This window comes from Alkalihalophilus pseudofirmus OF4 (assembly GCF_000005825.2).
Classification (GTDB): Bacteria; Bacillota; Bacilli; order Bacillales; family Bacillaceae_D; genus Alkalihalophilus; species Alkalihalophilus pseudofirmus.
This window is the reverse complement of sequence record NC_013791.2, coordinates 2,535,514-2,593,184: the sequence shown is the minus strand read 5'-3', so window position 1 is coordinate 2,593,184 and position 57,671 is coordinate 2,535,514. Positions and strand designations below refer to the sequence as shown.

Annotated in this window: 59 protein-coding genes, 2 tRNA genes and 1 pseudogene (2 of these 62 only partly in view); 56 read left to right on the top strand and 6 right to left on the bottom strand. The window is 39.8% G+C overall.

Annotated elements, in window-relative coordinates:
* The 3 genes from splB to BPOF4_RS13115 all read left to right on the top strand — a co-directional run.
* On the top strand, nucleotides 1–826 hold the 3' portion of the coding sequence (gene splB, locus BPOF4_RS13125; protein ID WP_012959673.1) for a spore photoproduct lyase. It extends 200 nt beyond the left edge of the window; only the last 826 of its 1,026 coding nucleotides appear in the window; its start codon lies off the left edge, out of view; the stop codon is at nucleotides 824–826.
* 151 nt (nucleotides 827–977) lie between these two features.
* Nucleotides 978–1,400 (top strand): transcriptional regulator MntR, encoded by a 423-nt coding sequence (gene mntR / locus BPOF4_RS13120; RefSeq protein WP_012959672.1) that lies wholly within the window; start codon nucleotides 978–980, stop codon nucleotides 1,398–1,400.
* Nucleotides 1,401–1,530: 130 nt separating this feature from the next.
* Entirely contained in the window at nucleotides 1,531–2,427 is an 897-nt protein-coding gene (locus tag BPOF4_RS13115; protein WP_012959671.1) for a patatin-like phospholipase family protein, read from the top strand.
* 14 nt (nucleotides 2,428–2,441) lie between these two features.
* Here BPOF4_RS13115 and BPOF4_RS13110 read toward each other — a convergent pair whose 3' ends face one another.
* Nucleotides 2,442–2,858 (bottom strand): SA1362 family protein, encoded by a 417-nt coding sequence (locus BPOF4_RS13110; protein WP_012959670.1) that lies wholly within the window; start codon nucleotides 2,856–2,858, stop codon nucleotides 2,442–2,444.
* 429 nt (nucleotides 2,859–3,287) lie between these two features.
* Between BPOF4_RS13110 and BPOF4_RS13105 the strand changes: the two genes are divergently transcribed.
* The 33 genes from BPOF4_RS13105 to BPOF4_RS12940 all read left to right on the top strand — a co-directional run bounded on the left by BPOF4_RS13105 (nucleotide 3,288) and on the right by BPOF4_RS12940 (nucleotide 32,007).
* On the top strand, nucleotides 3,288–3,812 hold the full coding sequence (locus BPOF4_RS13105) for a YqhR family membrane protein (RefSeq protein ID WP_012959669.1): 525 nt from the start codon (nucleotides 3,288–3,290) through the stop codon (nucleotides 3,810–3,812).
* A gap of 113 nt (nucleotides 3,813–3,925) precedes the next feature.
* Nucleotides 3,926–4,360, top strand: a complete 435-nt coding sequence (gene aroQ / locus BPOF4_RS13100; RefSeq protein ID WP_012959668.1) for a type II 3-dehydroquinate dehydratase — start codon at nucleotides 3,926–3,928, stop codon at nucleotides 4,358–4,360.
* A 2-nt stretch (nucleotides 4,361–4,362) separates the two neighbouring features.
* Nucleotides 4,363–5,436: a M24 family metallopeptidase gene (locus tag BPOF4_RS13095; RefSeq protein WP_012959667.1), complete on the top strand. Its 1,074-nt coding sequence runs from the start codon at nucleotides 4,363–4,365 to the stop codon at nucleotides 5,434–5,436.
* 89 nt (nucleotides 5,437–5,525) lie between these two features.
* Complete coding sequence (efp, locus tag BPOF4_RS13090) at nucleotides 5,526–6,083, top strand: elongation factor P (RefSeq protein ID WP_012959666.1); 558 nt, start codon at nucleotides 5,526–5,528, stop codon at nucleotides 6,081–6,083.
* Between the two features lie 113 nt (nucleotides 6,084–6,196).
* The gene (locus tag BPOF4_RS13085; protein ID WP_012959665.1) at nucleotides 6,197–6,478 is read left to right on the top strand and encodes a YqhV family protein; all 282 of its coding nucleotides are present in this window, start codon (nucleotides 6,197–6,199) and stop codon (nucleotides 6,476–6,478) included.
* Between the two features lie 11 nt (nucleotides 6,479–6,489).
* Nucleotides 6,490–7,449, top strand: a complete 960-nt coding sequence (gene spoIIIAA, locus BPOF4_RS13080; protein ID WP_012959664.1) for a stage III sporulation protein AA — start codon at nucleotides 6,490–6,492, stop codon at nucleotides 7,447–7,449.
* Complete coding sequence (spoIIIAB, locus tag BPOF4_RS13075) at nucleotides 7,446–7,958, top strand: stage III sporulation protein SpoIIIAB (RefSeq protein WP_012959663.1); 513 nt, start codon at nucleotides 7,446–7,448, stop codon at nucleotides 7,956–7,958. Before spoIIIAA ends, spoIIIAB begins: the two co-directional genes overlap by 4 nt.
* A gap of 26 nt (nucleotides 7,959–7,984) precedes the next feature.
* Nucleotides 7,985–8,191, top strand: a complete 207-nt coding sequence (spoIIIAC, locus tag BPOF4_RS13070; RefSeq protein WP_031311554.1) for a stage III sporulation protein AC — start codon at nucleotides 7,985–7,987, stop codon at nucleotides 8,189–8,191.
* 15 nt (nucleotides 8,192–8,206) lie between these two features.
* A complete protein-coding gene (spoIIIAD, locus tag BPOF4_RS13065) occupies nucleotides 8,207–8,599 on the top strand; it encodes a stage III sporulation protein AD (protein ID WP_075681015.1) in 393 nt (130 codons plus the stop codon).
* A gap of 43 nt (nucleotides 8,600–8,642) precedes the next feature.
* Entirely contained in the window at nucleotides 8,643–9,827 is a 1,185-nt protein-coding gene (gene spoIIIAE / locus BPOF4_RS13060) for a stage III sporulation protein AE (RefSeq protein ID WP_012959660.1), read from the top strand.
* A 15-nt stretch (nucleotides 9,828–9,842) separates the two neighbouring features.
* Nucleotides 9,843–10,478, top strand: a complete 636-nt coding sequence (gene spoIIIAF / locus BPOF4_RS13055; RefSeq protein WP_012959659.1) for a stage III sporulation protein AF — start codon at nucleotides 9,843–9,845, stop codon at nucleotides 10,476–10,478.
* Nucleotides 10,479–10,483: 5 nt separating this feature from the next.
* Complete coding sequence (gene spoIIIAG, locus BPOF4_RS13050; RefSeq protein ID WP_012959658.1) at nucleotides 10,484–11,152, top strand: stage III sporulation protein AG; 669 nt, start codon at nucleotides 10,484–10,486, stop codon at nucleotides 11,150–11,152.
* A 2-nt stretch (nucleotides 11,153–11,154) separates the two neighbouring features.
* Nucleotides 11,155–11,751 carry a SpoIIIAH-like family protein gene (locus BPOF4_RS13045; protein WP_012959657.1) on the top strand — a complete coding sequence of 199 codons (597 nt, stop codon included), beginning with the start codon at nucleotides 11,155–11,157 and terminating at the stop codon, nucleotides 11,749–11,751.
* A 169-nt stretch (nucleotides 11,752–11,920) separates the two neighbouring features.
* Entirely contained in the window at nucleotides 11,921–12,286 is a 366-nt protein-coding gene (locus BPOF4_RS13040) for a hypothetical protein (protein WP_012959656.1), read from the top strand.
* 210 nt (nucleotides 12,287–12,496) lie between these two features.
* Complete coding sequence (gene accB / locus BPOF4_RS13035) at nucleotides 12,497–13,000, top strand: acetyl-CoA carboxylase biotin carboxyl carrier protein (protein ID WP_012959655.1); 504 nt, start codon at nucleotides 12,497–12,499, stop codon at nucleotides 12,998–13,000.
* Between the two features lie 20 nt (nucleotides 13,001–13,020).
* Nucleotides 13,021–14,388 (top strand): acetyl-CoA carboxylase biotin carboxylase subunit, encoded by a 1,368-nt coding sequence (gene accC / locus BPOF4_RS13030; protein WP_012959654.1) that lies wholly within the window; start codon nucleotides 13,021–13,023, stop codon nucleotides 14,386–14,388.
* Nucleotides 14,389–14,408: 20 nt separating this feature from the next.
* On the top strand, nucleotides 14,409–14,813 hold the full coding sequence (locus tag BPOF4_RS13025) for an Asp23/Gls24 family envelope stress response protein (protein ID WP_012959653.1): 405 nt from the start codon (nucleotides 14,409–14,411) through the stop codon (nucleotides 14,811–14,813).
* A gap of 214 nt (nucleotides 14,814–15,027) precedes the next feature.
* Nucleotides 15,028–15,435 (top strand): transcription antitermination factor NusB, encoded by a 408-nt coding sequence (nusB, locus tag BPOF4_RS13020; protein ID WP_012959652.1) that lies wholly within the window; start codon nucleotides 15,028–15,030, stop codon nucleotides 15,433–15,435.
* Nucleotides 15,436–15,465: 30 nt separating this feature from the next.
* Nucleotides 15,466–16,311 (top strand): bifunctional methylenetetrahydrofolate dehydrogenase/methenyltetrahydrofolate cyclohydrolase FolD, encoded by an 846-nt coding sequence (folD, locus tag BPOF4_RS13015; protein WP_012959651.1) that lies wholly within the window; start codon nucleotides 15,466–15,468, stop codon nucleotides 16,309–16,311.
* A 10-nt stretch (nucleotides 16,312–16,321) separates the two neighbouring features.
* On the top strand, nucleotides 16,322–17,674 hold the full coding sequence (gene xseA, locus BPOF4_RS13010; RefSeq protein WP_012959650.1) for an exodeoxyribonuclease VII large subunit: 1,353 nt from the start codon (nucleotides 16,322–16,324) through the stop codon (nucleotides 17,672–17,674).
* 27 nt (nucleotides 17,675–17,701) lie between these two features.
* Complete coding sequence (xseB, locus tag BPOF4_RS13005) at nucleotides 17,702–17,959, top strand: exodeoxyribonuclease VII small subunit (protein ID WP_012959649.1); 258 nt, start codon at nucleotides 17,702–17,704, stop codon at nucleotides 17,957–17,959.
* Nucleotides 17,956–18,846 carry a polyprenyl synthetase family protein gene (locus BPOF4_RS13000; RefSeq protein ID WP_012959648.1) on the top strand — a complete coding sequence of 297 codons (891 nt, stop codon included), beginning with the start codon at nucleotides 17,956–17,958 and terminating at the stop codon, nucleotides 18,844–18,846. The genes xseB and BPOF4_RS13000 overlap by 4 nt, the downstream gene beginning before the upstream one ends.
* 727 nt (nucleotides 18,847–19,573) lie before the next feature.
* Nucleotides 19,574–20,170 carry a hypothetical protein gene (locus BPOF4_RS12995; protein WP_012959646.1) on the top strand — a complete coding sequence of 199 codons (597 nt, stop codon included), beginning with the start codon at nucleotides 19,574–19,576 and terminating at the stop codon, nucleotides 20,168–20,170.
* 37 nt (nucleotides 20,171–20,207) lie between these two features.
* Nucleotides 20,208–22,097, top strand: a complete 1,890-nt coding sequence (dxs, locus tag BPOF4_RS12990) for a 1-deoxy-D-xylulose-5-phosphate synthase (protein WP_012959645.1) — start codon at nucleotides 20,208–20,210, stop codon at nucleotides 22,095–22,097.
* A gap of 3 nt (nucleotides 22,098–22,100) precedes the next feature.
* Nucleotides 22,101–22,913: a TlyA family RNA methyltransferase gene (locus BPOF4_RS12985; protein WP_012959644.1), complete on the top strand. Its 813-nt coding sequence runs from the start codon at nucleotides 22,101–22,103 to the stop codon at nucleotides 22,911–22,913.
* Nucleotides 22,914–23,049: 136 nt separating this feature from the next.
* Nucleotides 23,050–23,499 (top strand): transcriptional regulator AhrC/ArgR, encoded by a 450-nt coding sequence (ahrC, locus tag BPOF4_RS12980; protein WP_012959643.1) that lies wholly within the window; start codon nucleotides 23,050–23,052, stop codon nucleotides 23,497–23,499.
* 13 nt (nucleotides 23,500–23,512) lie between these two features.
* Nucleotides 23,513–25,237: a DNA repair protein RecN gene (recN, locus tag BPOF4_RS12975; RefSeq protein ID WP_012959642.1), complete on the top strand. Its 1,725-nt coding sequence runs from the start codon at nucleotides 23,513–23,515 to the stop codon at nucleotides 25,235–25,237.
* Nucleotides 25,238–25,372: 135 nt separating this feature from the next.
* The gene (gene spoIVB / locus BPOF4_RS12970) at nucleotides 25,373–26,698 is read left to right on the top strand and encodes a SpoIVB peptidase (RefSeq protein WP_012959641.1); all 1,326 of its coding nucleotides are present in this window, start codon (nucleotides 25,373–25,375) and stop codon (nucleotides 26,696–26,698) included.
* A 113-nt stretch (nucleotides 26,699–26,811) separates the two neighbouring features.
* A protein-coding gene (locus tag BPOF4_RS21675) for an IS3 family transposase (protein WP_235806211.1) occupies nucleotides 26,812–28,142 on the top strand; the annotation gives its coding sequence in 2 pieces (ribosomal slippage) (nucleotides 26,812–27,193 and nucleotides 27,193–28,142; 1,332 coding nt in all).
* A 312-nt stretch (nucleotides 28,143–28,454) separates the two neighbouring features.
* Nucleotides 28,455–29,255, top strand: a complete 801-nt coding sequence (gene spo0A / locus BPOF4_RS12955) for a sporulation transcription factor Spo0A (RefSeq protein WP_012959640.1) — start codon at nucleotides 28,455–28,457, stop codon at nucleotides 29,253–29,255.
* A gap of 136 nt (nucleotides 29,256–29,391) precedes the next feature.
* Entirely contained in the window at nucleotides 29,392–30,516 is a 1,125-nt protein-coding gene (steA, locus tag BPOF4_RS12950) for a putative cytokinetic ring protein SteA (protein ID WP_012959639.1), read from the top strand.
* Nucleotides 30,509–31,204: a glycosyltransferase family 2 protein gene (locus BPOF4_RS12945; protein WP_012959638.1), complete on the top strand. Its 696-nt coding sequence runs from the start codon at nucleotides 30,509–30,511 to the stop codon at nucleotides 31,202–31,204. Before steA ends, BPOF4_RS12945 begins: the two co-directional genes overlap by 8 nt.
* On the top strand, nucleotides 31,201–32,007 hold the full coding sequence (locus BPOF4_RS12940) for a hypothetical protein (protein WP_012959637.1): 807 nt from the start codon (nucleotides 31,201–31,203) through the stop codon (nucleotides 32,005–32,007). Before BPOF4_RS12945 ends, BPOF4_RS12940 begins: the two co-directional genes overlap by 4 nt.
* A 52-nt stretch (nucleotides 32,008–32,059) precedes the next feature.
* Here the strand turns inward: BPOF4_RS12940 and BPOF4_RS12935 are convergent, their stop codons facing one another.
* Entirely contained in the window at nucleotides 32,060–32,302 is a 243-nt protein-coding gene (locus BPOF4_RS12935) for a DUF2627 domain-containing protein (protein WP_012959636.1), read from the bottom strand.
* A gap of 236 nt (nucleotides 32,303–32,538) precedes the next feature.
* On the opposite strand from BPOF4_RS12935, the gene BPOF4_RS12930 reads away from it, so the two are divergent.
* The 11 genes from BPOF4_RS12930 (at nucleotide 32,539) to BPOF4_RS12880 (ending at nucleotide 43,750) form a co-directional block, all read left to right on the top strand.
* A complete protein-coding gene (locus tag BPOF4_RS12930; RefSeq protein WP_012959635.1) occupies nucleotides 32,539–34,587 on the top strand; it encodes a sigma-54 interaction domain-containing protein in 2,049 nt (682 codons plus the stop codon).
* Between the two features lie 174 nt (nucleotides 34,588–34,761).
* The gene (gene bcd, locus BPOF4_RS12925) at nucleotides 34,762–35,856 is read left to right on the top strand and encodes a branched-chain amino acid dehydrogenase (protein ID WP_012959634.1); all 1,095 of its coding nucleotides are present in this window, start codon (nucleotides 34,762–34,764) and stop codon (nucleotides 35,854–35,856) included.
* Between the two features lie 60 nt (nucleotides 35,857–35,916).
* Nucleotides 35,917–37,338, top strand: coding sequence for a dihydrolipoyl dehydrogenase (lpdA, locus tag BPOF4_RS12920; protein WP_012959633.1), 1,422 nt, complete (start codon nucleotides 35,917–35,919; stop codon nucleotides 37,336–37,338).
* Between the two features lie 28 nt (nucleotides 37,339–37,366).
* Complete coding sequence (locus BPOF4_RS12915; protein ID WP_012959632.1) at nucleotides 37,367–38,359, top strand: thiamine pyrophosphate-dependent dehydrogenase E1 component subunit alpha; 993 nt, start codon at nucleotides 37,367–37,369, stop codon at nucleotides 38,357–38,359.
* A gap of 15 nt (nucleotides 38,360–38,374) precedes the next feature.
* On the top strand, nucleotides 38,375–39,358 hold the full coding sequence (locus BPOF4_RS12910; protein WP_012959631.1) for an alpha-ketoacid dehydrogenase subunit beta: 984 nt from the start codon (nucleotides 38,375–38,377) through the stop codon (nucleotides 39,356–39,358).
* A 13-nt stretch (nucleotides 39,359–39,371) separates the two neighbouring features.
* On the top strand, nucleotides 39,372–40,688 hold the full coding sequence (locus tag BPOF4_RS12905) for a dihydrolipoamide acetyltransferase family protein (protein WP_012959630.1): 1,317 nt from the start codon (nucleotides 39,372–39,374) through the stop codon (nucleotides 40,686–40,688).
* A gap of 109 nt (nucleotides 40,689–40,797) precedes the next feature.
* The gene (locus BPOF4_RS12900; protein WP_012959629.1) at nucleotides 40,798–41,301 is read left to right on the top strand and encodes a hypothetical protein; all 504 of its coding nucleotides are present in this window, start codon (nucleotides 40,798–40,800) and stop codon (nucleotides 41,299–41,301) included.
* 133 nt (nucleotides 41,302–41,434) lie between these two features.
* Nucleotides 41,435–42,517 carry a metal ABC transporter solute-binding protein, Zn/Mn family gene (locus BPOF4_RS12895; protein WP_012959628.1) on the top strand — a complete coding sequence of 361 codons (1,083 nt, stop codon included), beginning with the start codon at nucleotides 41,435–41,437 and terminating at the stop codon, nucleotides 42,515–42,517.
* Between the two features lie 133 nt (nucleotides 42,518–42,650).
* Nucleotides 42,651–43,076: a BrxA/BrxB family bacilliredoxin gene (locus tag BPOF4_RS12890; RefSeq protein WP_012959627.1), complete on the top strand. Its 426-nt coding sequence runs from the start codon at nucleotides 42,651–42,653 to the stop codon at nucleotides 43,074–43,076.
* Between the two features lie 161 nt (nucleotides 43,077–43,237).
* Nucleotides 43,238–43,597, top strand: a complete 360-nt coding sequence (locus BPOF4_RS12885; protein ID WP_012959626.1) for a hypothetical protein — start codon at nucleotides 43,238–43,240, stop codon at nucleotides 43,595–43,597.
* 78 nt (nucleotides 43,598–43,675) lie between these two features.
* Nucleotides 43,676–43,750: transfer RNA gene (locus tag BPOF4_RS12880), tRNA-Arg, on the top strand.
* 51 nt (nucleotides 43,751–43,801) lie between these two features.
* Here the strand turns inward: BPOF4_RS12880 and BPOF4_RS22950 are convergent.
* Nucleotides 43,802–44,044 (bottom strand): annotated as a pseudogene (locus BPOF4_RS22950) (YolD-like family protein); the annotation flags it as partial.
* 107 nt (nucleotides 44,045–44,151) lie between these two features.
* On the opposite strand from BPOF4_RS22950, the gene BPOF4_RS12870 reads away from it, so the two are divergent.
* A protein-coding gene (locus BPOF4_RS12870) for an IS3 family transposase (RefSeq protein ID WP_087943500.1) occupies nucleotides 44,152–45,314 on the top strand; the annotation gives its coding sequence in 2 pieces (ribosomal slippage) (nucleotides 44,152–44,428 and nucleotides 44,428–45,314; 1,164 coding nt in all).
* A gap of 132 nt (nucleotides 45,315–45,446) precedes the next feature.
* On the opposite strand, the gene BPOF4_RS12865 is transcribed toward BPOF4_RS12870, so the two are convergent.
* Nucleotides 45,447–46,682, bottom strand: coding sequence for a DNA polymerase IV (locus BPOF4_RS12865; RefSeq protein WP_012959624.1), 1,236 nt, complete (start codon nucleotides 46,680–46,682; stop codon nucleotides 45,447–45,449).
* Nucleotides 46,683–46,838: 156 nt separating this feature from the next.
* On the opposite strand from BPOF4_RS12865, the gene BPOF4_RS12860 reads away from it, so the two are divergent.
* The 3 genes from BPOF4_RS12860 (at nucleotide 46,839) to BPOF4_RS12850 (ending at nucleotide 49,718) form a co-directional block, all read left to right on the top strand.
* Nucleotides 46,839–48,698, top strand: a complete 1,860-nt coding sequence (locus tag BPOF4_RS12860) for a PAS domain S-box protein (RefSeq protein WP_012959623.1) — start codon at nucleotides 46,839–46,841, stop codon at nucleotides 48,696–48,698.
* Nucleotides 48,699–48,798: 100 nt separating this feature from the next.
* Nucleotides 48,799–48,871: transfer RNA gene (locus BPOF4_RS12855), tRNA-Val, on the top strand.
* Nucleotides 48,872–49,061: 190 nt separating this feature from the next.
* Nucleotides 49,062–49,718, top strand: coding sequence for a hypothetical protein (locus BPOF4_RS12850; RefSeq protein WP_012959622.1), 657 nt, complete (start codon nucleotides 49,062–49,064; stop codon nucleotides 49,716–49,718).
* 212 nt (nucleotides 49,719–49,930) lie between these two features.
* Here the strand turns inward: BPOF4_RS12850 and BPOF4_RS12845 are convergent, their stop codons facing one another.
* Both BPOF4_RS12845 and fdhD read right to left on the bottom strand, forming a co-directional pair.
* Nucleotides 49,931–50,158, bottom strand: coding sequence for a hypothetical protein (locus BPOF4_RS12845; RefSeq protein WP_012959621.1), 228 nt, complete (start codon nucleotides 50,156–50,158; stop codon nucleotides 49,931–49,933).
* A 24-nt stretch (nucleotides 50,159–50,182) separates the two neighbouring features.
* Nucleotides 50,183–50,977: a formate dehydrogenase accessory sulfurtransferase FdhD gene (fdhD, locus tag BPOF4_RS12840; RefSeq protein WP_012959620.1), complete on the bottom strand. Its 795-nt coding sequence runs from the start codon at nucleotides 50,975–50,977 to the stop codon at nucleotides 50,183–50,185.
* Nucleotides 50,978–51,505: 528 nt separating this feature from the next.
* Here fdhD and BPOF4_RS12835 point away from each other — a divergent pair.
* The 5 genes from BPOF4_RS12835 to hypF all read left to right on the top strand — a co-directional run.
* Nucleotides 51,506–53,863: an FdhF/YdeP family oxidoreductase gene (locus BPOF4_RS12835; protein ID WP_012959619.1), complete on the top strand. Its 2,358-nt coding sequence runs from the start codon at nucleotides 51,506–51,508 to the stop codon at nucleotides 53,861–53,863.
* Nucleotides 53,864–54,052: 189 nt separating this feature from the next.
* The gene (locus BPOF4_RS12830; protein WP_012959618.1) at nucleotides 54,053–56,239 is read left to right on the top strand and encodes a malate synthase G; all 2,187 of its coding nucleotides are present in this window, start codon (nucleotides 54,053–54,055) and stop codon (nucleotides 56,237–56,239) included.
* Between the two features lie 128 nt (nucleotides 56,240–56,367).
* On the top strand, nucleotides 56,368–56,715 hold the full coding sequence (locus BPOF4_RS12825; RefSeq protein ID WP_012959617.1) for a hydrogenase maturation nickel metallochaperone HypA/HybF: 348 nt from the start codon (nucleotides 56,368–56,370) through the stop codon (nucleotides 56,713–56,715).
* A complete protein-coding gene (hypB, locus tag BPOF4_RS12820; protein WP_012959616.1) occupies nucleotides 56,716–57,375 on the top strand; it encodes a hydrogenase nickel incorporation protein HypB in 660 nt (219 codons plus the stop codon).
* Nucleotides 57,336–57,671: the beginning of a carbamoyltransferase HypF gene (gene hypF / locus BPOF4_RS12815; RefSeq protein ID WP_012959615.1), read on the top strand. It continues 2,004 nt past the right edge of the window; 336 of the gene's 2,340 nt are visible here — the first part of the coding sequence; it begins with the start codon at nucleotides 57,336–57,338; its stop codon lies beyond the right edge, outside the window. The genes hypB and hypF overlap by 40 nt, the downstream gene beginning before the upstream one ends.

The window sequence follows — 57,671 nt, the reverse complement described above, 5'->3', positions numbered from 1 at the left end:
ACGAAAAACGCTGAAGTTTGATACTTCAAAACCTTCTGCAGAATATGCTATTCCTCTTGCCACAGGGTGTATGGGGCACTGTCATTACTGTTACCTGCAAACCACTCTTGGTGATAAGCCATACATTAGAACGTATGTTAATTTAGATGAGATTTTTGAAAGTGCGGATAAGTATATAAAAGAAAGAGGAGATGAAATTACCCGTTTTGAAGCGGCCTGTACATCAGATATTGTTGGAATTGATCATCTCACTCATTCACTTAAGAAAACGATTGAACATATTGGCAAGACAGAAAATGGCCGCCTTCGATTTGTAACGAAGTACAATCATGTCGATCATTTACTTGATGCAAAACATAATGGAAATACGAGGTTTCGTTTTAGTGTCAATTCAGACCATGTCATAAAGAGCTTTGAACCAGGAACTTCCTCCTTTCTTGAGCGTATTGAGGCAGCAGGCAAGGTGGCTAAGGCTGATTATCCGTTAGGTTTTATTGTAGCCCCTTTAATTTTGCATGAGGATTGGGAGGCGGGATACCTTGATTTATTTGAACGTCTTGAAGCGACCTTGCCGCACTATGCTAAAAAGGATCTAACGTTTGAAATGATTCAGCACCGTTTTACGAAGACAGCCAAAAGAGTTATTCAAAAACGTTACCCTAAATCGAAATTAGAAATGAATGAAGAAGAACGAAAATATAAGTGGGGTAAATACGGAAGAGGTAAATACGTATATAAGGATGATGAAGCTACTACCTTGAGAGAAACGATTCAATCCTATATTGAACGCTTCTTTCCGGAAGCAAAAATCGAGTATTTTACGTGAATTTTATGTGATCAACATCCACACATAAATAGGAATTAACATTGTCTCTGGTTCCCCTTCTGTAGTAATATAGAAATGATGACTGCATGGATCGATTAATGGTGGGCAAACGCGTCTCTTGCGTGTTTGTTGAATAAATGGAGGGGACCCTATGCCGACACCTAGTATGGAAGATTATTTAGAACGAATTTATATCTTAATTGAAGACAAAGGGTACGCTCGCGTTTCAGATATTGCTGAGGCACTTGAGGTACACCCTTCTTCTGTGACTAAAATGGTTCAAAAACTTGATAAAAGCGAGTATCTTATTTATGAAAGGTACAGAGGATTGGTTTTAACTGCTAAAGGAAAAAAAGTAGGAAAGCGGCTTGTCTATCGCCACGAACTGCTTGAAGACTTCATGAGGTTAATCGGTGTGGAAGAACAACATATTTATCAAGATGTTGAAGGAATTGAACATCATCTCAGCTGGGATGCGATTGATCGTATTGGGGATTTAGTGCAATTCTTCCAAGAAGATAAAAAACGGATTGAAGAATTAAAACATGTCCAAAAAAAGAATGAAGAAGACTAGCGAATATGATTAGTGAAATGAACGATAACCATAGAGCCTCTATGGTTATTTTGTTTTCTTACTAGAATTAAACTTTTTAGGAAACATCCAAGCCCATCTCTACATATGGTAACGTAGTGGGGGGATGTGAATGAAAGTAGATGGCGTGTTTGCAGGCGGCGGTGTTAAAGCTTATGCATTTGTTGGGGCGCTAGAAGTGATGGAGGAGCGAGGATACGAATTTACCCGCATTGCTGGAACAAGCGCAGGGTCTATTGTAGCAGCCTTGATTAAAGCAGGCTACACGAGTAAGGAATTATTATCGTTATTAAATGAATTAGATATTGAGGCTTTTAAGGATGAGAGGATGTCATGGCTGCCCTTTCAAGCAGCAAAATGGGTGCACCTTTATTTTAAGTTAGGGATCTATAAAGGGGATGCTCTTGAGGAATGGCTTAGCTGTGTGTTGAAGAAAAAAGGCATTCGAACCTTTGCAGACCTTCCAAAAGATTCTCTGAGAATTATCGCATCAGATCTCTCACAAAACAGACTGATGGTCCTGCCAGATGACCTGCCTCTCTACGGGCAGCTTCCTGAAAAATTTTCCGTAGCCCGGGCGGTTAGAATGAGCTGCAGTATACCTTTTTTCTTTGAACCGGTTAAAATTTACGACCGGACTAAAAATGGGGCAAGGTCGTATGTAGTAGATGGGGGCATCTTAAGTAATTTTCCTATGTGGCTGTTCATGGACGGTAGAACTAAGAAATGGAAGCGGCCTGTCATCGGATTTCAATTATCACCTTCAACTGAGCAAATGCCGCCCAATGATATTAAGAATGCCATCTCTCTATATAGAGCCCTCTTTAACACAATGACAAAAGCACATGACTCAAAATATATTGCTGCAGATCATGCAAAAAATATTGTATTTATACCTGTGGTTGATGTGAGTGCGACTGATTTTGAAATGTCGGACCAAGAAAAAGATAAACTTGTAGCCCTAGGAAAAGGACAGACGGAGATGTTCTTAAAAGGGTGGCGCTACTAAAAAGAACCGTGCTTTTAAAATAAAGCGCGGTTCTTCTTTTTATTCTTTTTACCCTCAATGACTGTGAAATTATGGTCTGCACGTTTTTTTATAGCGGATTTTGGATAAGGAGCTTTCTTTTTGACAGCCGATGTTCCATTTGTCGCTTTGAAGAAATTTGGACCTCTTGAAGGTGTGGCTTTTGTGACTGTACTCGTACGTTTTGCTTTTTTAAGTTGTGAGCGGCTAGGTCCTTGTCGCTTTGGCATAATGGGGGTGCCGAATCGCTTGGCAAGATAGAGACGATACAAGAAAAATATGACCGCCACAAAACCTGCGATAAATAGTACTCGCGTCAATAACCCTATTGGATTATAAATCATTTGATAGCCAAGTCCGATAACAGCTAAGGCAACGACTGCTAAAACAACCATTTGCATAGTACGCTGCATACGAGCTCACCTCCGTGATAAGTATATATTGCTTGCTATAAGAGAATAAGTTGTGTGTCTTATACTTTAAAGAATGTATTATTTACTGTGTCAATGATCATGTAGAGTTCACTGTATTTCTATTCTTTTCCCTAATTAAAGTGAAATCAAACAATTAAGCCCAAACAATTAAGCTCAAACAATTAAGACCAAACATTCATTATAATTATTATTCTACACCAATTCTTTTAAATCCTCTATCTAATTCAAATCCTTCTTATTCATATCCCTCTACATTCTACACAAAAGCAGCCCAGCCCATTCAATGATTTAACAGGTTTTTATGAAATTCCAAAAAAGAATATAGATGAAATCATGAATGGACTTATTCTAACATTTTTGCATGAACCATTTAAAAGGCTGGACATACTAGGAGTGGAGGTGGTTAAGTTGGAACAGAACGAACAGTTAGAACAAAATGAAAAAGAACAGCAAATGTCTTTTCCAGTTAAGGTTGTGATAATTGGCTTTTTCGGGGGGCTTATTTGGTCATTAGTAGGGTACTTTGCCTTTTATTTTAATTTTATAAGAGTAGGACCTGCTCTAGTTTTAATGCCATGGGCTCTTGGTGACTGGAAAAATACCTATATTGGACAATGGACTGGAGTAGTTGTTATAGCTGTAATTTCGATAGGGGTTGCTTTTTTATATAAAGTTATTTTGCAAAAGGTCCTTAGCGTGTGGGCTGGTGTAGGATTTGGAGCTATTTTATGGGGCCTTGTATTTTATGTTTTTAACCCTTTTTTCCCAGGCTTAAAAACGGTACAAAATTTAGACTCAAACACAATAGTCACCTCTCTTTGTTTATATATTCTATATGGAGTGTTTATCGGATATTCGGTTTCCTATGAATATGCTGAGCAACATCATGAATTATCAAACAATCAAAACGAAGAAAATGGTGAAAAAGACTAAATATTTTGTAACAAACGTTGCTAACTTCTTCCTATATGATATCGCTAAATGTTACACTTATGATGAAATAAGTAGAACGCGGTCAGATCGTATCATTGAAGCGGGGGGTAACGATGAAACAATTTATGGTGATTAACGGTCCTAACTTAAATCGGTTAGGAAAAAGAGAACCAGCAGTATACGGGCACAAAACACTAGAAGATCTAGAGGGGCAGCTGCTAGAGGCAGCCAGAGAGTTAGGTGTAGGAATCACCTGTGTTCAATCAAATCATGAAGGCCGATTGATTGATGCTATCCACGAAGCCGCTGATCAATATAGTGGTATTATTATTAATCCAGGAGCCTTTACCCACTATAGCTATGCTATTCGTGATGCGATCGCTAGTGTTGATTTGCCAGTCATAGAAGTACATATCTCAAACGTCCATACACGTGAGGAATTTAGACACCACTCTGTTATAGCTCCTGTAACAAAAGGGCAGATTGTAGGACTAGGTTTGTATGGCTATGTTATGGCATTAACTGCGCTCGTAAAAGGAGAGGATTAATCATGAAACAACGAATTGAAGCGTTAAGAGAACAACTTAGGTCAGCTGATGTAGAGGGATTATTAGTAACAAGTGGTCATAACCGTCAATATATGACAACGTTTACCGGCTCCTCAGGTGTTGCTTTAATTACATTAGACAAGGCTTTGTTTATTACTGACTTCAGGTATATGGAGCAAGCTAGGGAGCAGGCTGCCGGATATGAGATCGTTCAGCACACTGGACCTATTTTTGAAGAGGTAGCAAAGCAAGTAGAGGCATTATCTATTAAAACATTAGGGTTTGAGCAATCCCATCTTACATATGAAGCACACCAATTGTACACGAAGTTTATTGATTCAGCTAAACTTGTTCCGGTGTCTGGTTTGATTGAGAAACTGCGGATGTTTAAAGATTCAGATGAAATTAAGTTAATTAATGATGCAGCAGAAATTGCCGATGCAGCATTCAGCCACATTACTGGTTTTATTAGACCGGGGATCAGTGAGTTAGACGTATCGAATGAACTTGAATTTTTTATGAGGAAACAAGGAGCTGCTAGTTCATCATTTGATATTATCGTCGCTTCAGGTTTCCGCTCTGCACTTCCGCATGGTGTAGCGAGTGAGAAGATGATTGAAAAAGGCGAACTAGTGACGCTTGATTTTGGGGCTTACTACAAAGGGTACTGCTCAGATATCACAAGAACGGTAGCTGTAGGTGAAGTCAGTGATGAGCTAAAGGCGATCTATCATACCGTTTTGGAGGCCCAGTTACGCGGGATGGAAGGGATTAAGCCTGGTATAACGGGAAAACAAGCCGATGCACTGACACGAGACTACATCACTGAAAGAGGGTATGGTGAATATTTTGGCCACTCTACCGGTCACGGTTTAGGGTTAGAAGTTCATGAAGGACCTTCGCTGTCTGTAAAATCGGAAACTGTTCTAGAACCAGGTATGATTGTGACAGTTGAACCTGGAATTTATGTAGCGGGTGTCGGCGGGACAAGAATAGAAGATGACACGTTAATTACAGAAGATGGAAACAAGTCATTTACTAAATCTACGAAAGATCTCTTGATTGTTGGCGAGTAAAAATTCTCGGGAAACTTTACACAGCCTATGGTATAGTAAATATTGTGATTGACCACCAGCCAAAAGGTGGAAAGATGGAGGAAGATAAAATGATTTCAGTAAACGATTTTAAAACAGGATTAACTATTGAAGTTGATAATGGGATCTGGCAAGTAATGGATTTCCAACATGTAAAGCCAGGTAAGGGTGCAGCTTTTGTACGTTCTAAATTGCGTAATTTACGTACTGGAGCTGTTCAGGAAAAAACATTCCGTGCCGGTGAAAAAGTATCAAAAGCTCATATTGAAAATCGTCGTATGCAATATTTATATGCAAGTGGAGATATGCATAATTTCATGGATAATCAGTCGTTTGAGCAGATTGAGCTGCCTACAAACCAAATTGAGCATGAATTACAATTCTTAAAAGAAAATATGGAAGTTCAAATTATGACGTACCAAGGCGAAACACTTGGTGTGGAAGTACCAAATACTGTTGAGCTTGAAGTAACGGAAACAGAACCAGGTATTAAAGGAGATACAGCTTCTGGCGGTACAAAGCCAGCTACGCTTGAAACAGGCTTAACTGTTCAGGTTCCTTTCTTTATTAACCAAGGTGATGTGCTGCTTATTGATACACGTAACTCAGCTTACGTTTCAAGAGCCTAAATCAAACCCTTTAGACGAGTACACTTTTATAAGTGTGCTCGTCTTTTTTTTGTTCTTAATCAAGAAAAAATGACATAGGTTGTACAAAGTGTGAAAGTCAAGAGGTGAAGGTGTTGAAGACATGGTTCTTATCGATAGAAGCAGCCCTGCTTGCAATGGCAGGCTTGCGATTGCTTTCTGGATTAATTGAAATAAGTGCTGCTGGTCTCATGTTGAAGCTGAATAGTGTAGAAAAAGCGGTCGCTGTCAATGCCATGTTAGCCATTGTCGGTCCAACTATTTTTATTACATCCATTTTAATCGGCTTAACAGGGTTGTCAGATCGATTGTCGCTAAGTAAATTTCTATTCATCGGGGCAGGTGTTGTCCTTATTTTAATCGGGATAAAAAGGTAGGAGGGATTGCTGTGTTAGATGACATTTTAGCTGTAGTACCTGAGTCGATAAGAGTAGTACTTCGGCAAATACCTGCAGCCATAATAAATGATGTCGAAGAGATTCGCATCCGGATTGCCCGCCCTCTTGAAGTGGTCGCCCGCGGAAAACCTTTTTATCCCACAAATGATGATGGTTCTATGTATATTGTCCAGCCAAAAGAAGGACAGCTCTTATTAAGTCAATTAAGCCAGCACTCCCTTTATGCATTTGAAGAAGAGTTGAAAAAAGGATTTATAACGATTCATGGCGGACATCGTGTTGGGCTTGCAGGAAAAGTCATCTTAGAGAGGGGAGAAGTGAAAACGATTCGGGATGTAAGCTCCTTTAACATCCGAATAGCCAGGCAGTCCATTGGAATGGCCGATCGGCTCATACATTATTTATTTGAAAACAGATGGCTGAACACCCTTTTCATCGGCCCTCCGCAAACCGGTAAAACGACAATATTGAGAGATGTAGCCAGGCTGATTAGTGAGGGGGATGAAAAGAGAGGAATTGCTCCGTTGAAAGTCGGGATCATCGATGAACGTTCTGAAATTTGTGCTAGTATGCGAGGCGTTCCGCAACATCAACTAGGACCACGCATCGATGTACTAGATGGATGTCCGAAAGCGGAAGGGATGATGATGATGATCCGCTCTATGAGCCCTGATGTGTTAATTGTTGATGAAATTGGACGAGTGGAAGATGTGCTCGCTGTTCAAGAGGCTGTCCATGCAGGGGTTGGGGTGATAACGACAGTTCATGGTCACACAATCGATGATGTACTAAAGAGGCCGGCATTAAAAGAATTAATGCAATTTGGTGCCTTTGATTTAGCTATTGAACTAACGAGAACGACAAGGCCGGGTGTGGTTAAAAAGATCCATACATTTAATAAAAGAGAAAAATTATCGTCTTCTAAAGCGGCTGTGGTGAGGGACCAATGAAATTATTTGGAGCGCTGCTTATTATCCTTGTGACAACAGCGGTTGGGTTTGAGCTTGCTAGAAGATTAAATGAGCGGCCAAGACAGCTCAGGACGTTAAAGGTAGCAATTCAAGCATTAGAAGCAGAAATTTTATTCGGTTTAACACCGCTTGCAGAGGCTTCACATAATTTAGCTAAACAAACACCAAAGCCCATCTCTTACTTATTCGAGTATTTTTCATACAAGCTGCGTCATACAGAGCTGCCTGCTTATGCTGCTTGGGATGAGAGTATAGCTGAAATGTGGTCCCTAACCTCACTTTTAGAAAGCGAGAAGGAGATATTGAAACAATTTGGTCAAACGCTAGGCCAGCATGACCGCAGCCAGCAGGAGAAACAAATAAAAATGACACTCGCCCACCTAGAAAGAGAGGAAGGCGAAGCAAGAGATCGTCAACATCGTTATGAACGGATGGTGAAAAGCTTAGGATTTTTAACTGGATTATTAATCGTTATTTTACTGATGTAGAAGTAGCGTTATAGGAGGAGGAGAACATCGTGTATGATGTGAACACGATTTTTCAAATCGCTGGCATAGGTATTGTGGTCGCTATGATTCATACGGTATTAAAACAAATGGGAAAGGAGGACTGGGCTCACTGGGTTACATTAATAGGGTTTGTCGTCGTTTTATATATGGTAGCGACAATTGTAGATGATTTATTTCAAAAAATCAGGACTGTTTTTTTGTTTCAAGGTTAAGGGGGGTGCGTTGCGATTGACATTATACAAATAGTGGGTCTAGGACTGATCGCAACCTTCCTTGCCCTTGTAGTGAAAGAACAAAAACCGATGTTTGCCTTCTTATTAACGGTATTTGTAGGCGTTATTATATTTATCTTTTTAGTTGATGAGATTACAAAAATTATTGAAATGCTAGAGTCCATAGCACGAAATGCAAATATTAATATGGTGTATTTGCAAACCATTTTAAAAATAATCGGCATTGCTTATATCGCTGAATTTGGAGCACAAATTGCTAAGGATGCCGGACAAGCTGCAATTGCTACAAAGATTGAACTTGCTGGAAAGATTTTAATCTTAGTGATGGCGATTCCTATTTTAACCGCTGTTATAGAAATGGTGCTTGCTTTACTGCCAACCTCATAAAATCAGGATAACAAATGAAAAATAATGAAGGGAGGGGTGAGGATTGAAGCGAGTCATAATCATTTTCCTTTTTCTCACCCTCTTATATGGACTGACTGCCCCTGTCAGTGCTGAATCCGGAGTAATTGAACCGGGCCAAGAAGAAACCTTTGTTGAAAGGCAGCTAGAGAACTTACAGCTCGATGAGATCCATGCTTATTGGGAGGAGATCTCAACTGAATACGGAGGTTTTTTACCAGAAAGTCAAAAGGGTAGTTTTCTAGAGTTTATTAAAGGAGACAAGCAGTTCTCTTTTAAAGAGTGGGGAATTGGGTTTGTCAGGTATTTGATGCATGAATTGATCGTAAATGGAAAGCTGTTAGGCACACTGATTCTGCTTACGGTATTTTGTATGATCTTGCAATCTCTTCAGAATGCATTTGAACAGCATACGGTTTCAAAAGTTGCCTATGCGATTACTTATATGGTGCTGATGATCATTGCCTTAAATAGTTTCCATGTGGCCATCTCTTATGCCCAAGATGCAATAAACAACATGATTCACTTTATGATTGCCCTGCTTCCTTTACTTCTGGCGATTATGGCGGCTGTCGGTTCGATTACATCAGCTGCTTTATTTCACCCGCTGATTATCTTTCTCGTCCATACAAGCGGACTTTTAATTCAATATATCGTGCTGCCCTTATTGTTTTTATCAGCCGTCCTGGCTATCGTCAGTACGCTCACTGATCATTATAAAGTAACAAAGCTTGCAAATTTCTTACGAACCATTGCAGTCGGGGCACTTGGAATTTTTCTTACAGTCTTTCTTGGCGTCATATCGGTACAGGGAGCTTCAACGGCTGTAGCTGATGGAATTACTGTCAGAACAGCTAAGTTTATTGCAGGGAATTTTGTGCCGGTCATCGGGAGGATGTTCACAGATGCAGCTGATACAGTGATGAGTGCTTCCCTCTTGCTTAAGAATACGGTAGGCATTGCAGGGCTTGTTATATTACTGATGCTGTGTGCCTTTCCAGCGATCAAAATTCTCTCTATCGCTATCATATTTAATCTTTCAGCAGCCATATTACAGCCATTAGGCGGGGGACCGATTATTGAATGTTTATCGATTATTGGAAAAGCAGTCATTTATGTTTTTGCTGCACTAGCGATTGTTTGTTTAATGTTTTTTCTCGCTATTACAATCATGGTAGCTGCTGGAAATTTATCCTTTATGATCAGGTAGTAAGGGGGAGATAAAGTGGGTTTTCTAACAGATTGGATTACAAATATTATCCTCCTCATTTTATTAGCTACCATTCTTGAGTTAATGATTCCAAATTCAGTTCTGCAAAAATATGTAAAGATGGTAGTCGGCCTTCTTTTACTTGTAATGATCCTGCAGCCAATCCTTTCATTAATAACAAAAGATGTGGATCAGTGGCTGATTTCAATCACTCAACAATCCCATCAGCTGGAAAGTTCCATAGAACAAGAAATAAATTTACAAAAAAGTGATATAGAGCTCGGCCTTCGTGCATATATTTCAGAACAGATGGCTGTCCAATTAGAAGAAGAAGTTAAAGACGAATTGAGAGATCAGTATGAAGTGGTTATCTCGCAAGTGGAAGTGAAAATGAAGGAGTCGGTCAATCAGACACCAACTGCTGAGGATATTGAGACCGTCATTGTTTATCTGAAAGATACTCATGAAGGTCTGACAGAGGCTGATGCTGCAGTAGCTCCGGTTAGTGTTGTAAAGATTGATACGTCAAAACAAGTTCCACAAGAGATGAAACAAGAGACAAGGGATCTCACAAGTGTACGGAGACTTCTTTCTACTAATTGGGAAGTTCCAGAAGAAATGATTTCGCTAGCGTGGGAAGGAGGGGAATAAATAGAATGAGTCAAGACGAACAGAAGGGAAGCCAATGGTTAAGTCATTTATTGAAAAAGCCGGACGGCAGTCAGAAAAAACGAAAACTCCCGCTGCACTATATTGCGTTAATAGGATGCTTAGGGATTGCGCTGATGATTGCTGGAAACCTTCTGACTAACCAACCAATGAATGAAGAACAATCCTTGCCTGTCTTCAATGATAAGGAAAGTGAGGAGGATGCGGAAGTATTTGGACGAAATGCATCGCCAGAACCTTATTCGATGGAAGATTACGAGATGCGTTATGAGAATCAATTACGTGACACGCTAGAGCAAATTGTTGGGTTAAGTGATGTTTCTGTCATGATTAATCTCGCTGAATCTGAGAGGAACGTTTACGAAAAAAACATCAATGCAAGAGAGCAGCATACGGATGAAACGGATCGTGAGGGAGGAACTAGAAAAGTAGATGATACGACTAGAGATGAACAGCTCGTTATTGTCAGAAGCGGGGATAGAGAAGAACCGGTTCTAGTTTCAAAAGAAAAACCTAGCATTCGCGGGGTACTGGTCGTTGCTGAGGGGGTTGAAAATGCTCAAGTGAAATTATGGGTGATTGAAGCTGTCAGCAGAGTTCTAGATGTCCCGTCACATCGTATTTCAGTAATGCCTAAGAAAATGGAGGAGGAATAAAAATGGTCCTTAAAAAACAAACAGTTTGGTTATTAACAATGCTTAGCTTGATAGTGGTGTTATCTGCTTATTACTTAATGACTCCAGGTCCTGCATCAGAAGATATTGCTTTTGTTGACAATCAAGAAATGGAAGCTGCAGAAGAGGGTATGGAAGATTCAGAGGACATGGTCGTTAATGTAGAAGAGGAATTTGAAGCTGTTGATGCGGAGACTGGTGAAGAAGTAGCGAATACAGAAGTGAATGCTATGAGTGGAAGTGAACTTTTTGCTACAATGCGAGTAGAACTGCAAGAAAGCCGTGATCGAATGGCAGAAGAGTACACGAAAATTCAAGCAGCAGGTGACGTGGCAGCAGAAAAAGTTGTAGAAGCACATGAAAAAAGCATGGAGCTTTTGGCACTATCACAGCAAGAATCAATGCTTGAAACGTTAATTAAAACGAAAGGATTTAACGATGTCCTTGTCATGACAGAAGGTCAAGAAGTAAAAGTCATTGTTCAAGCTGAAGAGTTAACAGGGGCACAAACGGTTGAGATTATGGATATGGTTGCTGATCAATTAGGCAACGGAAAAAGTGTAGTAGTAAGTCACGAATAAAAAAGTCAGGCGTTTGTCCATATAGGACAGATGCCTTTTTTATATGAAAGCCAGTGATCTCAAAGGGAAGCCATGATAAAAAAGAACCGAGTTAGACAAAGAGGTGCATTAGAGGGAGCGACATGGTATAATACGACAATGTAACTTGAATACGAGGAGCGATTTATCCATGGAATGGACAGACCTAACTGAAGGTGCCAAGGCGGTACTTGAACAAACACGTAACCTTAAAAACGATCATATCCAGATTGTTGAATTTGAAATTGGCTTTGAGCAGCATGTTGAGAATGAAGATGGTCATTCCTATACAGTTTCAATTCAAGAAGAAGATTATCAGAATTTAAAAAAATACACTCAAGAGAATGAGTACGGCGATAAATTTCACATGGCGAGAAATAAAGATATTGTGAAAATTATTCTGCTTGAAGACGGGAAGATTCCTGAGAATTTATCAGAGTTCCCTGTATTTCGTCAATACAAAAAAGAAGCATTAGTAAATGAAGAAACACAAGCGCAAGAGGATGCAGCTGAGTAAGTTGAAAAGCTCTTTTATTCTGTTATGAATAAAGGAGTTTTTTTGGTTATCTAGAATCATAGTATTCAGACAAATCTCAATCGTAATTCATTCTTTAAGTCGAATTTCACAGAGAGTTGCTTCAAAGTTATGATATAATACATTTTATATTAGTAAGATCATGCTTCACCCCCTAGAGGAGGGTGTAAGTAAGAAAAGGAGAGTACATATATGTTAAAGGTACAAGAAATTAAAGAATTAATTCGTGCAATGGACCAATCAAGTCTTGATGAAATGAAGTTCGAGCAAGAAGGAACAAAAATCATTCTGAAGAAACAAACAGCAGAGGCAGTAGCAGTACAAGCAGCTCCGGCACCAGTTGCAGCTGCAGCTCCACAACAAGAGGCACAGGCTCCCAAACCTGTAGAACAAGCTGAAACTGTAAAAGCTGAAAGTCCATCAAAAGGTGAAAAATCAGAAGCGGCAGATGCAAATTTACATACGATTACTTCACCAATGGTAGGAACATTTTATTCATCTCCATCACCTGACTCTGACCCTTATGTGAAATCAGGCGACACGGTAGAAGAAGAATCTGTTGTATGTATTGTTGAAGCGATGAAGTTAATGAATGAAATTGAAGCTGAAGTAAAAGGAAAGATTGTTGAAGTTCTTGCCCAAAACGGTGAACTTGTTGAATATGGTCAACCATTATTTGTCGTAGAACCTAGCTAAATTATAGGAGTGGGGATAACATGATAAAAAAACTGTTAATTGCAAACCGAGGAGAAATTGCAGTTCGAATTATTCGAGCTGCCCGTGAAATGGGTATTGAAACCGTTGCCATTTATTCTGAGGCTGATAAGGACGCGCTTCATGTTCGTTTAGCAGATGAAGCGTATTGCATTGGACCGACACCTTCTAACAAAAGTTATTTAAACTTCACAAACATCATGAGTATTGCAACCTTAACAGAAACGGATGCTATCCATCCCGGTTACGGATTCTTAGCAGAGAATGCAGACTTCGCTGAAATTTGTGCTGCTTGTAAAGTGACATTTGTTGGACCAAGTCCGCAAGCGATCAACAAAATGGGAACAAAAGATGTGGCGCGTGAAACAATGGCCCAAGCAGGAGTACCGATTGTTCCTGGTTCTGATGGTATTGTGGAAGATGCAGAAGCTGGCATGAAAGTAGCTGAGGAAATTGGTTTCCCTGTTATTATTAAAGCAACTGCTGGCGGCGGCGGAAAAGGTATTCGTGTAGCTCGCACTCCAGAAGAACTGAAAAAAGGGATGAACATTACTCAGCAGGAAGCTGCAACAGCATTTGGTAACCCAGGAGTATATATTGAAAAATACATTGAAGATTTCCGTCATGTAGAAATTCAAGTTCTTGCTGATAATCATGGAAACGTCGTTCACTTAGGTGAGCGTGATTGCAGTATTCAACGCCGTCTTCAAAAGCTGTTAGAAGAAACGCCTTCACCAGCTATTACTCCTGAAAAGCGTGCTGAGATGGGAGCTGCAGCGGTAGCAGCTGCAAAAGCAGTAAACTATTCAGGTGCAGGAACAGTTGAGTTTATCTTTGATCATAATACGGGCGAGTTTTATTTCATGGAAATGAATACACGTATCCAAGTTGAGCATCCTGTGACTGAGATGGTAACAGGGGTTGACTTAATTAAAGAACAAATTAAAGTAGCAAGCGGAGAAAAATTATCTTTCACTCAAGAAGAAGTGACATTTAACGGCTGGTCAATTGAGTGCCGTATTAATGCTGAGAACCCGTCTAAAAACTTTATGCCTTCACCAGGGAAAATTACAAACTACCTGGCTCCAGGCGGTTTAGGTGTACGTATCGATTCTGCTGTATATCCTGGTTATGTTATTTCACCGTTTTATGATTCAATGGTAGCTAAAGTCATTACTTATGGTGCGACACGTCAGGAAGCAATTGACCGTATGAAGCGCGCATTAGCTGAGTTTGAAATTGAAGGAGTCGATACAACGATTCCTTTCCATTTGAAGCTTCTGAATCATGAAACCTTCGTATCGGGCGACTTTAATACGAAATTCCTAGAAGAACATGATGTTATGGGAGTTAGAGCAGTAACAAAATAAAGGATTTGGAGGAATGTATGATGAATGAAAATCACATTCTAGAATTAGAAGATCAAAAGTCTGAGCTTGGTACAGTAGAGATCTCGCCAGAAGTGATCGAGGTTATCGCGGGGATTGCTGCATCTGAGGTAGATGGTGTTGCAACAATGCGTGGTAATTTTGCTGCTGGAGTAGCCGAAAAGCTTGGCCGCAAAAATCACGGTAAAGGTGTAAAGGTCGAGCTTGATGAAGAAGGAATCACTGTGGATGTCTCTGTTGTGATTTCATACGGTGTTCAAGTACCTAAAGTAGCAAAGCTTATCCAGCACAATATTAAACAAGCGCTGCAAACAATGACTGCGATTGATCTGCAAGCGGTCAACGTCCACGTAGTAGGTGTTCAATTTGAAACAACAGAAGTGATAGATACAGAAGCATTATCGTAAGAAGTATAGAGCGGCCAAGAGTCAAATCTTGGCCGCTCTTGCTCATTTCTTAATGATCTATTGGATTTAAAGGTAAAATAAAGGAAAGAATATTGTGAAAACGAAGGATAGGGAGGAATAAATTCAATATTGTTCTGTTTTCACAAAAAGTGTTATGCTATTATCAACATATTAACGACTTATTTTATTAATAAGGTAAAGGGGTAAGAACTGAATGAATCGAAGACTGGCACGACTACGAGCAGCCCAAGCATTATATCAAATGGACTTAACCGGTTCAGAGATGGAAAGTGCAATTGAAAGTGTATTGGAAGATAATGAGAAGCAGAGTGAGTTTTTCACACAATTAGTTCAGGGAACAACTGAACTAAAAACAAAGATAGATGAAACCATTTCAGCTAATTTAGAAGGCTGGACGATTTCAAGAATGGGGCATGTTGATCGCGCCATTATTCGTATGGCTATGTATGAAATGTTGGAAGTAGAAGATATTCCGGTCAATGTTACATTTAATGAAGCAATTGAGTTAGCAAAAGCTTTTGGCGGAGAAGAAGCAGGACGTTTTGTTAATGGAGTCCTTTCGAAATCTATTGAAACGCTTAATCTTGATCGAAAAAAATAATTAAATGAATGAGTAAGGGGAGTGGGAAACATGAGTGCTGCGTTACTAAATGGGAAAGAGCTTGCTGCTAAAAAAAGAGAAACAATGAAAAAAGAGGTTTCAAAACTTATAGAGGCTGGTATTAAGCCAGGTCTTGCTGTGATTTTAGTGGGTGACAATCAAGCATCGAAAACATACGTACGATCTAAGCAAAAGGCGTGTGAACAAATTGGTATTCATTCTGTCCTCACGACGATGCCTGAAGATACGCCAGAAGAAGTATTATTAGCAGAGATTGATCGTCTGAATGAAGACCCTGATATTGACGGAATTCTCGTCCAGCTGCCCTTGCCTTCACAAATCAGTGAGAGAGCAGTGATTGAACGTATTGCTCCAGAAAAAGATGTGGATGGTTTTCACCCCGTTAACATTGGAAGAATGATGACAAAAGATAAGACATTCTTACCATGCACGCCATTTGGAATCGTAGAAATGTTAAAAGAGGCTGACATTCAAATGGCAGGAAAGCACGTTGTAGTCGTAGGCCGAAGCAATATCGTCGGTAAGCCTGTTGGACAACTCTTGCTAAATGAAGATGCAACCGTTACATACTGTCACTCTCGTACAGATGACATTGCAAACTTTACGAAGCAAGCGGATATTTTGATTGTAGCAGTAGGACGTGCAAAAATGATTAAAGCCTCAGATGTCAAAGAAGGTGCGGTAGTTGTTGATGTTGGTATGAACCGAGAAGATGGTAAATTATGCGGAGATGTTGATTTTGATGAAGTGCGTGAAGTAGCTTCTCATATTACGCCTGTACCTGGCGGTGTTGGCCCGATGACAATTACGATGCTTCTTGAAAATACGATTCAATCAGCAAAAGAACGAGCATAAGGAGATCTTTATGAGCGTAGGAGATATTGTATCCGTTTCACAATTGACCAGGTATATTAAAGGTATAATGGAACATGACCACATTTTGACCGATGTATGGATTCGTGGGGAAATCTCTAATTTTAAACTGCATAGTCGTGGTCATATGTACTTTACGATTAAAGATCAGAATTCACGTATACAAGCGGTAATGTTTGCTGGACATAATCGTTATTTAGCCTTTAAACCAGAGAATGGGATGAAGGTTTTAATTCGTGGCGAAGTAAATGTATATGAGCCGTACGGTCAATATCAGCTCTATGCAAAAGAGATGCAGCCTGATGGAGTAGGCAGTTTATTTTTAGCGTATGAAAAGCTAAAAGAAACCTTACAAGAGGAAGGCTTGTTTGATGAGTCTAGAAAAAGACCAATCCCTCGTTTCCCAAAAAAGATTGCAATCGTCACGTCGCCTACCGGAGCTGCTATTAAAGACATGCTTGCTACTTTAAAGCGACGTTACCCGCTTGCTCAAATTACATTGCTTCCTGTACTCGTTCAAGGGCAGGAGGCACCTGCATCTATTGTGCGGGCTGTTAACCAGGCAAATGCAGCGAATCAATTTGACACTTTAATCGTGGGACGCGGCGGTGGATCGATTGAAGAATTATGGGCCTTTAATGATGAGGGAGTTGCTCGCTGTATCGTTGCTTCAACTGTGCCTGTAATCTCCGCAGTAGGGCACGAAACGGATTTTACGATTAGTGATTTTGTAGCAGATCTTAGAGCACCTACCCCAACAGGTGCAGCGGAGCTTGCAGTACCTGATGTAGCAGAATTGCTTCATTCGAGACAAGTTCTCCATAACCGGCTTAAAAGACAGATGAAGCTTAAAATAGAAGAACATCAAGAGCAGTTAAAGCGTCTTAAGCGTTCTTATGCCTTCAGATATCCTCTGCAGCTCATCAGGCAAAAGGAACAAGAACTAGACACTCAGCTTGAAAGATTGCAAAGGGCATCTAAGCGTCATATGTCTGATAAGCAACAACAATTTCAACTTATCGAAAAAGCCCTGCAGCGGCTCCATCCTAAAGGCCAGATCAAAGACGCGCAATCAGGTTTGAAAGATAAAAAGCTCCGTCTTGAAAAGTCAATGACTCAGCACCTTTCTAGACATGAACAACGGTTTAACCATGTAGTAAGTGAGTTGAACCTGCTTAGTCCATTAAGGATTATGGAGCGAGGCTATAGCTTGGCCTATACTGAAGGCAAAGAAGAGTTGGTGAAGTCAATCCAGCAAGTTGATGCAGGACAGAAGGTTGAAGTAAGAGTAACTGACGGAGTAATTTATTGCCAAGTAGAAGATAAACAATCAAAACATTCATAAAGCAAAAAGTGAAATGGAGGGATTAAGATGACCAAAGCGGCAGATACGACGGCAAAAGCGAACGAAATAAGCTTTGAAGAGGCCATGGAGCAATTAGAAACGATTGTAGAAAAGCTTGAGCAAGGCGACGTACCTCTTGAAGAGGCTATCTCAATGTTTCAAGAAGGAATGCAGCTCTCCAAAGAATGTCACTCGAAATTAACGAGTGTAGAAAAGAAGATGGATCAAATCCTTCATGCTGACGGTGAACTTGAAGCGACGGATTTTCAGGAGGAGGAAGAGTGAACGAGCAATTAAAGGGTTTCTTTAACGAATATAGGAAATTAATCGATGCCAGACTCCCTTCATATATCGAAGACCTCAGAGCTCCAGACACGTTAAAACAAGCAATGACCTACTCCTTGAAAGCCGGAGGGAAAAGAGTTCGCCCCCTCCTTTTGCTTGCTACATTAGACGGATTTAATCGACCAATAGAAGACGGTTTTGATCTGGCTTGTGCGATAGAAATGATTCATACGTATTCACTTATTCATGATGACTTGCCTGCCATGGATGATGATGATACAAGAAGAGGCCAGCCGACAAACCACAAAGTATATGGAGAGGCAATGGCAATACTTGCAGGAGATGCTCTTCTTACATATAGTTTTGAATTAATTACAAGTATGTCTGCTGTACGTGAGGAGCCTGCAAAAGCTTTAACATTAGTGCGTGAATTAGCCAAAGCAAGCGGGCCTTGTGGGATGGTCGGGGGTCAAGTGGCTGATATTGAGGGTGAAAATCGATCACTGACTGTTCAGGAGTTAGCAGACATTCATCACCATAAAACAGGAGATCTTCTAGCTTATTCAATCATCGCAGGGGCTGTTTTAGCTGATGCAAGTGAGGAAGACTTAGAACATTTGCGTATGTTTGCTATTGAGCTCGGGCTGCTTTTTCAAATTAAAGATGACATCCTTGATGTTGAAGGAGACTCAGATAAACTAGGTAAGCCGGTTGGAAGCGATGATGGAAATAATAAGAGCACATATCCTAGTCTTCTTGGGCTAGATGAAGCAAAGAAAATGCTTGATGTGCATACAATGAAAGCAAAAGAACATCTTGAGGCAGTGAAGATGGACCGAACGTTGCTTTTAGCTTTAACTGATTATGTAGCAGGCCGCGACCATTAATTGGAGTCGTACGGACTTCTTTTCCATTGAGCTTCTTGTATAGAACATGTTATACTTATGTATACGAAGAGTGGTGCAGTATTCTAGTCAGTCCTCCGTTTTTGAAGGCGGGGCTAAAAATCCGCCAAAGGGCACATCGATGAAGCTCCTTGTCTTGGCTTGAGGCGCCCAGCCTTGGGTCTTGACTGGGAGAAAAGGTAGTAGGGCGATCCACAAAGGCATGTGGGCGATGACCCTACTACTGTGGAGGCCTTTTGCAGAAACGGTATGTATTAGATGCCGTTTTATGCAAAAGGTATGAACCTGCATAGGCAAACTAGGGAGTTTGTCTGCAGCGTAGCCTGCCTTGAGTGGAGTTAGAGGGGATTATGGATATGTGTTCGCCTCATTGTCGGCCAACAATGAGACGTTCTTACCATATGAAATCTGCTCTGCAAAAGAGGATAAAAGAATGGCTCGGGACTGTTGAGGAAATCTCCTAGACTGTTCAATTGAGTTGCAGTTGACATCTATTGAGGATTACAGTGTAGACTAAGTGGTAATCCAGTCTGACGTTTGGTGACAGCGTCAAATTTGGTATAATGGGAAACCACCATTGCGGCGACGCGTGGGACTGAATTGGGAAAACCTACTGGACCTAAGCTACAGAGTTTACTCTTTAGATGACCACTCCATTAATTTTTATGTACGTTACATAACTAAGTATAAAGGTGATACAGATACGAATATGAAACCTCTATTGAAATCGATACATTGGAGTTTGGGAATTGCCGTTATCACACTAGTGTTAGCGGCTATTTTTTCAGTTATTTCCACATTTGTATTAAGTGGAGTAACATGGGCTGTTGGCATGATCATCGTTTTTATTATTGTCTTTTTTGGTGTGTTTTTTGATACAATCGGTGTAGCGGCTACAGCTGCACACGAAAAACCCTTTCATGCAATGGCATCTGAGAGGTTAAATGGTGCAAAACATGCGGTGTTAATTACCCGCAATGCAGACAAGTTTGCCAATTTTTGTAATGATGTAATTGGGGATATATCAGGTATTATCAGTGGTACAGCCTCAGCTTATGTTGTACTTCAACTTTCTATCCAGCTAGGATACGGCGAAACCTCGATCCAGCAATTTTGGATTTCAGTCCTGTTTACGAGTGTTGTGGCCGCATTAACTGTTGGCGGAAAAGCGATTGGCAAAACCTTGGCGATCCATTATGCAACCCCGATCATTTACCAAGTTGGTAGATTATTGTACCTTTTAGAGGTAAGATTAAAAATAAAAGTATTTCAAAACAACGTAAAAACGAAGAAAAAGTTAAAATGATACTAAGACAAATCGACATGAAAGTGAGGGTTTCTACATGAAGCTAGAAGAGTTTAAAAACCCGAGCGTACTAAAAAATTATTCAAAAGATGAGATGGCTGAATTAGCAGAAGACGTTAGGAGCTTTCTTATTGAGAAGCTTTCAGTAACAGGCGGTCACCTAGGACCCAATCTTGGAGTAGTTGAATTAACGCTTGCTCTTCATCAGTTATTTGACAGCCCGAAAGATAAATTTATTTGGGATGTGGGACATCAAGCTTATGTACACAAAATCTTAACAGGAAGAGCTGGCCAATTTGATCAGCTTAGACAGTATAAAGGGTTATGCGGGTTCCCAAAACGTAATGAAAGCGAACATGATGTGTGGGAAACAGGTCATAGTTCTACTTCTCTTTCTGCTGCTATGGGTATGGCTGTTGCGCGTGATCTGAAGGGGACCGATGAAAACGTTGTAGCGATTATTGGAGATGGTGCCCTTACTGGTGGAATGGCTCTTGAAGCCCTGAATCATATTGGACATGAGCAAAAAGATCTCATTGTTGTTCTTAATGATAATGAAATGTCAATTGCTCCAAATGTAGGTGCGCTTCACAGTGTTCTCGGTAGATTACGAACAGCTGGAAAATACCAAAAAGCTAAAGAAGAGTTAGAGCAGCTAATCAAAAAAATACCAGCATTCGGCGGGAAGCTTGCCACAACGGCAGAACGTGTGAAAGACAGCTTAAAATACTTGCTCGTATCAGGGATCTTCTTTGAAGAAATGGGCTTTACGTATCTTGGTCCTGTTGATGGACATGACTTTGATGACTTGAAGGAGAATTTGTCTTATGCAAAGAAGACAAAGGGACCAGTTCTTATTCATGTTCTAACAAAGAAAGGTAAAGGGTATGAACCGGCTGAAAAAGATGAAAAAGGTACTTGGCATGGTTTAGGACCATACAAAATTGAATCCGGTGAAGTTGTTAAAAAGCCAGGGCCTCCGAGCTACAGCGGTGTGTTTGCTGAGACATTGAAAAAAGTGGCTAAAGAGGACAAAAGAATTGTGGCAATTACAGCTGCAATGCCTGGTGGAACAAAGCTCGATGTATTTGCGAAGGAATTTCCAGATCGGATGATTGATGTAGGTATTGCTGAACAGCATGCGACAACAATGGCAGGAGGGCTCGCTACCCAGGGAATGAAGCCTGTGTTTGCCGTCTACTCAACATTCCTGCAGCGCGGATATGATCAAATTGTCCACGATGTATGCCGTCAAAATTTAAATGTTGTATTTGCGATCGATCGTGCTGGATTAGTAGGTGCTGATGGTGAGACTCATCAAGGAGTCTTTGATATTGCCTATTTACGTCATTTGCCGAACATGAAAATTTTGATGCCTAAAGATGAAAACGAATTGCAGCACATGATTTATACAGCTACTCAATATAATGATGGGCCGATTGCGGTTCGTTATCCTCGTGGGAATGGCTACGGGATTAAAATGGACGAAACTCTAAAAGTGCTTCCGATCGGCAAGTGGGAAACGGTGAGAGATGGCAATGATGCCTGTATACTGTCTTTTGGTACGATGCTTCCTGTAGCAGAAGAAGCGGTAGAACAACTCGCAAAAGAAGGTATTTCTGTGAAGCTTGTTAATGCTAATTCAGCAAAGCCTTTAGATGAGGAGCTGCTTCATGATTTGGCTAAAGCAAACATGCCGGTATTAACCTTAGAAGAGGCTTGTGTACAAGGCGGATTTGGCAGTGCAGTGTTGGAATTTTTCCATGATCACCATTATCACAACGTAGAAGTCAATCGAATGGGTATACCAGATGAATTTATTGAGCATGGAAGTGTAGGTCAGCTGCTTGAAGAAGTTGGCTTAACGAGTGCAGGGGTCGTTGAACAACTGTCAACCATGCTCCCTAGAAAGCAACAAAGGGCGTAAGAAATGGCTAAAAAAGAACGTGTAGATGTATTGCTTGTAGAACGAGGCTTGCTAGAAACAAGAGAGAAAGCAAAGCGCTCAATTATGGCAGGTCTTGTTTTTACCGGCACAGAACGAATAGATAAAGCAGGTCTGAAAATTGATGCGGATGCTCCCCTTGAAGTGAAGGGTGTGTTAATTCCATACGTAAGCCGCGGGGGATTAAAGCTTGAGAAAGCTATTGACGTATTTCAGTTAGATTTGACAGATAAAGTAGTGCTTGATATCGGAGCCTCCACAGGTGGATTTACAGATTGTTCGCTGCAAAACGGTGCGAAAAAAGTTTATGCACTTGATGTTGGTTATAATCAGCTTGCATGGAAGATCCGTCAAGACGCGCGAGTGGTTGTCATGGAGCGTACGAATTTCAGATATGTCAAACCAGAAGACCTGACAGAGGGGCTCCCTCATTTTGCGACCATCGATGTTTCGTTTATTTCCTTGAAAATCATTCTTCCTGTATTGAAAACGATCCTTATGCGGGGCGGTGAGGTTGTTGCGCTCGTTAAACCTCAATTTGAAGCAGGCAGGGAGCAGGTAGGAAAAAAAGGAATTATCAGAGATTCTTCTGTACATAAGGAAGTATTAGAAAAAATGGCAGCCTTTGTACAAGCTGAAGGGTATACACTTGAGGGACTGGACTATTCTCCGATAAAAGGCGGAGAAGGGAATATTGAATTTCTTATGCACCTAAGCCTTGATAAAGAGGAATCACATCCAATAGAGGATCTAGCCATGCGAATTGATGAGGTTGTGACTCAGGCTCATGAACAATAAAGATGAAAAAGAAGGAGATATTCCTTCTTTTTCTTTTGAATAAATACAGAGTTTAGATAAGTAAATTGACTATTGGTTGTATAATCATCCAAAGTTGTGGATAATGAAGAAAATGGAATAGAAATAGGTGATAAATATGAACAAAGGCCAACGTCATATTAAGATCCGCGAAATCATTGCAAATCATGAGATTGAAACTCAAGATGATTTAGTTGAACAATTACGCGCGGAAGGATATTCTATCACGCAAGCTACGGTATCAAGAGATATTAAAGAGCTGCACTTAGTAAAAGTGCCAATGCTTGACGGCCGATATAAATACAGCTTGCCGGCAGACCAGCGATTTAATCCGCTGCAAAAGCTAAAGCGAGCTTTGATGGACAGCTTTGTCAGTATTGATCGATCAGATCATATGATCGTGATGAAAACATTGCCCGGAAATGCAAATGCCATTGGGGCACTCATTGATAATCTAGATTGGACGGAGATTATGGGGACCATTTGCGGTGATGATACGATCCTTATCATTTGTAAACATAAAGAAGATGCACCTCAAGTAACCGAGCGCTTTTTAGAGATGTTGTAGGAGTGAGTAGAAAATGTTAGTTGAATTATCAATCAAACATTTTGCGATCATTGATGAATTAACGATACCTTTTGAAAAAGGTCTAACTGTGCTTACAGGTGAAACGGGTGCAGGGAAGTCCATTATTATTGATGCGATCGGCCTTTTACTAGGAGGACGTGGATCGGCAGAATTTGTTCGTCATGGAGAAAAACGGGCCGAAATTGAAGGGCTTTTCAGCATCGAAAACCATCATCCAGTCATTAGAAAAGCACAAGAATTAGGGATAGATGTCCAAGATGATATGTTTGTTTTGCGTCGGGATATTACGGCTCAAGGAAAAAGTATTTGCCGAATAAACGGAAAACTGGTAACACTAGGGATTTTGCGCGAGATTGGCGGTGGATTGGTTGATATTCATGGACAACATGAGCACCAAGCTCTTCTTCAAGCGGAGCATCACTTAGGAATGCTCGATAGTTATGCGAAGTCAGACTTAGCGCAAGCAAAAGCAGAGTATAAAAGTATATTTGAGAGGGCTTCTGCACTTGAAAAGCAAGTTAAGCATTTAAGTCATAATGAACAAGAAATGGCTCAACGCATTGATTTATTAACGTATCAATTAAAAGAAATCAATGAGGCAAAGCTTGAGCCAGAAGAAGATCGTTTATTAACAGAAGAGCGGTTTAAACTAGCTAACAGCGAAAAGTTATTTCAATCGCTAAATGACAGCTACGGAAATCTATATGGTGATGGAAAAGGCTTGGATTATTTAATGAATGCCATGATGCATCTTGAAGAAGCGGCTTCTGTTGACAAAAATCTGGCACCTCTTCATGAATCAATCAGTAATTGTTATTATTTGATTGAGGAGTCTACATTTACGATAAGAGATCAGGTTGATGGAGTGGAATTTGATCCTAATCGATTGGATTTTATTGAAAGCAGATTAAATGATATTCAACGATTAAAGCGAAAATATGGGGAGAATGTAGAAGACATTTTAGAATACGCCTCAAAGATAGAAGAGGAACTTGACACCATTTTGCACAAAGATGATCGAGTCTTACAGCTGCAGCAAGAGCTTGACACTGCCTGGCATGATTTATACGTAGAAGGCAAAGCAATTACAGACATAAGGAAAAAAGCTGCCAAGCACTTAACTAAAGCTATTCACAAACAGTTAAAAGCTCTATACATGGAAAAGACGGTTATGGATATTCGCATTGAGCCAAAGCCTCCAACTAAATCAAGTCCAACGATTGATGGTAAACAAGTTGCATTTGGGCCTGAGGGGATGGATCAAGTGGAATTTTACCTTTCAACAAATCCAGGAGAGCCTATGAAGCCACTTTCTAAAACGGCATCCGGCGGAGAGATCTCTCGAATAATGTTAGCGCTCAAATCGATCTTCCAAACACATCAGCAGATCACCTCTGTTATTTTTGATGAAGTCGATACAGGTGTCAGCGGACGAGTTGCACAAGCAATTGCTGAGAGAATTCATGCGATTGCAATGGGGTCGCAAGTGCTTTGTATTACACACCTTCCACAAGTTGCAGCTATGGCAGACACGCATTTATATATTGCAAAACATGAAAAAGAAGATCGTGTTCATACATCTGTTACACCGCTTGAATTAGATGAGAAAGTGGATGAAATAGCCAGAATGATCTCTGGGGTGGAAGTGACAGACCTAACTAAACAGCATGCCAGAGAGTTATTAGATCTCGCAGAACAGCTAAAAGAACCACATTAAAATAATAAGAAGAAAAGCTAGCCAATTAAGGGTAGCTTTTTTCTTTTGCTTACGGTTATAAATGACTCCAATCAAGGCAACATTAGTAGTACAGCCATCATGGAGGTGTGGGCTAGAGCTAGGAGAGTGAAGTGAGTGAGAGGCGATGCAGTTAGAAAATTTATAGGAATAGGATGTCTTCTTTTTCTTCTTAGCTTAGGATTTCAAACAGCTCTAAAGGAGTGGATTGCAATTCCAACATCCATTACTGTCTTTGAAGGAGAAGAAACAACCCTTTATCAAACAAGTCGTGAAAATGAAGGCTTAATGGAAGCTTCGATTCCTGTGATGAGTGATCAGCCGCATATTGCATTTTCTTTAAAAGAAAATGATGCTGGTACTGAGGCAACGATCACCGCTTCAAAGGCAGGGGAAACAGAGCTAAATATGGAAGTATCAGGTTTTCCAGTTAAACAAGTTGATGTTAATGTGCTACCAAATATTAAAGTTATACCCGGAGGGCAATCCATAGGTGTGAAACTTAATACTGAAGGAGTCCTTGTCGTTGGTCATCACTTAGTTCAAACTAAGGATGGCGATCAATCACCAGGGGAAGACGCTGAAATATTAGTCGGTGATATGATCACGAGTATTGACGGCCATCCCATTCAGCGTATGAGCCAGGTTGCCGAATATGTTCAGGCAGCAGGTGAAGAAGGAAGACCGTTAAGCATCACTATAAAAAGAGATCAACAGGATTTAACAAAAGAATTGACCCCACTTAAGTCTAACGGGGAACACTCATATCGTATGGGTTTATATATAAGGGATTCTGCAGCAGGGGTCGGGACGATGACTTTCTATGATCCGGTCTCAAAAAAATACGGAGCTCTTGGTCATGTGATCTCAGATGTAGATACAAAAAAGCCAATCGTTGTACATGACGGCCAGATTATCCGTTCCTCAGTTACGGCGATTGAAAAAGGAAGCAACGGTGATCCAGGCGAGAAACTTGCTAATTTTTCACAGCAGCGAGATATTCTTGGTTCGATCGAGAAAAACAGTCCTTTTGGAATTTTTGGGACACTTGCAAAGGAATCACTTAAAAACAATATTCATGATGAACAGATGCCTGTCACCCTATCATCCCACGTAAAAGAGGGACCAGCCAAGATCTTAACAGTAGTAAACGGAGAAGATGTAGAAGAATTTGATATCGAAATTGTCAGTTCAGTTCCTCAAAAGCAGCCTGCTACGAAAGGGATGGTTATTAAAGTAACCGATCCTAGACTCCTTGAAGAAACAGGCGGTATCGTTCAAGGAATGAGCGGGAGCCCAATCATTCAGGATGGGAAACTAATTGGTGCAGTAACCCATGTATTTGTCAATGACCCAACGAGCGGATACGGTTGTCATATCGGGTGGATGTTAGAAGAGGCAGGAGTCATTAATCATATTCAAGAAAAAGCCAAAGCGAGTTAACTAAAATGTACCCTATAGAGTAGACACTTAAAAAAAGTCTACCTATAGGGTACTTTTTTGTATAATAAATAACATTACTACTAGAGAAATACATCATGAGATGGGAGTACATAATGAGTAAAAAGGACTTTACTAAAAACGAGATTAAGCGATTATCATCTAATAAGTACGTTAGATCTGTTAGTTCAAAAAGCATCACTTATACAGATGAATTTAAACACATATTTATAGCGGAAAAAGAGAAAGGGAGGTTTGCCAGAGACATATTTGAAGTATGCGGATTTGACGTTGAAGTTTTAGGAACAGAAAGGATTAAATCAGCGAGTAAAAGATGGCAAAAAGCTTACAATCAAGACGGGTTAATGGGACTACGTGACACGAGAGCTGAAAATTCAGGGCGTACAAAGGAAAAGGAGCTTTCCATGGAGGAGAAGAATGCTCGCTTAGAAGCTCAAATTAACTTACTAAAGGCGGAAAACGAACTTTTAAAAAAGATTCGGTTCGCGGAAAGGGGGATGAAGAAATAGTCCTTCCCCCTAGCCAGAAGTATATCCTCATTCGTACTGTGATTGAAAAGTATCAACTGAAACATATGGTTAAATATCTTTGTGAATTAGCTGGTGTCTCAAGAAGCGGGTACTATAATTACTTTTCATTAAAGTCACAGGAACACAGGAAACAACGAGATAAAGCCGATCAAAAAGTGAAGAAGGTCATCCTAAAAGCTTTCCATTTTAAAGGTCGTAAGAAAGGGGCACGTCAAATTAAAATGACATTGGCGGGTCAATTTAGTGTTGTCTACAATTTGAAGCGGATCCGACGAATCATGAAGAAATACAACATTATTTGTCCTATTAGGAAGGCCAACCCTTATAGACGAATGATGAAAGCTACACATGAACATCGGACAATGCCAAACTTATTGAATCGGGAGTTTAGGCAAGGTATTCCAGGAAAAGTCCTCTTAACAGATATCACCTATTTATTTTACGGTAAAAATCAAAAGGCTTACTTATCAACCATAATAGATGGTACCTCTGGACAAGCTTTGGCTTATCATGTGTTAGACCGCCTAACGATGGACTTAGCTACAGACACTCTTTTAAAGTTAAAGAAGAATAGAAACTTCAAGAAAGCAAAGGATGCTTTCATTCACTCGGATCAAGGATTTCATTACACAAGTCCTGCTTTTCAAAAGTTAGTGAAGAAGATGGGATATCATCAGTCGATGTCAAGACGAGGAAACTGTTGGGATAACGCCCCTCAGGAATCTTTCTTTGGCCACCTTAAGGATGAAGCCTCTATTAAAGAATGTTCAACTCTAGATGAAGTAAAAAAAGAAATGAAACGATATATGACCTACTACAATCACTATAGATACCAGTGGAATAGAAATAAGATGACCCCTGTTCAGTACAGAGATCATCTTATTAAGGCTGCCTAGGCTTTTTAAAAATGTCCTTTACAAAGGGTACACTTTAAACAACCGCTTTGGCTTTTTTCTACTTTTTTCTAGGAAATAAGGGGGACTTTATACATAAGGTGTGGTAAGCTGATAAAGACAACAAAGATTATTCGACAAATCCAAGTATTTCCTCCTTTAATTATCGAATATGGTCGAAAACAGGAGGAAACAATAGAAATTCTAAGTAAATCAGAAAAAAGCTATTATTTTTCGAAAAATAAAAAGGAATATCATGGTGATTGTCGAAATCGTATCCTATGACAAATTAACAGGAATCGAGGAGGTTGTATTGTGCAAAAAATAAAAGTGAGTATTGCTGATGATAATAGGGAATTAGTAAACCTACTAAATGAATACATTTCTTCACAAGATGATATGGAAGTTGTAGGTGTAGCTTTTAATGGGCAAGAATGTTTAAACACGGTGGAAGAGCAACAGCCGGATGTGTTGGTATTAGATATTATTATGCCTCACCTAGACGGATTAGCTGTTCTAGAGCGTATGCATCAAATGGGTTTGCGTAAGAAACCTAATATTATTATGCTGACAGCTTTTGGTCAAGAAGATGTGACCAAAAAAGCAGTAGACCTAGGTGCATCTTATTATGTGTTGAAACCTTTTGACATGGAAGTGTTGATCTCAAACATCCGGGAAATTGGCGGTACAAAGCGTTCATTTGTACAAAAGTCTTCGTCTACACTTTCTTTTGCACAATCAAATCACTCCAATGATCGCGGCTTTAATTTAGATGCAAGCATCACCAATATCATTCATGAGATTGGAGTACCCGCACATATAAAAGGATATATGTATCTACGTGAAGCAATTACAATGGTATACAATGATATTGAATTATTAGGTTCTATTACGAAGGTGCTCTATCCAGATATTGCAAAGAAATTTAATACGACATCAAGCCGTGTAGAACGTGCGATCAGGCATGCGATTGAAGTGGCGTGGAGCAGAGGAAATATCGATTCCATTTCAAGTTTATTCGGTTATACAGTTAGTCATACGAAAGCAAAACCAACAAACTCAGAATTTATCGCAATGGTTGCGGATAAACTTCGAATCGAACATAAGGTATCTTGAAAAGGTAAGAATCAAGAGCCGAATTAAGAAGACCGGTTGCCTGTCATAATGCAGGCAGCGGGTCTTTTTATTCTCATTTATAGTAATTTTTTTGTATCTGTTCATACTAAAGGCAAACAGGATGAGAGAGGGTTCGATGATGAGTCAAGTGATTTTGGGGCCGATCTATGAGAATAAGCAAACGAAAAAGTTAATTCATCATATTCCAAAAGGGTCAATCGCATTCCTATGGCATGAAGATATTGATTCTGTCTCCGCAAGCGGTCTGATTGAGCGGGGAGTAAAGGCTATTGTAAATGCTTCAACATCGATGACTGGGAGATATGAGCATTCAAATATCGAGATGTTACTATCGGCTGGAATACATGTGTTTGATATAGTCTGCATGATGGATAAACAGAAAATATTTGACGGGGAAGAAGCGCTAATTATTCAAGATAAGCTTTATGTGAAATCCTTTGATGGATATGAAGAAATTGCGGCCGTTGCTTCCTATAATTCACAAGTGGTTAATCAATTAAAAGGACTGGCAAAAGCGTCGTATAGTTACCGGTTTGATGATTTCATTACGAATACGCTTGATTATGCTCAGAAAGAAAAAGCAACCTTTATGTTAAAGAAACATCTACCGGAAGTGTTTGACCGTCTAGAAAAACAAAAAGTACTGATCGTAGCTAGAGGCGGGGGGTATGAAAAAGATTTAGCATATGCTAAAAAGCTGTTAAATCAAGCGGACTTAATCGTGATTGCCGTTGACGGAGCAGCAGACGGACTTAGGAAATTAGGCTACCAACCTGACTTTATTATTGGGGATATGGATTCAGTCAGTGAAGAATCGCTGCAGTCAGGGGCGGCACTTGTTTGTCATTCATATGAAGATGGATATTCTCCCGGCAGCACGCGGTTATCGAGTTTAGGACTGTCTTATCAAACCCTTTCTTTGGTCGGAACAAGTGAAGACATGGCTATTCAAGCTTCTTATTGGTCTAATGCTGATCATATTTATTTAGTTGGCTGCAGGTTTGGAATGAGGGATTATCTTGAAAAGGGTAGGCCAGGAATGGCATCAAGTGTATTAGCTAGAATTCAGGCCGGTGATTGCTTAACAGACCTTAAAGGGATTCATAAGCTTGAGAAAAATCACTTAGGCACGATTGTTAATCGGATGAAACAGTTAGAAGCTGTTGTGAGTGAATGGGTAAAAAAAGCAGCTGATAAGAAGGATTGGATTCGAAAAAAAGGGGCATTTCATCATGAGTAATGTCTCAGTGATTATTCCTGCTTATAACGAAGAAGTATTCATTAAAGAGACAATTGACGCTCTGCGCCATATACCTGGATTGCTTGAAATTATTATTATTAATGATGGAAGTACGGACCAAACGAGTACAATCGCTCATCAATATGCAGATCATGTTATTGACCTTTCTCAAAATAAAGGCAAGGGCCATGCATTGAAAATTGGCTGGCAAGCTGCAAGGGGGGAATTCATTGCATGTGTAGATGCGGATCTTGGAAGGTCTGCAGTTGAACTAAAAAATCTCATAGTCCCCATACAAGATAATCTGGCGGATTTAGTGATCTCTAAGGTGAAAGCTGGTGATAGAGCAGGTTTTGGCTTCGTGAAGAGAAGAGCGCAATCGATTATTTTAAAGTATACAGGAGCAATGATAGAGGCCCCTTTATCCGGTCAACGAATCTTTCATCGCAAATGGCTCGATCTGTTACTTAACGAAGAATATAATGGGTTTGGTGTGGAGACAAAGATGACGATTGACTTCCTATTAGCTGGAGCAGTGGTAAAGGAAGTGGAGACTCGCATGACCCATAGAGAAATGGGGAAGTCTCCTGCTGGTTTTATGCATCGATTAAAGCAGTGGATTGATATTGAACGTCAACTGAGAGTTATTAGAATGCGATCCGTTCGAATGAGAGTGGTGGAGAAATGATCGCATTACTTATCACTGTTCCAATCATTGCATATATCAGTATGATTGCTTTTCGTTCACTTGGTTGGACTGTGGTCAATTATGAAGGAAAGGCCGTTCCATACAGCTTAGGGGTAATCATTTTGTATGGCTATGCCACTTATTGCATGATTGTGCCTGAAGTAACGTATGCCATTGCATTTTCTTATCAAGCTCTTGCTTATGTTGTGGGGATTTGGTTTTTAGGTTTTATAGATGATCGTTACGGGACAAAGGAACCAAAGGGACTTCGCGGGCATTTATATTTTGTATGGACTAAAAAAATCCCGACAACAGGACTTATTAAGTTGATAGGGACCTTTATTTTATCATTGCTTTTTGTGTATCACCTGCACACAACGTCTATATATGAAGCATTACGCTATTTTTTATTGTTAAGCTGGCTGCCTCATCTAGCAAATTTGTTTGACACCAGGCCGCTTAGAGTATGTAAATTCACCACAATTATTTTGATTCCAATCCTCCTAAGCTACCCAGCTCCTGCCTTTTTTCTTTTAATATACGGACTGGCTATCTTTTATTTGTGGTTTGTACTTGAAGGCCATAGGCAGGCTTTGCTTGGCGATAACGGATCAACGACCGCAGGAGCAGTCTTAGCGATCATTATTATTCAATTTACACCCACGCACATCCAATGGTTGATCGTTTTTGGGGTAGGATTTTTAATTTTCCTTGCTGAGCGTATCTCTTTTTCAAAAGTAATCAATGCTTCAGGAATCTTAAAATGGCTTGATGGGATTGGGGTTCCATTCCAGCAAAAATAGACGAGAAACTCATTGAAGTATCAGGGTTTCTCGTCTTTTTTGTTGGTTTCGTTTATTGTTTTCGTTTTTTAAAGCGCGGGGCAATCTTTCCGTTCTTTTTATCGCGATGAAAGATAAATCCGCCAATGAATCCTAATCCTGCTAAGAATAAAATAAAGCCTGCAATAAATTGAACAGATAAATTGGGATAAGGAGTGTTAAGCAACGTAAAAATAGTATCTCTCATCAGTTTTATTCCATAGCCCGCAATAACGGCTGGTATCACAAGAATCATTAGTGCAATAAATCGTCCCATAATCAATCCTCTTTCATTTCTACAATGATCATCTCTACAATTATTATAGAACTTACATATCAAACGTTAACGAGTGATCTGTTCGCTCATATTCATCTTAATAGTAACGGAAAATCGGAACCTTGTACATGATGAAGGTTGCATGTTCATTAAATTTACGTAATAGTGGATAGTAGAGAAAGCGTTTTATTTGAAGGGGAATAGGGGAGAACCCTTTTTGAGACTGGAGGGATTGTATGAAAAATGTACTTCTTATAGGGGCAGGTATAGGGGGAACAGCTCTTTTACAAATGCTCTTAGACATGGAACATATAGAAGTTCAAGCAGTCATAGATGTAGATCTTAAGGCAAAAGGAATAGAACTCGCCAAAAGACATCACATTAAAACAAACTCTAATTGGAAAGAGTATTATACAGAAGATATAGACATTGTGTTCGAAGCGACAGGACGCAAGGATGTGTTAGAGTCGCTTCAAGCTCATATAAAAGAAGGGACTACAATTGTGCCTTCTCGGATTGCTCGATTATTTTTTACATTAATTGAAGAAAAGGACTTTCTTATTCAGAAGCTTAATCAGCATTCTTCTATTCAAGAAACGATTCTTAATTCTACCCATGACGGGATGATTGCCGTAAATGCTGAATCGCAAGTGTTGTTTTTTAATAAAGCTGCATCAAAAATGTCAGGAATTAAATCAGAGGATGCAATAGGTGTACATATTCAAGAAGTGCTTCCAAACAGCGGGCTCCCTAGAGTGATACAAACGAAAAAGGAAGAACATAATAAAAAGCAGCATTTTGAGAATGGGACGACAATTTTAACCACGCGTGTTCCAATGTTTGAAGAGGATAAATGCATTGGCGGATTAGCTATCTTTAAAGATGTTACAGAAATTGTTGAGATGGCTGAACAAGTAACAAATTTAAAGAGCATACAAACGATGCTTGAAGCGATTATTCATTCTTCTGATGATGCGATCTCAGTGGTTGATGAGCATGGGAATGGAATCATGATTAATCCAGCCTATTCAAGGCTGACCGGTCTCAAAAAAGAAGAAGTCATTAATCAGCCCGCAACGGCAGATATTTCAGAGGGCGAAAGCATGCATTTAAGAGTATTGGAAACACGTAAAGCAGTGCGCGGTGTACCCCTAAAAGTAGGTCCGAGTAAGCGTGATGTTATTGTTAATGTCGCTCCGGTAATCGTCGATGGACAGATTAAAGGAAGTGTAGGAGTGCTCCATGACGTCTCAGAAATCAAGTCGCTAAATAAAGAATTAAAACAAGCAAAGCGGCTGTTAGAATCATTGAAAGCGAAATATTCGTTTGATGAAATTGTCGGTTCCTCCCAAGAAATGCAAGTGGCGATTGAGCAAGCGAAAATTGCGGCTTCTACACCAGTTACCATTCTCCTCAGAGGGGAATCAGGTACCGGTAAAGAATTGTTTGCACATGCGATACATAATGAAAGCAATCGCAGGCATTATCCGTTTATACGAGTAAATTGTGCGGCTCTCTCTGAAACGTTGCTTGAAAGTGAATTGTTTGGATATGAAGAAGGAGCATTTTCAGGAGCACGCAGAGGCGGAAAAAAAGGATTGTTTGAAGAGGCTGAGCAGGGAAGTATTTTCTTAGACGAAATTGGTGAATTATCAAGCAATATGCAAGCGAAACTTCTTCGTGTACTGCAGGAAAAAGAGATTGTCAGGGTGGGCGGCACCAAAGCCATCTCTATTGATGTCAGGGTAATTGCAGCTACAAATGTACACCTTGAGCGCGCTATTGTAGAAAAAGAATTTCGTGAGGATTTATATTACAGACTCAATAAAATGCCTATTTATATACCGCCGCTAAGAGAAAGAATTAATGATTTATCTCAATTAGCCAAGCACTTACTAATGAAGCTGAACGAAGACTATGGCCGTTACGTCCATGGCCTGACAGAAGATGCCCTCAATTATTTAAAAACGTATCATTGGCCGGGGAATGTCCGGGAATTAGAAAATGTGCTGGCTCGTGCGATGATCTATATGGAAGCGGGATCTACAAAAATAACGAAACAGCATCTGCCTATTCTAACAGAGGAAACGCCGCAGATCTCTTCTAATCAACCTGCTTTTAGAGATGAACATAAAACATTACAAGAGCTGATGGAGGAATATGAGCGCAGTGTGATTATGAAATCAATTGAGGAGTGTGCCGGTAATAAAACAGCCGCTGCCAAACGACTAAATATCTCGATTCGCTCACTTTATTATAAGCTTGATAAAATGGATATTGACTAAATTTGCATGCAATTATTTGCAGGGTATGATAAAATTTGCATGGTTGTTTGTTAGAAATGGAATGAATAACAGAAAAAACAACTTAAAAAAGGCTGTGTTAGGTTGGCACAGTTTTTGCAATACTAGTAAGTAGCATGAACAAATGAGTTTATTTGTATTTGAGGAGGATGTAAGATGGAACTTTTTAAAGATATGGAATTTCACGACTACGAACAAGTGGTTGTATGTCAAGATAAATTATCAGGCCTAAAAGCCATTATCGCTATTCATGATACGACTCTTGGTCCAGCTTTGGGTGGAACAAGAATGTGGATGTATGACACGGAAGCAGATGCTTTTGAAGATGCACTTCGCTTAGCTCGTGGAATGACATATAAGAATGCAGCTGCAGGATTAAATTTAGGCGGCGGTAAGACAGTTATTATCGGAGATCCTCGTAAAGATAAGAACGAAGAAATGTTCCGTGCGTTTGGCCGATATATTCAAGGGTTAAATGGTCGCTACATTACAGCTGAAGACGTTGGAACAACTGTACAAGATATGGATATTATTCATGATGAGACAGATTATGTAACAGGTATTTCTCCTGCTTTTGGTTCATCAGGAAACCCATCACCAGTAACTGCATACGGAGTATACGTGGGGATGAAGGCAGCTGCTAAGGAAGCATTTGGTACAGATGATTTAGCAGGGAAAACGGTAGCCGTTCAAGGCGTAGGAAACGTATCTTATAATCTATGCAGACATTTGCATGAAGAAGGTGCGAACCTGATTGTAACCGATATCCATAAAGAATCTGTAGAGCGTGCTGTAAATGATTTCGGTGCTAAGGCAGTAGATGTAAATGATATTTACGGGGTAGATTGTGATATTTTCGCTCCATGTGCTCTAGGTGCTATCATCAATGATCAAACGATTCCACAGTTAAAAGCAAAAGTGATTGCTGGGGCTGCTAATAATCAATTGAAAGAAGAGCGTCACGGGAACTTAATTCATGAAATGGGTATTGCTTATGCACCAGACTATGTGATTAATGCTGGCGGTGTAATTAATGTTGCCGATGAATTAAATGGGTATAACCGTGATCGTGCAATGAAAAAAGTTGAAGGAATTTATGATAATGTAGCAAAAGTATTTGAGATTGCTAAACGTGATCATCTGCCAACTTATAAAGCAGCTGACCGCATGGCAGAAGAAAGAATTGAACGCATGCGTCGCTCTCGCCGTCAATTCCTGCAAAATGGTCACAGCATTATTTCTCGCAGATAAATCTTTATGTGAAAAAGATTTAAATGAAAAAGATTTACCTGAAATAAAGGAGTGAATAGGATGGCTGAAGAATATGATCTTGTCGTACTAGGTGCAGGGACTGGCGGTTACGTAGCCGCCATCCGTGCTGCTCAGCATGGCTTAAAAGTAGCAGTGGTAGAAAAAGAAAAGCTTGGAGGCACTTGCTTACATAAAGGATGTATACCGAGTAAGGCGTTGCTTAGAAGCGCCGAGGTATTTGAGACAGCTAAACGCGCTGATGATTTTGGTGTACAGACAGGTGAAGTATCTCTTGATTTCACAAAAGTCCAAAATCGTAAAGAAAGTATTGTAGATCAATTACACCGAGGTGTACAACATCTCATGAAAAAAGGGAAGATCGATGTTTTCGAAGGAACAGGCCGTATTTTAGGTCCTTCTATTTTCTCTCCTACACCAGGAACCATCTCAGTTGAAATGGCAAATGGGGATGAAAATATGATGCTGATCCCTCAAAACGTTATTGTTGCTACAGGGTCATCTCCACGTACATTGCCAGGGCTTGAAATAGATGGGACCCATGTCCTTACTTCCGATGAGGCTCTGCAGCTTGAAACACTTCCTGCATCAATCCTGATTGTAGGTGGCGGAGTTATTGGGATTGAATGGGCTTCAATGCTGCATGACTTTGGCGTAGACGTAACAGTGATTGAATATGGAGCGCAGATTCTCCCTACTGAAGATAAAGACATTTCAAAAGAAGCTGCGAAAATTTTAAAGAAAAAAGGTATTAAAATCGTTACAAATGCTAAAGTAATGGCGGACACGATTGAAAAAGGTGACAGCGTTTCCATTAAGGCAGATGTTAATGGGAAAGAAGAAACCTTTACTGCAGAGAAACTTCTTGTTTCCGTAGGACGAACGGCAAATGTAAAAGATATCGGACTTGAGAACACTGATATTCAAGTAGAAAACGGTGTTATCTTAGTTAATGAGTTCTATCAAACAAAAGAATCTCATATTTACGCGATTGGAGATGTGATCGGAGGATTGCAATTAGCTCACGTTGCTTCTCATGAAGGGATTATTGCAGTGGATCACATAGCAAGGAAAAATCCTGACCCGATCGATTATGATACGGTATCTAAGTGTATCTACAGCCATCCTGAAATGGCAAGTGTAGGCATCACTGAGGAAGAAGCCAAAAAACGCGGACATAACGTAAAAATCGGACAATTCCCGTTTAAAGCAATTGGAAAAGCACTTGTATTTGGTGAAACAGATGGCTTTGTGAAAATTATTGCAGATGCTGATAATGATGATGTGCTTGGGGTTCATATGATCGGACCGCATGTAACAGATATGATTTCAGAAGCGGCACTTGCTAAAGTTCTTGATGCTGCTCATTTTGAAGTGGCTCATACGATTCACCCACACCCGACACTCTCAGAAGTTATCGGAGAGGCAGCGTTAGCAGTAGAAGGCAAAGCAATACACTCTTAATTCACTTCGTTTAAAAGGAGGAAATACAATGGCTGAAAATCGTCATCAATCATTAGGGCTCTCTGATGAAAAGGTGTTAGAAATGTATGAAACAATGCTTTTAGCACGTAAAATTGACGAGCGTATGTGGTTATTAAACCGAGCAGGTAAAATTCCCTTTGTAATCTCTTGTCAAGGACAAGAGGCGGCACAAGTGGGTGCTGCATTTGCGCTTGATCGTGAGAAGGATTATATCCTGCCATACTACCGCGATATGGGGGTAGTATTGACATTTGGAATGACAGCTACGGACTTGATGCTTTCAGGTTTTGCAAAGGCAGAAGATCCAAACTCTGGCGGTCGTCAAATGCCAGGTCACTTTGGTCAAAAGAAAAACCGTATTGTTACTGGTTCATCTCCTGTTACGACACAAGTTCCTCATGCTGTTGGGATTGCACTTGCAGGAAAAATGCAGGGTGAAGATTTTGTTACCTTTACAACATTTGGTGAAGGGTCTTCTAACCAAGGAGATTTCCATGAAGGAGCAAACTTCGCTGGAGTCCACAAACTGCCGGTTGTTTTAATGTGTGAAAATAATAAATATGCCATCTCAGTACCAATCGAGAAGCAATTAGCATGTGAAAAAGTATCTGATCGTGCTATTGGTTATGGTATGCCTGGTGTAACAGTAGACGGAAATGATCCACTAGCTGTGTATGCGGCTGTTAAAGAAGCTGCAGATCGCGGACGCAGAGGGGAAGGTCCTTCTTTAATCGAGACAGTATCTTATCGTCTAACTCCTCACTCTAGTGATGATGACGATCGTGCATACCGCTCTCGTGAAGAGGTAGAAGAAGCGAAGAAGCTCGACTCGATTATTACTTTTGCTGAATATTTACGCGAAGTGGGTCTTCTAACAGATCAATCACTTGAAGAGATGGAAAAACGCGTAGCTAAGATTGTTAATGATGCGACAGAGTATGCGGAGAACGCACCGTATGCTGATCCAGAAAGTGCGATGAAGCACGTGTACGCAGAATAGAAGGGGGGATTTCTCATGGCAGTTATTTCATATATCGAAGCTGTAACATTAGCGCTTAAAGAAGAGATGGAGCGCGATGAAAAAGTATTTGTACTTGGTGAGGATGTTGGTGCTCGCGGCGGGGTATTCCGAGCAACGAATGGTCTTTATGAAAAGTTTGGAGAAGAGCGTGTTATTGATACACCGCTTGCAGAGTCAGCTATTGCTGGTGTAGGAATTGGTGCGGCAATGTATGGAATGAGACCTGTTGCTGAGATGCAGTTTGCAGATTTTATTATGCCTGCAGTCAACCAAATCATTTCAGAAGCAGCCAAAATTCGTTATCGCTCAAATAATGATTGGAATTGTCCAATCACCATTCGTGCCCCTTATGGCGGCGGCGTACATGGTGCACTTTATCATTCACAATCTGTGGAGGCTATTTTTGCAAGTGTTCCTGGCTTAAAAATTGTAATGCCTTCCACTCCATATGATGTGAAAGGTTTGTTAAAAGCAGCCATTCGTGATGAAGATCCAGTTCTATTCTTTGAACATAAACGCGCATACCGTTTGATTAAAGGTGAAGTTCCAGAAGAGGACTACACACTGCCGATTGGTAAAGCGGATGTGAAACGTGAAGGTGATGACATTACCGTCATTACATATGGTCTTTCCGTACATTTTGCTCTTCAAGCAGCAGAACGTCTTGAGAAAGATGGTATTTCAGCTCATGTTCTTGATTTACGTACGGTTTATCCACTTGATAAAGAAGCAATCATTGAAGCGGCTAGTAAGACAGGTAAAGTACTTCTTGTGACAGAAGATAATAAAGAAGGCAGCATTATGGGTGAGGTAGCTGCTATTATCGCTGAACATTGCTTATTTGATCTTGATGCACCTGTCCAGCGTCTTGCAGGACCAGATGTACCTGCAATGCCTTATGCACCTACTATGGAAAAATACTTTATGATTAACCCAGATAAAGTTGAAAAAGCAATGCGCGAGCTTGCAGAATTCTAATCGGAGGGATCCTATGGCTACTGAAATTACAATGCCGCAGCTTGGTGAGAGTGTAACAGAAGGTACGATTAGTAAATGGCTCGTTCAACCAGGCGACAAGGTAAATAAATACGATCCACTTGCAGAAGTGATGACAGATAAAGTAAATGCTGAAGTTCCGTCTTCTTATACGGGTACGATTAAAGAACTTCTAGTCGCAGAAGATGAGACTGTGGAAGTTGGTGTGGCTGTTTGTACGATTGAAGTAGAAGGTGAAGAATCTTCGGATGCAGCAAGTGCACCTGTTGAAACAGATAAAGCAGAAAGCACAGAAACTGTGCCATCAAAAGAACAAGCAGATACTTCTCAAAAAGCTCGTTATTCACCTGCTGTCCTAAAAATGTCTCAAGAACATGGTATTGATTTAACGCAAGTTGAAGGCAGCGGTAAAGGCGGAAGAATTACCCGCAAAGATATTCAAAAGGTCATTGATAATGGAGGACAGACAAGCAAGCCAAAGTCCGCGCAATCTGTTGCAGCAAAACAAAATAACCAAACAAGTACGGAATCTAAAGGAGTGCAGGCACCTTCAGCTAATCAAGTGCCGTCTGCTGATAAAGCGGACATACCTGTGGCAGCTGGTGATGTGGAAATCCCTGTTTCTGGTGTTCGTAAAGCGATCGCAGCGAACATGGTTAAAAGTAAGCATGAAGCGCCTCATGCTTGGACAATGGTTGAAGTGGATGTCACAAATCTTGTGCATTTCCGTAATAGTGTAAAAGGTGAATTTAAACATAAAGAAGGATTTAACCTAACATTCCTGCCGTTCTTTATTAAAGCAACAGTTGAAGCTTTAAAGGAATTCCCGCAATTAAACTCAATGTGGGCGGGAGATAAAATCATCCAGAAAAAAGATGTTAATATCTCCATCGCTGTGGCGACCGATGATGCGCTTTATGTCCCGGTTATCAAGCATGCTGATGAGAAAACGATTAAAGGAATCGGCCGTGAGGTGCAAGAACTTGCAACGAAAGTTCGTACCGGAAAGCTATCTGGAGCGGATATGCAGGGAGGCACCTTCACAGTAAATAATACAGGTTCATTTGGATCGGTTTTATCAACACCGATTATTAACCATCCTCAAGCAGCGATTCTGTCGATTGAATCGATTGTAAAGCGTCCTGTAGTGGTAGAGAGTCCTACTGGTGATATGATTGCGATCCGCAGTATGGTTAATCTTTGCTTATCGCTAGACCACCGAGTGCTTGACGGGCTTGTATGCGGAAGATTCTTAGCTCGAGTAAAAGAAATTCTAGAAAATATGACTGAAGATACAACATCCATTTATTAATACTAAAAGCTAGAAAGAAGGACTTCACTCCTACTTTCTAGCTTTTTTACATTATTTACTTTTAATTAGCTCATACTACGACTAATCACTATAGAAAGGATGTTGTTTGATGAAGAAGATCCATGGTTTATTTATCATCATGCAATTACTTGTCGTATTTGTCGTAGTACAAGGGCCGCTCTCGAACATCGTAAGTGCAGAAGAGGCGGCAGAGACAAAAGAGTGTGACTGCTACAAAGATCACGCAAAGCATAAGGATTTTCACAAGTATATGAGAGTGCATAAAGATTTCTATTTTGAGCTTTTAACAGAGAAGTTTGCTCCGGAATCTGCAGAACAATGGAAAATGATTCGCACAGAAAGAGATTTGCTTATGAAAAAATTGAGCGAGGCTAAGAAGCGTGGAGAGCTGCTTCACGGAGAAGTGAAATCAGAAGAATGGAAGGAGCAGCATCACTTTTTACAAAAACAATTAACGAAAGCAGTTAAAGAGAGAGATGAAGAGAAGATTTCAACCATTCTCCCGCAAATCTTTACTCATTATGAGGAATTGAATAAAGTCTTTCAACAACGAGTGAATTCACTTTCATCTGCTGAACCGCAAGTTGACTAAAAAATAGCTGTGCCTGTGCACAGCTATTTTTTTAAGTTTATCGTAAAATCAATGAGAAACCTTTACAAATCGTAGTAATTCCGATATAATTCATAATCGTGATAAAACGTAATCGTTACGAAAGGGGTACGTCATGAAGATAAAATCTAGTTTGTTTGCACTAATACTTGTTCTTTCAACGTTTCTTGCAGCATGCGGGGGACAGGATCAAGCAGAAGAGTCTGGAGAATCAGAAGAAAATGAGGAAATTGAAGTAACGGAGGAAACCTTAAAGATCTATACGACAATTTTTCCGCTAGAAGATTTTGCTCGTAAAATCGGCGGTGAGTATGTCGATGTTCAAAACATGGTACCAGTAGGAGCAGATGCTCATACATTTGAACCAACTGCACGTCAAATGATTGAAGTGGCTGAAGGAGATGCCTTTATTTATAACGGGGCAGGCCTTGAAGGGTTTGTGGATGCTTTAATCAATACAGTGGGAGAAGAGAACGTTACAATCGTTGAAGCCTCTGAGGGTATTGATTTAATTGATTATGACCATGACCAATCTCATGGAGATCATGAAGAACATGGACACGAGGAAGACCATGACCACGAGCATGAAGAGCATGGGCATGAAGAAGACCATGACCATGACCATGAAGAGCAAGGGCACGAGGAAGATCATGACCACGAGCATGCCCACAATCACGATGAAGATCCGCATGTTTGGTTAGATCCTGTTCTCTCCATTGCGTTAGCAGAGAATATTAAGACCACACTGATCGAGCTTATGCCAGAACAGGAAGAGTATTTTACAGCTAATTTTAATGAGGTAAAAGAAGAGCTTGAGGCATTAGATGCAGAGTTTACACAAATGGCTGAAGAAGCTAATAAAGATACCTTTCTTGTTTCCCATGCAGGTTACGGCTACTGGGAGGAGCGATACGGCTTGAATCAAGTAGGAATTACGGGGCTATCTCCTACAAACGAACCTTCCCAAAGACAACTGCAAGAGATTATTAATTTTGCCAATGAATATGAGTTGAATTATGTTTTATATGAACAGAACATTTCCACAAAAGTGGCAGAGGTTGTTCAAGATGAAGTGGGGGCTGAATCATTATACCTCCACAATCTAGAGGCGCTTGTTGCTGAAGATGTTGAAAATGAAGAAGATTACTTCAGCTTAATGAGAAAGAACATTGAATCGCTTCGTACAGCACTTGAATAATTGGAATTAGAGTACACAAAGGCTGATGATTTTATTCATCAGCCTTTGTTTTGCTTGCATGAGCAATTTCAGTTGTTCATTAACAATGGAACAGGTACAATAGAAGAAACAATGTTATTGGAGGGTTACACTCATGCAATTTAATTTCTATATGAATGATGTCGTTGAAACAGCTCGTAAAGAAATGGTTGAAGCAGGTTATAAGGAATTAAAATCACCTGAGGACGTAGATACAATTATGAAAGAAGAAGGCACAACTCTTGTTATGGTGAACTCTGTATGCGGCTGTGCCGGAGGTATTGCTCGCCCTGCTGCAGCTTACATGAAAAACTACGAAACAACTCCAGATCGTTTTGTAACGGTCTTTGCTGGTCAAGATAAGGAAGCTACTGCGAAAGCGCGTGAATACTTTAAAGGATATGCTCCGTCATCTCCTTCTTTTGCCTTATTAAAGGATGGGGAGATTCAAATGATGGTAGAACGTCATGAGATTGAAGGGCATGAGCCGATCCAAGTTGTTCAAAAGCTAGAAAAAGCATTTGACCAACATTGTAAGTAATAGATTAAAGCTAAAAAGAACACTTTATACAGCTGCAGCAGATGCTTCAGCTGTATTTACTTGTAATACGTTTATATAAAGCTCGAACGCTAAATCAAGCTTCGCTTCAGTTTTAGAAATATGCTATAATAAGCCAGAATAGAAAAAGGAGTTGGCATGACATGCAATCATTATACGAGCAAATTCAAGTGTATCTAAATATGGAAGAAGAAATTCCTTTCAAAGAGTTTAACAGTTATTACCAAAAGGTTATTAAAGAATTAGGTGACTCTCATGAGCAATTTGATGAGGAAACGCTATGGAAAGCATTATTTATCGTGGAAAATGTAATGTCTAATGCTGAAGGCCGTGCGAAAGAAACAAAAGGAACTGAAGCAAAAAAATATACAAAAATGGCACAACGTCTGCAATTATGGGCTAAAAACTTTGCAACTCGCCTAGGACAAGCTGGTTATACAGAAGAAGATATTAATGAGCGTTTCAACACAATGTTTGAAGAAGGCGCACCAGCAAACTCTTAAGCTGCAAGCATTTATATAAGGGGAAACGCTTGACAACTTCCCCTTATATAAGCTACATTTAATAGTGTCGTTTTACCGGCGCCTATGGTGAAAGGGATATCACACGAGATTCCGGTTCTCGCGTTGTGGGTTCGAATCCTGCTAGGCGCGCCAATTTGTACATAGTCTACCTCTATTAACGAGCTGATCGTTAGTAGAGGTTTTTTAGTGGTTTGACCTGACATCTACTAGGCTAGTAAGGTCGAGCAGCTGTATCTCGTGAAAAGAATCTTTAATATATAATCGTTTTTGAAGCTGATCTATACGTATTGGCTCCCCTACGATGGTTTTAAATGTGCCATTCTCCCAATAAGAAAAGTATAACTCGATATGTCTTTTGAGTCCTGCTCCTATAACTCTCTCCATCTCATGTATGGTTTGGTCATCAATCAGAGGTTTTTCTTTAGGCTGATTGTCTTTGAAAAGTGGCTAGACTAACCTAAATTAATGAGACACTATAAAACACCTTCGAAATGGTACACTTAAACAAAGTACTAATTCGGAGGTGTTTTTGCATGGGCAAAAACGTATATTCAAATGAAGTTAAGTGGGCAGTCGTGAAAGATAAGATGAGTGGTCAGTTTACGAACCAGGAGATCATGGAGAAATATGGGATTAAAAATGTGTCTCAGATCAAAACGTGGATGAAATGGTATCGTGAAAATCAGGTTCATCGATTCGATCAACCAATTGGGAAGCAATATTCATATGGTCATGGACCTGACAGTTCAAGTAATGAAGAGAAAAAAGAACGTCAAATGAATCATTTAAAGCAGGAAAATGAAATCTTAAAAAAGTATTTGGAGATCGAAAAGGAGCTGAAAAAGAAATCGTCCTCCAACTAGTCCAGACTTTACGAAAAAAATATACAGTATCAGCTATTTTATCAGCTTTAAATGTTCCCAGATCCACCTATTATCGCTGGGCATCTGCGCAACCAGTCGAGTTGTCTAAGGAAGAGGAAACGATTATCTACCTTTGCGAAAAAACAAAGTATCGATATGGTCATCGTAAAATCAAGGAGCTATTAAAACGTGACTATCATATCAAATTAAACCGTAATACTGTTCAACGGATCATGCAGAAATACCACCTTCAATGTAGAGTAAAGCAAAAAAGAAGGTGGAAATCTCTAGGGGAATCTGTCATTGTTGCGCCAAACTTATTACAGCGAGAATTTAACGCAAGCAAACCTAACCAAAAGTGGGTAACGGATATTACCTACATCCAGTATGGTCCAGACACTTTATATTTATCAACGATCATGGACTTGTTTAATAATCAAATCGTTGCTTATAAGCTTTATACTCATCAACAAATCCCTTTGGTGATTGATACCTTGGATGAAGCACTAGAAACGCGAGGAAACCCCAAAGGAGTCATCATCCATTCAGATCAAGGAAGTGTTTATTCTTCTTATGCTTATCAAAATCGGATTAAAGAAAAGAATTTGGTCAGTAGTATGTCACGCCGGGGAAACTGTTGGGACAACGCAGTCATTGAGTCTTTCCATTCGAACCTGAAATCAGAAGAATTTCAGTATGTTAAATTCAATTCCTTGTCTTTAGAAGAAGTAAGGGATCGTGTAGATCAATTTATGAGGTATTATAACGATGAACGTATCCAAGAAAAATTAGGCTACCACACACCAATAAAGTTTGGTGATATGGCAGCCTAGGAAGGTGTTTTATTACTGTCTCATATGACTAGGTCAGTCTAGGCAGAATCGCTTCTTTATGTTCAGGAAGCAAAAAGCGACTTCCCTCCCATAGAAGGTTTCCGCGCTGTAATCTTTCTTCAGTTTGTTGTCTCATTTATAATGTCCTCCAATCTTTTTTGCTCTCTCAAATACTTGGCCGGCTCTTGTTAAGGAAGAGGCACGAACAAGCGAAGCCGGACCAAACCGTGAGTGAATCGAGTCCATCGCAGCCCCGATACGTTCTTTTTGTTCCCAACCTTGATCAAATAAGCTTAATTGTTTTTCGGCAGCTGAAGATAGGTTTGTGAGGGTTATACCTACCTGCCTAATTGGCTGGCCATCCCAAAATGTTTTAAACAATGGTACGGCTGTTTCGTATAAATCGAGTCCATAATTTGTAGCTTCTAAAAGCGGCTTTTGTCGTAAAAACGAACTCGGATGATCATAACTTGCTCCTTTAGCAAATACTTTTAATGTGTTACCAATTACCTTTTTACCTCTCGCTCGTAACGCCACCTCTTCACATAATTCAAGTAGGATGACCTTTATCTCACTCAATTCTTGGTAGTCGCGAGGGAGCGTCATCGCATGGCCGATTGCTTTTTCTCCACTCAATGATTTGAAATGAACGGGCGATGAGTCATACCCGTTTGCAGACTCCCATAACACATGTCCTGGAATACCCCACTTTTTCTTTAAGCGCTCAAGAGGGGTAGTGGCCAATTGTCCGATGGTTCTTATCCCCATATTGTTAAAGTGAGTCCTCATACGGCTGCTGATCCCAAATAATGCTTCCACGGGGAGAGGCCAAATAGTATTAGATGTATCTTTATGCCATATGGTGAAAAGCCCAGTACTATTCTTTTTTGCAAAGTGATCACATGCCATTTTAGCCAGAAGTTTATTCTCACCGATGCCAATTCTAGCAAATACACCTGTTTCAGACTTTATCTCCTCTTGCAGCCGTACAGCGAGTGATTGCAAGGAACCAAAAAGATGCGAAGTGTAGGTGACATCAACAAACTGCTCATCAATGGAATAAGGTTCAACTAAATCACTGTACCGCTGTAAAATCGTAGTGATATGCGTAGAAACATCAACGTATGTTTGCATTTTTGGTTTTATAATATAAAGATGAGGGCATTTTCGCTTAGCTTCCCACAATCTTTCGGCTGTTTTTATTCCGTATTTTTTTGCTAGCGGACATGCTGCTAATATCACTCCGCTTCTTCGTTCAGGATCGCCTGAGACAACGGTTGGAACTCCTCTAGATTCAGGGTGAAAGCCCTTTTCAACTGATGCATAAAAAGATTCCATATCAATCAACAATATTTCTCTTCTCTTCATAGCTCCCTCACCTAACAGAACATTTGTTTGCTTTAAGTATATACGAACAAACGTTCAAAAACAATGGTAAGTTTTAGAGAGAAAAAGGGTTTCCTACATAAGTGTCGAACTCTATTGTTATAGAGATATATGTTTATGGCAGGGGAGGGGACTTATGTGGGAGTCGTCTTAGAAGGAAATATAAACCTTAATGTATTTTATAAAGTGGTTAGTCAATCACACGCTCCGACACTGTTATGTTGTTGGAGCGTAATAGAACAAACATTGGACATCTTGTGTGTAAATGAGGCAGCAACGCAATGTTTAAATAAGTATCAATTGAATTTACATGATTTCAAACAAATATTGTATGACAGTGCTTCTAACTGTTCAGCAGATATTAAACGAAATGAAGTAAAATGGCAGCGGACATTTACCGCATCTGCTGAAGTCTTTTCAGTTGAAGCTAATATCATCTTTCGTTCAGAAGATGAAACGTATTTTCTACTTTATATTGAAGAAGAGAAAATAGAAGAAAAGGAAATAAAAGAAATAGAGGTTGAAAAAATAGATAGTAAAAAAACAGATGGTGAATTTACAGAAGACGAAGAGACAGAGACAGGCGATACCTCTAAATTAAGCATTCATAATGTATTAAATGAAACGGAAGATGCGGTCTTTTTATTGGATCAGAGTGGATGCTTTATCGATATGAATAAAAAAGCTGAAACGTTATCAGGCCTCAATGGAGACGATTTTAAAGGAGTTCATTATGAGGAACTATTACTTCAAGAGGATCGGCTGGATGTCGCCAAACACTTTCAAAAAGCGTTTGCAGGAGAAGTCCAAGTATATGATGTGACTTTAAATAGAAAACAGGGACTAATCGTATTAACTGTCATTAATATTCCTCACATCGTAAGCGGGAAGATCCGTGGAGTTTATGGTGTAGCGAAACCTAAAAGGCTCCCGTGTAATTGGAATAACCTTGCTAGCATCATTGAAGATAAATATAAGGTAATTGTGGAGAATTCCTATGATATTATCTGTCTCACTGATAAGGAGGGACATTATTTATTGGCCTCTCATTCTTATTTACCGGTATTAGGGTATGAGCCTTTAAAGCTTACAGGGCAATCGGTCCTATCTTATATTCATCCAAATGATCATAAAAGAGTTCAAGAAACCTTAATAAAAATGGTACAAACGAAAGAAGAAAGTGAAGCTGTCGTTTATCGAAAAATGCATGCTAACGGGCAATATAAATATTTTGAAGGAAAAGGAATGCCCATTTTATCATCAAGCGGTGAGGTTGTTTCTTTTGTAGTAATAAGCCGTGATATAACAGATATGAAGAATAGGGATGATCTCTTAATTAGATCAGAAAAGCTAGCCCTAGCAGGTGAGCTTGCAGCGGGGATCGCTCATGAAATCAAAAACCCGCTAACGACTTTAAAAGGCTTTTTTCAATTAACGGAAAGTCAATTAGAACCTTATCGTGATGTACTGATGCATGAGTTAAATCAAATAAATGATATTATTGAAGAGTTGCTTCTAGTGGCTCGCCCAAGAGCAATCAAGGAGGAAGAGGTGGATCTCTTAAACGTAATTAGGGAGTCTTTAACAAGCATCGACACAGAAATACAGCTTAAGAATATTACGTTAGACTTACAGCTTTGTGATGAGGCATATCTCCTCTGTGCACCACATCAATTAACTCAAGTATTTATCAATCTGCTAAAAAATGCCGTCGAAGCAATGGATAATGAAGGTAATTTATCTATCAATGTAAAAAAGGTCAATCAAACAATCCATATTATCGTTAAAGATACCGGTATAGGAATGACACAAGAAGACCTGGCTCGCCTAGGCGAACCTTACTATTCTATTTCAAGTAAAGGGACAGGCATTGGCTTGATGGTATGTTATAAAGTTATTGAAAACCATGGAGGGAGTATGTCAATCACTAGTGTATGTGAGGTAGGTACTGAAGTGAGTATTCAACTCCCCGGTTTACAAACCATGAGCCTCAAGTAAATTTGAGGCTCTGCTATTTCTAATTAATAGAATTTTATAAAAGAGATTGACAATATGTCAATCTTAAAGTATAGTTATAAGTGTCGTTACTACATATCTTGATCCGTTAGCTCAGTTGGGAGAGCGCCACCTTGACAGGGTGGAGGTCACTGGTTCGAGCCCAGTACGGGTCATACGTTTTTGAAAATCCTTATTCTGTATTCAGAATAAGGATTTTTTGTGTTTAGAACCTCTCGCTCCGAAAGTCCTATAGTTAGTAAAATATTTTTCGTAATTTGCGAATCTTTTAAGAGCGCTTTACGTCTATTATAGATAGCTGGTCTTATATGCATCAATAAATTAGATATATGGGGGAGGTTCATATTGAAGAAATCAATAATCATTTCAATTGGATCCGTAGTGATCGTTATAGCAGGGATTGGAATTTATTCATTATTTGGAGGAGACAACGAGATTCAGGTTGTTAGTGGAAGTGAAGAGGAAATAGAAATAGAGGTACAAGAAGATGATGAAGATGTTGGGGCATTAGAAGAAGAGGTCGTAGAAGAAACCCCTGAAGAAATCTTTAATGATGGGATGGATCCACTTGAAATACGGGAAACAATTCAAACGGTCCATGGTGTGTTAAATCGGATAACAGGACATGGTCAGCTTGATATCTACCGGGAAAGTGGTGACGGAGCTCATATTGACAATTTTAATAAAATTGAATCAAACTTATTGGACCAAGCAAATCTAATTGAAAAAGTAATTCCTCATGTTCAGCATGAATTACTACGTAAAGACCTAGAAAATTTTGTGGCGATTACAAGATATGTGACTGAATCATGGGAGGTAGAACACTTATTATATTCTCACCGTATTATCCATGACGTGGAAACCGTGCTAAATGAAGTGAGTGGTAAAAATATCTTTGGGGCAGCAGCATTTGTTGCAAGTGCTGGGTACGAGCCAGCAGCTTATGAAGCTGCAGTTAAACCACTCTTGAATGATATTCCTAAAGAAGGAAGCGAAGAGTAATTGAACTCGTCTATGACGACCTAAGTAATAAGGCCGGTCCATAATTAGAGGGTTTAACTCAGAATAAGAATGAAGCGCTAATCTACTTGAAGGTATATACGGAAACTTCACGGAAAGCGAGGTATAATTCAGGAGCGGTATAGATATACCGCTCCTGAATTGTTTGTATCTCCCGTCAAGTTAAAATACTTATGTCGCAGCCTCGTGCAGCCTTATTTAGTTAATTCACGAATCTTTGCGTTACGTAGCAGCTGCTCTTCTTCTGAAGATAAGTCATACTTTTTTAGAAGGTGAAAGAGTTCATTTAGTTCTAATTGACTCGGCTTTGTCTTAAGAAACGTTCTGCAGCCTGAATAAATCTCTTCAGGAAGGTATTCCTTTTGTGATCCTAATTTATTTTCTACATCTTCAAGTGGATGATCTAATTTACAAGAACTCATGTTAAGTTCCTCCTTATTCGTCATTTATGAATCAAGTACAATTCGTTCTGGGTGAGAATAAATATTAAAAGACTGCCCGCGAATAAAGCCTACTGCGGTAATATTCAAATCGTGTGCTAACTCAATTGCTAAGTTTGTAGGAGCAGATTTTGATAGAACAATTCCAACGCCTATTTTGGCCGCTTTTGTTAAAATTTCAGAGGAGATTCGGCCGCTGAAAACGAGAATTTTATCTTTTACTGGAATTCCATTTAACAATGAATATCCATACAGTTTATCTAGTGCATTATGCCGTCCGATGTCTGAGCGGCTGACGATTAATTCATCAGCCGTACATAATGCAGCATTATGTACGCCGCCGGTATCCTTAAATACATGACTGGATTCCTGCATCAGCTTCATTAAGTTTATGCATTGCGTGGCTTTAATGGTCATGTTAATCATTGATGTTTTAGCCGTTGTCACGTCATTTTGGAAATAGAATTGCCTGCTTTTGCCGCAGCATGAGCCGATAAATCTCTTTGAAAACAGCTGTTGGTTTTTTACTTCTTTTGAATGTAAGTGAATATAGGCAAAGCCACGGTTTTTATCGATTGTCATGTCTTTAATTTCTTTTTTAAATCGAATGACGCCTTCTGATGCTAGGAATCCAATCACCATCTCCTCAAAGTCACAGGGACTGCATACCATCGTTGCGAATTCTTCATTATTTATAAAAATGGTTAAAGGGAATTCGATCGCTATTTCATCTTCTTGTTCTATAAATTCGTGATGACTGTATTTAATGATCGACCTAGATGAACTTAGAGATTCGCTCAATTCCTTCTCCCCCTTTCGTGATCAACTAAAGCTGATTAAACTGACTTAGTCATTTAAAATAGGAACGCTACAAATATAAACATAATCTATAAATCTGACAAGTCTTAATGATTAGTGAAAAAGTAAATTTAATTGTCTGGTGGATATTTATTCTGCATAGATATTGAATTTTTTTTGAATTAACGGTATGATTTAAATAAATTCATTAGTCTGTAACATTTGAAATCCTGAGATAGCGCACCTGTCTTCAGTTTTATTTGACCAGACATTGTAAGCGATTTCTATTATGAGGGAGTAGGACCCACAAATACAGTCCTCAAAAAGATTTTATTAAAAACGAATTTGAAATGAATATATTCATAGTTGGCTTGGCACTTAGCAGCGATCCTGTAAAAGACTAACCACCGTTCTCGTCCATGATCTTGGATAGTTCGGTGGTTTTTTGTTTGATTACTGCAGTGTGAGGATTTGATTACTGCAGTATGATGAAAAGCAACATGTTAAACGTAATCTTAGGAGTGAAACAATATGGGAAAAACAAAACACCAAGGCCCTATTAAAGGAACAAAATTGCCGCAGCCCAAACATTGGGTAAGCCCTATACCATTTGGACTTGGAAAAGTGAAACCAAAACATATTAGGGATTCGATGAAAATTGCTTGGGAAAATAAAGATAATATTGGATATGCGACTAGAATCTTAACAAAAGGGGTGTGTGATGGGTGTGCTCTTGGGGTTTCAGGCATGTTCGACCAAACCTTAAAAGGCCCGCATATGTGTACGACACGACTTAACGTGTTGCGCTTAAATACCGCTCCGGCCATTGACGAGGAAATTTTGCATTCAGATATTGATGAATTAAGAAAATATGACAGTAAAGAGCTGAGGAAATTAGGGCGTATTCCTTATCCGCTTATTCGCCGCAAAGGAGAAAGAAAGTTTTCTCGTTTAACATGGGACGATGCAATGGATATGATTGCAGATAAGATGAAACAGCTTAATCCGAGACAATATGGTTTTTATCTTACATCAAGAGGGATAACGAATGAATCGTATTATGTAGCAGCTAAAACGGCCCGCTTTTTAGGCACGAACAACATTGATAATGCAAGCCGTATCTGTCACTCTCCAAGTAAAACCGCGCTTAAACGTTCGATTGGCGTAGGAGCTTCAACTTGTAACTACCAGGACTGGTTCGGAGCAGACGTATTATTATTTTGGGGCAGTGTAGCTTCAAATGCATCTCCAGTTTCTACAAAATATATGTTAGAGGCTAAAAAGCGCGGGGCAAAAATCATTGTAATTAACCCGTATAAGGAACCAGCAATGGATAAATATTGGGTACCATCTAATGTAGAGTCTGCTTTATTTGGTACAAAGCTTGCAGATGATTTCTATCAAGTAAATATTGGCGGAGATATTGCATTCATGCAGGGGATTATGAAGCATTGGTTTGAAATGGAGGCCATTGACCCAGGCTCTGCGATCAACCATGAATTCGTTCAGCAGCATGTAAATAACTTTAAGGATTTAAAAGATCATGTTCAAACTCAATCTTGGGAAGAAATCGTAAAATCTTCTGGGATTACAAAAGAGAGAATCATTGAGCTTGCAGACCTGTTGGCAAAAAGCAAAAATGCAGTCTATGCATGGGCGCTGGGACTCACTATGCATGCTTTTGCTTCAGACAATATTTCTCAAGTAGCAAACCTAGCTCTTCTTCGTGGTCATCTTGGACGTAAATATAATGGACTGATGCCTTTCCGTGGTCACTCCTCCGTTCAAGGGTCAGGTGAAATGGGGGCAGATCCGTTTGTTTTGCCTGGCGGGGATTTTGTGGAAGAGAACATTAATCGCATGGAGAAAATTTGGGGATTTGAAATTCCGAAATGGCAAGGTGATGTGGTAGGTGTTACGTTAGAAAATATCGTTCTTCCAGAAGACCATGAGCGTAAAATTAAGCTTTATTATATGTCTGGCGGTAATTTCTTAGAAACAATGCCTGACCCGGATTTCATTGAGAAAGCTTTATCAGAATTAGAAATCCGAGTACATCAAGATATTATTTTAAATACTTCAACGCTTGTAGATGCAAAAGAAGCGGTCATTGTATTGCCGGCAAAAACACGTTATGAGCAGGACGGGGGCGGCACGTCTACCTCTACAGAACGTATGGTATACTTCTCGCCAGAAATTGAAGGGAATAAAAATCGTATTGAAGAAGCCCGCTCTGAGTGGAAAATCTACGTAGACTTAGCCCGCCGAGTGAAGCCGGAGACTGCTCATTTAGTAGACTTTAAAACGGGGCAGGAGATTCGGAATGAAATGGCGGTCGCCAACCCGAATTACGAAGGTGTGCAAGACTTGAAGAAGCAAGGCGATGTGTTCCAGTGGGGCGGAGCATGGTTGTGTGAAGATGGAATTTGTCCTACTCCAGACGGTAGAGGGAGCTTAATTCCAGTAGAAATACCTGATATGGGAAAAAAGGAAGGCAACTTTGTATTAACGACACGCCGCGGGAAGCAATTTAACTCAATGGTCTATAAAGAAACAGATCCATTTAATAATGCTGAGCGTTATGACGTGCTTATAAATGCGAAGGATGCACAGGAGTTAAGAATTGCCCAAGGAGAAGGAGTTGTTATTTATAATGATTTCGGAGTCTTCCAAGGCAAGGCAAAATATGCGGACATTACATCTGGAAATTTAGGCGTACATTTTCCTGAAGGCAACTTCTTATTACCTAAAGGGAGATATGAAAAGCTTGCTAAGATTCCTGATTATAATGTAGCTGTAAAAGTAGAAAAAGCAGACCGCTATAATGCACGAAAAGATACCAAATATGTAGAGAAGAAGATTGATGACTTAGAAATGACGGTCGGTTAATCTAAGTAACACTGTATTTGCATAAAGCAATTACAGTGTTTTTTTTATACATGATTCGAGGCAAATGTAAAAATTATCCCACTTTATTGTCAGAATTCTTTATTTTTCAAGTAATTTGTTATACAATAAAAAGGTAATGTTATATAACAGTCAGGTTCGTAGACTTATATTTCAAGGAGGCAGATTCATATGACTAAGTATTTGAAAGTTGGTAATTTGCAAGTAGCACCAGTACTTTATGAGTTTATTAATAAGAAGGCTCTCCCGCAAAGCGGCGTCAATGAACAAGAATTCTGGTCTGGTTTGGAAACGTTAATTACTGAGTTCGCACCAGGAAATAGACAACTGCTTGACGATAGAGAGGACCTCCAGCAAAAAATCGACAATTGGCACAAAGAAAATAAAGAAACATTTGATTTTAATCAATATAAAACGTTCTTACAAGAAATTGGTTATCTTGAACCGAAAGTAGAAGAGTTTAAGATTACAACAGAGAATGTGGATAATGAAATTGCGCTGCAAGCAGGTCCTCAACTAGTTGTACCAGTAAATAATGCACGGTATGCCTTAAACGCAGCTAATGCGCGCTGGGGAAGTTTATATGATGCATTATATGGTACAGATGTGATTTCTGAAGAGAATGGTCAAGAAAAAGGGAAGGCATACAATCCTGTACGCGGTGAGAAAGTCATTGCCATGGCTAAGGAATTTCTAGATGAAACAGCTCCATTATCTAACGGGTCGCATAAAGATGCAGAAAAATATACAGTCGAAGGTGGAACGCTGGTTGTACATAGTAACGGGGTGACATCTGAATTAAAAGAGTCATCACAATTTGTAGGGTATCAAGGGACAACAGAAGACCCGTCTATTCTGTTGCTAAAGAACAATGGTCTTCATTTTGAGATACAAATTGACCGAGAACATCCTATTGGGAAAACGGACCGAGCAGGAGTTAAAGATGTGGTGATGGAAGCTGCAATTACAACCATCATGGATTGTGAAGACTCTGTTGCAGCAGTTGATGCAGAAGATAAGGTAGGCGTTTACACGAATTGGTTAGGGTTAATGAAAGGTGATTTAGAAGAGACCTTCACAAAAGGTGGTCAGTCTGTAACACGTGCTCTTCAAAAGGATCGCAACTATACAACAGCCACGGGTGATACATTGACACTTTCCGGAAGATCACTTATGTTCGTTCGTAATGTAGGACACTTAATGACGAATAATGCAATCCTTGATGAAAATGGTAATGAAGTGCCTGAGGGTATTCTAGATTGCATGGTTACAAGTTTAATTGCGAAGCATGACCTGCTTAATAACAGCAAGGTTCAAAACTCTACTAAAGGTTCCATTTATATTGTAAAACCAAAAATGCACGGGTCAAAAGAAGTGGCATTCTCTAACCAATTATTTAACCGCGTAGAGGATCTGTTAGGCCTTGAACGTCATACGATTAAAATTGGTGTTATGGATGAAGAACGTCGTACATCCCTCAACCTTAAAGCTTGTATAAAAGAAGTTAAAGACAGAGTGGTATTCATTAATACTGGTTTCTTAGATCGAACAGGTGATGAGATGCACACATCTATGGAAGCAGGTGCGATGATCCGTAAGAATGATATGAAAGGGTCAACTTGGCTGCAGTCTTATGAGAAATCAAATGTTAATACAGGGCTCGATTGCGGATTGCCAGGGCGTGCTCAAATCGGCAAAGGAATGTGGGCAATGCCAGATCTTATGGCAGAGATGCTTAAACAAAAAGATGGTCAGTTAAAGGCAGGAGCGAACACGGCTTGGGTGCCTTCACCAACGGCAGCTACTCTGCATGCTATGCATTACCATAAAGTAAATGTGGCAAATGTACAAGAAGAATTGAAGAGTACGATTCAAGACTTACAAGATCAAATTTTAGACATTCCTCTTGCAAAAGAAACAAATTGGAGTGCAGAAGAAGTGCAACAAGAGTTAGACAATAATGCTCAAGGGATTTTGGGCTATGTAGTCCGTTGGGTAGAGCAGGGTGTCGGTTGTTCTAAAGTTCCGGATATTAATAATATCGGCTTAATGGAAGATCGTGCGACCCTGCGTATATCAAGCCAGCACGTAGCAAACTGGCTGCATCATGGAATTTGTTCCAAAGAGCAGGTGTTAGAAACGTTAAAACGTATGGCGAAGGTTGTAGATCAGCAAAATGCCGGCGATCCTACTTATCGTCCGATGGCAGATGACTACGAGAACTCCGTTGCTTTTCAAGCAGCACTTGAGCTAGTATTAAAAGGATGCGAACAGCCTAGCGGGTACACGGAGCCTATCCTTCATAGACGTCGTATTGAATTTAAAGAAAAAGTAGATAGTGTAGCTCAAACAAAATAACAGGCTGAATCATTGTAGAAAAAGCGTAGGGGATGTATCCCTTACGCTTTTTTCATGTTCTTCTGTTGTTCTGAAAGTTACATAAAATTCATAGCATGTACTAATCCAAGATATAAAGGATGTTTTATATGCATGAGATATCTCTTATGGCAGAGGTCATTCAGCTAGTGTCAGAGGACGCTAAATTAAAAGGGATTAACAAGATAGAAAAAATTGAACTCACTGTGGGTGACTTATCCAATGTTTTGCATGATGCTCTTGAACTAGCCTTTATCTATTTCAAGGAAGAAGGGTTAGTTAGTGAAAACGCCACTCTTCACATCAATCGAGAAAAAGCTAGTGCCCTGTGTATGACTTGTAAAAATATCTTTGAACCAGACTACCGTATTGCTTTCTGCCCTGAATGTAAAACGCCAAGCAGCCGGATGATCTCCGGGGAATCATTTATGGTTAATTCTTATGAAGGAAGTGAGTAAATGAAAATTACCTTGCAGGAAGATGTTCTTAAAGATCAAAAAAAAGCAGCTGCTTTTAATCGTGATTTATATCAAGCGAGTCATACGTTAGTGATTAATTTAATGAGTTCACCTGGGGCAGGGAAAACAACGTTGCTTGAACAGACCATAAAAGCACTGAGAGAGGAATTTACGATCGCTGTAATAGAAGGTGACTTGGCGACAGACCGGGATGCTAAAAGGTTACGTTCACTAGGAGTACAAACGGTTCAAATTAACACAGTAGGCGGCTGTCATTTAGATGCGAGAATGGTTGCAAAGACGCTGCCGCAGTTTGATTTAAGTCAGATCGACATTTTATTTATTGAGAACATTGGCAATCTCGTATGTCCGTCAGGCTATGATTTAGGTCAGGATTTTAAGGTGGTTATCTTGAGTGTGCCAGAAGGAAACGACAAGATTCCTAAATATCCTGTTATGTTTAAACGTACCGACCTAACGATCATTAATAAGGTTGATTTACTTCCATATGTCACATTTAATCTGAGTGAAGCGAGAGAAGATTTAAAGAACATACATCCTGCTGCGGCCTTCAAAGCACTTTCAGCTCAAACGGGTGAAGGGATGGAGGATTGGATCAATTGGATCAAAGAGGCCTATCAAAAACGTACAAAGCAGTAAAAATAAAAGTAGGGGGAAGGGTCCAAGGTGTAGGGTTCAGGCCTTATGTATTTTCTCTTGCAAAAAGATGGCAGCTGAATGGTACGATTCAAAATAATTCTGATAAAGTAATAATTCATGTAGAGGGGGAAGAATATAGTATAGAACATTTTCTTCATCACTTAAAAGAATCCCCTCCGCTTCTAGCAAAAATAACTAACTTAGAACATCAGCCAACGGTCTATAAATCGTATCAACAATTTTCGATTTTAGAAAGTGATTTAACTGGAAGCCCTCTACCTGCTATTTCAGCAGAT

Excerpts from the sequence above, each read along its gene's own strand:
- mntR (WP_012959672.1), top strand. The coding sequence starts at position 978 with ATGCCGACACCTAGTATGGAAGATTATTTAGAACGAATTTATATCTTA.
- BPOF4_RS13115 (WP_012959671.1), top strand. The coding sequence starts at position 1,531 with ATGAAAGTAGATGGCGTGTTTGCAGGCGGCGGTGTTAAAGCTTATGCA.
- BPOF4_RS13110 (WP_012959670.1), bottom strand. The coding sequence starts at position 2,858 with ATGCAGCGTACTATGCAAATGGTTGTTTTAGCAGTCGTTGCCTTAGCT.
- aroQ (WP_012959668.1), top strand. The coding sequence starts at position 3,926 with ATGAAACAATTTATGGTGATTAACGGTCCTAACTTAAATCGGTTAGGA.
- BPOF4_RS13095 (WP_012959667.1), top strand. The coding sequence starts at position 4,363 with ATGAAACAACGAATTGAAGCGTTAAGAGAACAACTTAGGTCAGCTGAT.
- efp (WP_012959666.1), top strand. The coding sequence starts at position 5,526 with ATGATTTCAGTAAACGATTTTAAAACAGGATTAACTATTGAAGTTGAT.
- spoIIIAB (WP_012959663.1), top strand. The coding sequence starts at position 7,446 with ATGAAATTATTTGGAGCGCTGCTTATTATCCTTGTGACAACAGCGGTT.
- spoIIIAG (WP_012959658.1), top strand. The coding sequence starts at position 10,484 with ATGAGTCAAGACGAACAGAAGGGAAGCCAATGGTTAAGTCATTTATTG.
- BPOF4_RS13045 (WP_012959657.1), top strand. The coding sequence starts at position 11,155 with ATGGTCCTTAAAAAACAAACAGTTTGGTTATTAACAATGCTTAGCTTG.
- BPOF4_RS13040 (WP_012959656.1), top strand. The coding sequence starts at position 11,921 with ATGGAATGGACAGACCTAACTGAAGGTGCCAAGGCGGTACTTGAACAA.
- accB (WP_012959655.1), top strand. The coding sequence starts at position 12,497 with ATGTTAAAGGTACAAGAAATTAAAGAATTAATTCGTGCAATGGACCAA.
- accC (WP_012959654.1), top strand. The coding sequence starts at position 13,021 with ATGATAAAAAAACTGTTAATTGCAAACCGAGGAGAAATTGCAGTTCGA.
- BPOF4_RS13025 (WP_012959653.1), top strand. The coding sequence starts at position 14,409 with ATGAATGAAAATCACATTCTAGAATTAGAAGATCAAAAGTCTGAGCTT.
- nusB (WP_012959652.1), top strand. The coding sequence starts at position 15,028 with ATGAATCGAAGACTGGCACGACTACGAGCAGCCCAAGCATTATATCAA.
- folD (WP_012959651.1), top strand. The coding sequence starts at position 15,466 with ATGAGTGCTGCGTTACTAAATGGGAAAGAGCTTGCTGCTAAAAAAAGA.
- xseA (WP_012959650.1), top strand. The coding sequence starts at position 16,322 with ATGAGCGTAGGAGATATTGTATCCGTTTCACAATTGACCAGGTATATT.
- xseB (WP_012959649.1), top strand. The coding sequence starts at position 17,702 with ATGACCAAAGCGGCAGATACGACGGCAAAAGCGAACGAAATAAGCTTT.
- BPOF4_RS12995 (WP_012959646.1), top strand. The coding sequence starts at position 19,574 with ATGAAACCTCTATTGAAATCGATACATTGGAGTTTGGGAATTGCCGTT.
- dxs (WP_012959645.1), top strand. The coding sequence starts at position 20,208 with ATGAAGCTAGAAGAGTTTAAAAACCCGAGCGTACTAAAAAATTATTCA.
- BPOF4_RS12985 (WP_012959644.1), top strand. The coding sequence starts at position 22,101 with ATGGCTAAAAAAGAACGTGTAGATGTATTGCTTGTAGAACGAGGCTTG.
- ahrC (WP_012959643.1), top strand. The coding sequence starts at position 23,050 with ATGAACAAAGGCCAACGTCATATTAAGATCCGCGAAATCATTGCAAAT.
- recN (WP_012959642.1), top strand. The coding sequence starts at position 23,513 with ATGTTAGTTGAATTATCAATCAAACATTTTGCGATCATTGATGAATTA.
- steA (WP_012959639.1), top strand. The coding sequence starts at position 29,392 with ATGATGAGTCAAGTGATTTTGGGGCCGATCTATGAGAATAAGCAAACG.
- BPOF4_RS12945 (WP_012959638.1), top strand. The coding sequence starts at position 30,509 with ATGAGTAATGTCTCAGTGATTATTCCTGCTTATAACGAAGAAGTATTC.
- BPOF4_RS12940 (WP_012959637.1), top strand. The coding sequence starts at position 31,201 with ATGATCGCATTACTTATCACTGTTCCAATCATTGCATATATCAGTATG.
- BPOF4_RS12935 (WP_012959636.1), bottom strand. The coding sequence starts at position 32,302 with ATGGGACGATTTATTGCACTAATGATTCTTGTGATACCAGCCGTTATT.
- BPOF4_RS12930 (WP_012959635.1), top strand. The coding sequence starts at position 32,539 with ATGAAAAATGTACTTCTTATAGGGGCAGGTATAGGGGGAACAGCTCTT.
- bcd (WP_012959634.1), top strand. The coding sequence starts at position 34,762 with ATGGAACTTTTTAAAGATATGGAATTTCACGACTACGAACAAGTGGTT.
- lpdA (WP_012959633.1), top strand. The coding sequence starts at position 35,917 with ATGGCTGAAGAATATGATCTTGTCGTACTAGGTGCAGGGACTGGCGGT.
- BPOF4_RS12915 (WP_012959632.1), top strand. The coding sequence starts at position 37,367 with ATGGCTGAAAATCGTCATCAATCATTAGGGCTCTCTGATGAAAAGGTG.
- BPOF4_RS12910 (WP_012959631.1), top strand. The coding sequence starts at position 38,375 with ATGGCAGTTATTTCATATATCGAAGCTGTAACATTAGCGCTTAAAGAA.
- BPOF4_RS12905 (WP_012959630.1), top strand. The coding sequence starts at position 39,372 with ATGGCTACTGAAATTACAATGCCGCAGCTTGGTGAGAGTGTAACAGAA.
- BPOF4_RS12900 (WP_012959629.1), top strand. The coding sequence starts at position 40,798 with ATGAAGAAGATCCATGGTTTATTTATCATCATGCAATTACTTGTCGTA.
- BPOF4_RS12895 (WP_012959628.1), top strand. The coding sequence starts at position 41,435 with ATGAAGATAAAATCTAGTTTGTTTGCACTAATACTTGTTCTTTCAACG.
- BPOF4_RS12890 (WP_012959627.1), top strand. The coding sequence starts at position 42,651 with ATGCAATTTAATTTCTATATGAATGATGTCGTTGAAACAGCTCGTAAA.
- BPOF4_RS12885 (WP_012959626.1), top strand. The coding sequence starts at position 43,238 with ATGCAATCATTATACGAGCAAATTCAAGTGTATCTAAATATGGAAGAA.
- BPOF4_RS12865 (WP_012959624.1), bottom strand. The coding sequence starts at position 46,682 with ATGAAGAGAAGAGAAATATTGTTGATTGATATGGAATCTTTTTATGCA.
- BPOF4_RS12845 (WP_012959621.1), bottom strand. The coding sequence starts at position 50,158 with ATGAGTTCTTGTAAATTAGATCATCCACTTGAAGATGTAGAAAATAAA.
- BPOF4_RS12835 (WP_012959619.1), top strand. The coding sequence starts at position 51,506 with ATGGGAAAAACAAAACACCAAGGCCCTATTAAAGGAACAAAATTGCCG.
- BPOF4_RS12830 (WP_012959618.1), top strand. The coding sequence starts at position 54,053 with ATGACTAAGTATTTGAAAGTTGGTAATTTGCAAGTAGCACCAGTACTT.
- BPOF4_RS12825 (WP_012959617.1), top strand. The coding sequence starts at position 56,368 with ATGCATGAGATATCTCTTATGGCAGAGGTCATTCAGCTAGTGTCAGAG.
- hypB (WP_012959616.1), top strand. The coding sequence starts at position 56,716 with ATGAAAATTACCTTGCAGGAAGATGTTCTTAAAGATCAAAAAAAAGCA.